Below are 56,480 nucleotides of genomic sequence, written 5' to 3'. Positions count from 1 at the left end.
CCAGCGCGATCCAGCACGCAGGCGCGCCGCTATCGACCATGATCATTGGTACTTTGCCGGTGGTAATCGCGATTGCCGCCAACTTGCGTAACGCCCGTCGCGACGGCCGTCTGCCTTGGGCACGACTCGCACCGGCGCTGTTGCTGATCGCCGCTGGCATTACTTGTGTGAATCAGTCCGAGCTGGCCGCATTGCGCGCCCAGACGCACGCGGATTTATCACGATACGGCATGGGCGCTTTGCTCGCCCTCGGTTCGGTGGTGTGTTGGACTTGGTATCCGCTGCGCAATGCCGACTGGCTGCGCCACCATCTCGGCCGCAGCCCGCGTACATGGGCAACCGCGCAGGGAGTCGCCACTCTGCCGCTGGCGCTGATTGGTTACGTACTGGTGTGGTTGTACTTGCACGCTACCGGTAACGAGTTCCCCATGCCGTTTGGCCCACGCCCCATGGTCTTTATTGCATTGATGGCAGCGATCGGCTTGTTCGCTTCCTGGCTGGGCACCACATGCTGGAACGAAGCCAGCCAGCGCCTGCCGACAGCTATCGCGGGCCAGCTAATCGTGTTCGAAACATTGGCAGCGTTGAGCTATGCCTTTGCGCTGCGCGGCAAGTTTCCGAACACGCAAACCATGCTCGGGGTGGCGCTGCTGGTAGCAGGTGTGATCTGGGCTGCGCGGGTGAAGCCCGTGTCGCTGGAGTGTGTGGAAGCGGAGCGGTTGTGATTCGAACGGTTCTAGCTCAAGCATTCCGTTGCTTCCAGATGAACCTTCGCTAGATGGCAAACTCTAGGCATTGCTTTTTGTCCGGATGATGGCTTGGCGGTGCATGAACTGCTTGGCATGCAAATAGTGCCCTATACACGGTAAACGCGCTGGCAAGAACCAGTTTGCATTTTCCACATGCGAAGCGAGTGATTCCGGGAGCTCTTAGTCGCCTGCCAGCCACGCGGCCCATACCGCTGTCCAGACCACTCCAGCAAAAGGCTACGCGTCGCTCAACCCGACGTCGATCGACCGTTTCTGGCCGATATCAGACATGTCCTAATTTCGAATAGCCGTCCAATACTGTCCACCTTTTGCTCTCGCAACCGCGCAGCGGTTGCGCACTGTGTGCGGGCCAGGATGGCCCACTGCTCTACCCGGGGCCCCTGTACGGCGGTGAGCCGGGGTCGACAGGCCGCGCAGCGGGCATCGGCAGGGACGCCGATGCCTTTTCGCCAGGGCAGGATGCCCTGTCGAAAAGCCCGGCCCCGGCTCACGGACTTGCCGCCCATGGAGGGGCGGCAAGCGCCAAGCGGGTGGCCTTTCTCTTTGGTTATCTTTCTCTTTGGCCACGCCAAGAGAAAGTAACTCGGCTGCCGCAGGCAGACGAAAGCTCTTCGCCTTGAAGGCTTGGCGCGGCGAGAACCAGCAAAAGCATCGCGACTGAAGTCGCTCCCACAAAGGCCGCCTCGCTTCCGGGGCAGTGCTCGCCGCGACGAGCACGATTCTCCAACGAGAACGAACCAGTTGCCCCTCGCGAACAACCGCTGGTCACAGTGAATCTCCGCTCATCACAAAGCAGCAGCGATGCGCCGATCCCGCTGTGCAGACTCGACGCACCGTCGCCCCGTCGAGCAACACGCATGGCCCAGCACCCGCTCACCCTGTTCGCCTGCAGCCTCCTCGCGCTGACCCTGTCCGGCACCACCGTCGTCCGTGCCGCCGACACCGCACCCACCACACCGGAAATCTTCGCCCCCGGCACGATCTCCGGTCCCGCGGGCGTGGACTGCCTGACCTTCGCGCCCGACGGCGCCACCGTCTACTTCGACCAGCAGGCCGGATGGAACGGCTTCATCATGGAATCGCACCGGGTCGGCAGCAGCTGGTCGACGCCGCGGATCGCGTCGTTCTCCGGGCAGTGGCAGGACCACGATCCGGCGATGGCACCGGACGGCTCGTTCCTGGTGTACACCTCCAATCGCGCCGACGTTGCCGGCGGCTCGGCACTGCGCGGCGGCCATCTGTGGCGCGTCGACCGACGTGGCAACGGCTGGAGCGAACCAGTACGGCTGCCCGACGCCGTGAACGACGCGCCGAGCATCTACGCGCCCAGCGTGGCGGCCAACGGCGACGTGTACTACCAGCGGCGCGACGAGCCCGAGCACGAGTTCCATCTGTATCGCACCGCCTGGCGCGACGGTCGCTACCAGAAGCCGCAGCGGCTCGCGCTGGGCGATCCGGCGGCGCACGAGCTGGATCCGGCGATCGCGCCCGATCAATCGTTCATGGTGTTCGACGCCAATTACGCCGGCAAGGACAAGCCTGATCGGCTGTACATCGTCTTCCGCGAAGGCGACGGCTGGAGCAAGCCGGTCGACCTCGGCGATGCGGTGAACCGCTACGAGCCGTGGGGTGCGCACCTGGGCCCGGATGCCCGCACCTTGTACTTCACCAGCAACTACACGGCCAAGTTGAGCTACCCGCGCTCGCCGACGCAGGCGAGTGCGGATCTGGCGCGCATGCGCGCGTGGGACAACGGCAGCAACCACATCTGGCGTGTGTCGCTGGCGCCGTGGCTGGATGCGCCGCGCTCGCGGTGACAGCCGAAGCAAGCCACCGGACCTCCATCAGGAAAGATCATGACGCCACGCCATCTCACCTACGTCCTCGCCACCTGCTTGCTTGCCACGCTCGCCACGCGCGCAGCAAGCGCGGGTGAACTGCTCGGCGCCGGTGTCATCTCCACCGGCCTGCAGGAGACTTCCGCCGCGCCGACGGCGGACGGCAAGACGCTGTATTTCATGCGCTCGGATTTTGCCGAAGCCGACGACGCCATCATGGTTTCGCAGCGCGTCGGCAAGCATTGGTCGACACCACAGGTGGCGTCGTTTTCCGGCCAGTGGCACGACTCCGAACCCACGCTGTCGCCCGATGGCAGCCGACTCTATTTCGTATCCAACCGGCCGGTCCGCGCGGGCGAGCCGCCGGTCATGGCCGAGATGAACGGCCACCGCTTTCCAGGCACCGGCCTCTGGTATGTCGAGCGGCGCGCGCGTGGCGGATGGAGCGCACCGACGCATGTCGACGGCGCACTCAACGACGGCGCGATGATCTACAACCCGTCGGTCACCGCCAGCGGCGACATCTATTTCTCCGCGCGTCGTGCCGATTCCGGCAAGGCCTACCAGATCTATGTGGCGCATCCGCAGGGTCGCGGCTACGCGGCGCCGGTGCGAGTGGAACTGGGCGACCTCGAGCACAGCCGGATGGATCCGGCGGTGGATCCGCAGGGACGCTTCCTGATCTACGCGGGCAACGAGGGCGATGCGCTGGGCAGCGCGGACATCTACATCGCGTTCCGCCAGGCCGACGGCCGCTGGGGCAAACCGCTGCACCTGGACGACGACGTCAACAGCCGCGCGCTGGAGAACGCGCCGTCGCTGGGGCCGTCGTTCGGCGAGCTGTACGTGTCCAGTGCGCGCCGGGACGAGGTGCATTTTCCGAAACCGCGCGACAACGCGGCCACGCTGCAGCAGCGCCTGCAATCGCCACTCAACGGTTCGCGCAACCTGTGGCGCTTCGATATTTCCGATGTGCTGCGCGCGCACGGCATCGCGCGCTGAATATCCAGCGCACCATCGAACACTTCATGGAGACCGTGATGAACCCCCGCTTCCGTGCCGTCGGCAAACTCGCCTTTTTCGCCTCGATTTTCTGCCTGAGCATTTCATCGGCTCATGCCTCATTGGTTCATGCCGAGCCCGCCGCGACCTTTCTGCACCCCGAGCTCAAGGTGGGCGAGCGCTTGTCCGACGTGTTCTCCAAGACCGTCTCGACCAGGGGCGAGGGGTTCATGGAAAAGGTCGATCGCATCAGCGGCACCGCCGACTACAAGGTGACCGGCGTCACGGCGAAGGCGATCGTCTTCGACGAAGACGATCGCTACGACGGCCGCCCGGCCCGCGGGCCGCTGCACGACGTCGAGATCCTTCGTGATGGCATCACCAACTGTTTTGCGGGCAAGTGCCGCATCAACGACCAGACCAGCGGGTTGGTCTTCAATCCCCTGCTGTGGGGCAACGCGCCTGAGCAACTCCGCGCTGGGATGAGCTGGGACGTCGCCATCTCCGCGCCCTGGGAAATCGGCCCGGCCGGCACCGAGCAGGTGCGCGTGCTGCGCGTCGATCCGCGCAACGGGGTTGTCACGCTTTCCCGTACCGGCAACGGCGCCGGCCTGTCGTCCGACGACCAGTCCCGCGAGAAAAGTGGCAAGCCGATGCAGATCACCACCACGGCCGGAAGGACGATCGAGGTATCGCTGATCCCGGGCAAGGCCAGCTGGATCGGCTACACGACGATCCGCAAGGGCGTCATCGTCAGCGACGTGATCATGGTGCTGCGGCACGTGACGCTGGTTTCACGGAGCGGGGACAGATTCGAAGGCGAGCAGCGCGCCTATACCTTGCTCAACCTGACGCAGGACGCGATCTGAGCGACACCGTGCCCGTCGCCCTCAGCGCTGCACGATCACCGCGAACCAGTTCCAGCTGCGCACGCGTTCGGCGATCAGTTTGGTGCAGGTGAGCATCGGCACCGCCAGCAGCGCGCCGGGAATGCCCCACAGCCAGCCCCAGACTAGCAGCCACAGCAGGATCGCGATCGGGCTCAGCCGCATGCTGGCGCCCTGGATCATCGGCGTGATCAGGTTGCCTTCCACCGCGGTGATGCCGGCAAAGGTGAGCGCGGGCAGGAACACGTCGAGGTTCACGTCGTTCGCGTAAAGCATGCATACCACCGCCAGCAGCGTGGTGGTGACGATCGCACCGACGTACGGGATGAAGTTGGCGAACATCGCCACCGCGCCCCACAGCAGCGGGTCGGGCACCTTGTACAGCCACAGCATGCCGGCGGTGAGCGCGCCCAGCCCGGCGTTGATCAGCAGCGCGGTGAGCAGGTAGCGCGACACCTCGGTCTGGATGCCGCGCACGATCGTCACCGCATGTCGCTTGTAGGCAAAGCTCGGCGTGATTTCCACCAGCCGGCGCAACATCGTGTCGCCGTAGATCAGGAAGAAGAACACCAGCAGCATCACGCTGAGTACCGCGGCCAGCACTTTCGGCGCGGTCGAGACCACGTCCCACGCGCTGATCGACATCGGCGCCGGCTGGGTCGTCGTCGACGCGCGAATGGTATTGCTGCCGTTGACCAGGGTCTGGGTCGCGCGATTGGCCGCCTCCAGCGGTTTGGTGAGGTTCCTCAGTTTCGGAACGAAGCTCTTGATCGCCGCCGGTGCGCCATGGAACCAGCCGATCGCCGGCTGCGCCAGCAGACCAACGCCACTACCGATGCCGACGATAAGACCGATCATCAACACACTCGCAGTCAGCCAGCGCGGCAGGTGGATGCGCGTGCCGGCAGCGACGATCGGGTTCAGCGCAAGCCCCAGGAACGCCGCCAATACCAGCGGAATCAGCAGCGCCTTGGTCAACGTGATGGTGTACATCAGCGCCAGAAACAGCATCACGTTCAACAGCACGCGCAGTGCCCGCATGTGCCTGCGCATGCCGCGCGCCGTGTGCAGCCCGCGCGCCAGCTGCCGCGGCGGATAACCCGGCGCGACTTCCTCGATCAGGATCAATGATTCGCCGCTGTCGTCGCCAACGGTGTCAGCGGGCGGCAGGACCGGTTCGGGTTCGCTCATGACGGTTCGCCATCTTCCACATCGGCTGCGTTGGCATCCCGTCCGGCACCGGCGAGACCCGCCGTGCCCAGCTCGGCAATCAAGCGCGTGCCGAACGCCACCGCATCGGCCAGACCGCCGCTGAGCAGCGGCCCCACGCCCGGCACGCGCAGCGGATGCACATTGAGGCTGCCCAGTACGAAACCAGCTCCGGCCGCTACACCCACCGTGGTCAACGGATGAGCATGCCCGCGAGCCAGCAGGGCCGCCGCGGGCGTGCTCAATTCATGCCGCGCCACGCTCATGCGCAGCTGCGCGGCCTGCACTTTTGCGAACTGATCGAAAACGCTCACGACCGATCTCCCTCCCGGTTGCCCTGCCTGTTCCCGGCCTCGGCCTCGATCTCGGTCTCGGCCTTGTGCAGGGTATCGCGCATCATCTCACTCCATTCGTTGCGCGTGACCGGCAGGCTCATCCAGTGCATGCAACGGCGGAACAGCAGGATCGAACCGACCAGGAACAGCATCTGCAGCAGCGCCAGCACCAGCAACGACCAGATCCACGAACCGAACCACGCCGCCAGCACCACGCCAAGCAGACCCAGCACGGTCAAGCCGAAACCGACACCGGCCACAGTCGCGGCCAGACCCGCCAGCAGCATCCACGACACCGCACTGCGTGCCAGGCCAAGCTCCGCCGCCAGCAGATGCATCTGCGCGCCGAAGAGATGCTTGACCGCGCGGCCGAGTTGACCGATTTCGGTCAGCAGCCCAGACGACGGCGGCGCCGGTTCCGGCGCCGCCGTTTCGCGGGGTGATTCACCTTCGTCGCGCATTCCCTGCCCCCGCTGCGTCGGGTCGCTCAACGCCGCAGGATGCGGCCGAGCAGCCAGCCGGCACCCAGCGCGATGGCGACGGACTGCACCGGTTTCTCACGCACATAGTCGCGCGCCTGCTCCAGCCAGGCATCGGCGCGATCCATGGTCTGGTCGTAGACCTCGCGACCGCGCTCGCCGATTTCAGCGGCCTTCTCGGTGGCCCGGTTGGCGGCGTCGGCGGCCTTGTCGGTGGCGTGATGCAGACCTTCCTCGACGTGATCGGCGGCGCGGTCCACGGTTTCCTTGGTGCTGGCCACGGCATTGGAGGTGGCCTGCTTGATCCGCTCGGCACGCTCGTCGATGCGGCTGCCGGCGATCGGCTCGGGGGTTTGTTCCTGCTTGTTCATTGCATGCTCCGGGAAAGACTCACTATGACGCAACTATGACGCAACTTGCGTTCGTTACCTGGCGCGACGGAAGAACGCGATGATCGCCAGGATCAGGAAGATGACAAACAGGATCTTCGCGATGCCGGCGGCCGCGCCGGCGATGCCGCCGAAACCCAGCACGGCGGCAATGATGGCGATGACCAGAAAAACCAGGGCGTAGTGAAGCATGGGGGCGTCCTCTTCGTAGTGGGTGGCGGTCGCGGTTGGAGGCTCCGCGTGCCGCCATTCACCCATAGCCCGTGCCATGCGAGCGTGAAGAGAGCCAGCCACGGCGTGCACGCCGCGGCGACGCTCGTTCAGCCGCCGACCTGCGGATTGAGGCTGTAGACGCCGACCAGTTCGGCCTCATCCAGTACGTGTCCGACCATCGCCGCGCGCAGCTCGGCCAGCGAGAAACCCCTGACCAGCGCCAGCGATGCGATGTCGAGCGCGTAGACCCGGAAGTGGTAGTGATGCAGCAGCGCATCGTTCCACGGCGGACACGGGCCGTCGTAGCCGAGGTATTCGCCGCCCATCCCGGCATCGCCGGCAAACCAGCCGGTGAAATCGTTCACGCCCTGCACGCTGCCCGGCGGTCCGAACGGCTCGCGCTTGCCGCGCGGGGTGACTTCGTCGCTGCAGGCAGCGGCAGCCAGCTCACCACACTCGACCGGGATGTTGGCCATCAGCCAGTGCACGAATTCCACCCGCGGCAGATCCGCCGGCACCGTGCGGCCTTCCTTGTTCACGTCGTCGCCGCGGCTCGGCACATCGGTGTCGATGCAGGTGATGACGAACGAGCGGGTGGCCGACGGCGCACCCTTCCACGCCAGATGGGGGCTGTGGTTGTCCGACAGCGCAAACGGCTGCGCCTGCTTGCCGAACGCGAACTCGGCGGGGATGCGCTGACCGTTCTCGAAATTGTCGCTGCGTAGCTGCATGAGTTTTCCTCAGATTCAAAAGCGCGTTTGCTCTTTTAGCTCGTCATTCCTGCGCAGGGCGGAATCGCACTTGGGAGCAGCACTGGAATCACACAACCCGACTCAGGGTTTGTACGTCACCCGATACACCGCCCCCGCCAGATCGTCGCTGACCAGCACACTGCCATCCGGCAGCGGCTGCACGTCGACCGGGCGGCCCCACGCGCTTTCGTCCTGCTCGAAGCCGGTGATCAACGGTTCGTACGAGACCACCTTGCTGCCATTCAGGCGCACCGTCATCACCCGATAACCGGACTTGCGCGTGCGATTCCACGAACCATGCTCGGCCACGATGATTGCGCCCTTGTAGCTGGCCGGAAACTGTTTGCCCGCGTAGAAGCGCATGCCGAGCGAGGCCACGTGCGCGCCCAGCTTCAGTACCGGCGGCACGTAATCCTTGCAGTTCTTGCCCTTGCCGAACTCGGGATCGAGCGTGTCGCCTTGATGGCAGTAGGGATAACCGAAGTGCTCGCCGGCTTTGGTGATCTCGTTCAATTCATCGCTGGGGATATCGTCGCCGAGCAGGTCGCGGCCGTTGTCGGTGAACCACAGGCGCTTCGTGCCCGGCTGCCAGTCGAAGCCGACCGCGTTGCGGATGCCGCGGGCCACGTCCTCCATGCCGGAGCCATCCGCATTCATGCGGGTCAGCTTGCCGTGATCGGGGGCCGGGTCGCAGATGTTGCACGGCGCGCCGATCGGCACGTACAGCTTGCCGTCCGGGCCGAACGCGAGGAACTTGCCGCCGTGATGGGTTTCGCGGGTCAGCTTGTCGGTGATCAGCTCGGGCTTCGGCGGTGTATCCAGGTGATGCTCGATGTCACGCAGCACCACGATCCGGCTGACCGCCGAGATGTACAGGTCGCCCTGGTGGAACGCCACGCCCATTGGCAACTGCAGGCCACTGGCGACCACCCGGACCTTGTCGGCCACACCGTCGCCATCGCTGTCAGTCAGCGCATAGACCTTGCCGGCGTCGGTCGAGCCGACGAACACGGTGCCATTCGTGCCCAACGCGATCTCCCGTGCATCCGGCACATGGTCGGTGTACAGCGCGATGTGGAAACCTTTCGGCAGGGTCAGCTTGTCCAGCTGCGGCGCTGCCAGCAAGGGCAGCGACGAAACCATCAGCAACAACGACAGCAGCAGGCGCATGGCAGTGCTCCTCTGGGGGGAATGCCCAGCGTATACCGGCGCGCGTGAAGCCAGAAGGGTCGGCGCTCTGTAAACTGGCGCACTTCACAGGGAGAACCATGAGCGAACTGGATGACCTCACCACACTGGTGCGTGCCGCTACGCCGCTGCTGGTGATCGAGACGGTGGACGAGCAGCGCGTGATCGAGTGCTTCCGCCACGTGATCGCGCAGGCGCTGCATCCGCTATGGCGCTGGACGCTGACCGACGGCCTCAGCCGGCTCGACTTCGCCCAGCTCGACGGCGAGGTCGCACCGGACGCCACTGCCACGCTGGACGCGATCCGCGTGCAGGGCCAGCGCGGCATCTACCTGATGTTCGATTTCCATGGCCTGCTGCGTTACGCGATGAGCCTGCGCCAGATGCGCGAGATCGTGCAGCGGCAGCGCTCGGCCGCGCACACCATCGTGCTGGTCGGCGCCAGGGTCGAGTTGCCGGAAGAACTCGAAGCGCTGGCCTTGCGCGTGCCGCTGTCGCTGCCCGACATCAGGGAGCTGGCCGGCATCCTGCGCGGCGAGGCGGTGGCCTGGCAGCGCGAACAGGGCCGCAAGATCGAAGTGGACAACGACGCCGCGCGCACCATCGTGCGCAACCTGCTCGGCCTGTCCGCGCCGGATGCGCGCCGCATCGTGCGCAAGCTGATCTACAACGACGGCGCGCTCGGCCCGCAGGATCTGCCCGAATTGATGCAGTCGAAGTTCGACCTGCTCAACCGTTCCGGCCTGCTGCACTACGAATACGCCACCGCCAGCTTCGCCGACATCGCCGGCGTCGGTCGCGTGCGCGAATGGGTGCAGCGCCGCCGTGCGGTATTCCTCGATCCGTCCGCCACGCCAACGCTCGATCCGCCGAAGGGCGTATTGCTGCTCGGCGTGCAGGGCTGCGGCAAGAGCCTCGCGGCGAAGGCGATCGCCGGCGGCTTCGGCGTGCCGCTGGTGCGGCTGGACTTCGGCACGCTGTACAACAAATACCAGGGCGAGACCGAGAAGAACCTGCGTGATGCGCTCGCCAGCACCGAGCTGCTGGCGCCGTGCGTGCTGTGGATCGACGAGATCGAGAAAGGCCTTGCCGGCGGCGGCGATGACGGCGGGGTGTCGCGCCGCGTGCTCGGTTACCTGCTGACCTGGATGGCTGAACGCAAGGCCAAGGTGTTCGTGGTCGCCACTGCGAACGCGGTCGACGAACTGCCCGCGGAGCTGCTGCGCAAGGGCCGCTTCGACGAAATCTTCTTCGTCGACCTGCCGCAGGCATCCGTGCGCAGCGAAATCTTCGCGCTGCACCTCGCCCGCCGCAAACTCGACCCCGCCAGCTTCGACCTGCCCGCGCTCGCCGCCGCCAGCGATGGTTTCTCCGGCGCCGAAATCGAACAGACCATCGTCAGCTCGCTGTACGACGCGGCCGGCAGCGGCACCCCGCCGGATCAGGCGATCTTGCTCAACGCGTTGAAACAGACACGGCCGTTGTCGGTACTGATGCGCGAGCAGGTCGAACAGCTCAGGACATGGGCCGCTGGTCGCTGCGTACCCGCCGATTGATCCGGAGCCAGGGTGGTGGTGGTCGAATCGATACGACAGAACGCCTTTTTCGCGCCGGAGCAAACATCATGGCCAGCACCTTCGAGCAGGGAGTGGCCATGCGCGGCCCATGACGTATACCACGGCCGTATGTAACCCGACGGCAACAATCCATCGGCGACATGGACACGCAACAGTAACGGTTCTGACTTGTGCTGGCTGAAGACTTGCCTGCTTGCACGGCATTTTTTCGCCACCTCCAAGGAACCTTCTATGAACCGTCCTCATGCAGCGCGACGCTCCATGCTCGCCACCGCCGTGGCAGCCGCCCTGGGCCTGATGACCGCCGGCCTGCTGCCGGCCGGCACGGCATCGGCCGCTGATACCGATGCCGCCGCCACGGTGCCGCCCACCACCACGACCGGCACCATGGGCAGCAACACGCGCATCATCCAGCTGAAAAAGGTGGAGGTGAAGGCCGGCACCGAGACGACCGGCGATCAGGCGCCGTCCCAGGCTTCGCTGGTGGCGACCGAGCCGCAGTCGATCATCGGCAGTCGCTACATCGAGAATGTGGCCGCCTCGACGGCCAACTACACCGACATCGTGAAGATCGCACCCAGCGTGTCCGACGTCGATCCGAACGGCCCGGGCCTGATGGAGTCGCAGGGGCTGTCGGTGCGCGGTTTCCAGAACGGCGAGTACAACGTCACTTTCGACGGCATCCCGTGGGGCGACTCGAACGACTTCACCCAGCATTCGACCTCGTACTTCATGCCGCAGGATATCGGCCAGGTCACCATCGACCGCGGCCCCGGCAGCGCGCGCACGCTGGGCAACGCCACCTTTGGCGGCACGCTGTCGGTAGACTCGAAAGATCCCGAGCCGGTGATGGGGATCAACCCGTTCTTCAGCGTGGGCAGCTTCAATACCCAGGTCGAAGGCGTGCGCTTCGATACCGGCACGATGAACCAGTACGGCGGCACCACCGCCTACTTCAGCGCCAAGAACCTGAGCTCGGATGGCTACCTGACCAACGCCGCGCTGGATCGCCAGAACTTCTTCACCAAGATCGTGCAGCCGCTGGGCGACAACACCACGCTGACCTTCGCCAGCAACCTCACCCGGCTGCACCAGAACGTGTCGCTGGGCGCCACGCGGGCGCAGATCGAGCAGTACGGCCCCAACTACGGCCTCAGCGCGGACCCCACCAGCCAGTCCTTCTACGGTTACAACTTCGACAAGATCACCACCGACTTCGAATACCTGGATCTGGAAACCCGGTGGGACGGCTGGAACATCGGCGACAAGCTGTACACCTACGGCTATCGCCACAAGGGTTACAACGGCTCCGACCCCAACGGCGAGCAGCCCAACGGCACCGTCTACGGGCCGAACGATGTGCCGGGCCAGCGCATGCGCATGGACTATCGCTCGGTCGGCGACATCCTGCGCCTGAGCCACGACCTTGGTCCGGGCGAGATCCACCTCGGCGGCTGGGCTGACCGCCAGACCAACAAGCGCCTGCAGTATGAAATCGACTGGAGCAACGGCGGTGCGCTCAACGCCGTGCCGACCAGCGCCGCGATCGACCGCTTGATGGACGACAGCCTCACCGACATGCAGACGTACGCCGAGTACGAGTGGCATACCACCGACAAACTCGACATCACCGGCGGCGCGAAGTACGTGAACTTCCGCCGCACCCTGGATGCGCAGGTGAACCAGAAGACCGGCCTGCCGATCCACTACGCACAGAGCTGGACCCGGGCCCTGCCGTCGGTGGACATGCACTATGCGCTGAGCGACCACTGGAGCGCCTACGCACAGTGGGCCAAGGGTTTCCTGGCACCCAACCTCAACACGTTCTACACGGTCGACCCCGCGGTCAACCAGGTCAAGCCGGAGGGCACCACCAACGAGCAGATCGGTACCGCATGGAACAGCGACGGCGTGACCTTCTCGTTCGATGCCTACCACATCGATTTCAACAACAAGATCGAGAGCCGCAAGATCGGCACCGTCACCCAGTACTACAACGCCGGCGGCGCGATCTACAAAGGCGTCGAAGGTGAGGCGACGGTGGCCCTCGCCGACGGCTTCAGCGTGTACGCCAACGCCTCGCTCAACAACGCCAAAGTGAAGGGCACGAACGAGTGGCTGCCGAACGCGCCCGACCGCACCGCCGCGCTCGGTCTGCTGTTCGACCGTGGCCCGTGGTCGCTGTCGCTGATCGACAAGTACGTGGGCGTGCGCTATGGCGACAGCGGCCAGACCCAGCGGTTGGGCGGCTATGCCAGCGCGGACTTTGCCGCCAGCTACGCGTTCATGCATCCACTGTCCGCAGTGAAAGATGTCGAGGTGACCTTCAAGGTCGCCAACCTGGGCGACAACAAGTCGATCTACGCGCTGGCCGGCTATACCGCCCAGGACAACAACCCGTTGTACTGGACGATCCCCGAGCGCAGCTTCGAGCTCGACGTATCGGCTCACCTCTGAGTGCACCCGCCGCGCGGCCTGCCCCCCACGGCGGATCGCGCGGCGACCCTGCGTCCGCACGTACCCGACGGATTTCCCCGATGAAAAACCTGCTTGCCGCGCTGGCTGCCGTCGGCGTGATCCTGTGGCTGGCTGCGCCGGCGCACGCCGCGGGCCGCGGACCCGCGATCCGCCACGTGCTGGTGATCAGCATCGACGGCCTGCACGCGACCGACCTGCAACATTATCTGGCGGCGCATCAGCACTCGACGCTGGCAACCCTGGCGGCCGACGGCGTGCAGTACACCGATGCGCATGCCGCCGTGCCGGCGGACTCCTTTCCCGGCCTGCTCGGCATGATGACCGGCGGCACGCCGGCGGTCACCGGCGTGTATTTCGACGTCAGCTATGACCGCGATCTGGCCAGCTCCGAGGCCGATTGCAAGCTTGGCCGGCAGGGTACCCGGGTGGCCTTCGACGAGGCCGCCGACGGCCGCGACCGGCGTACGCTCGACCCCGCGCGTCTGCCGCACCGGCCGGGATCATGCACGCCGGTGTACCCGCACGATTACCTGCGCACCAACACCGTGTTCAACGTCGTGCATGACGCCGGCGGACATACGGCATGGATCGACAAGCACCCCGTCTACGAAATCCTCGACGGCCCGGACGGCCACGGCATCGACGACTTGTACACGCCGGAGATCGGCGGCGACTACGAGGGCAGCACGGCAGCCCCGCACGATCACATCACCGGCTCGATCCAGCGTACCGAACGCTACGACAGCCTGAAGGCCGACGCACTGCTCAACCAGATCGATGGCTGGACCCACGATCATGCCGGGCGTGCGCCGGTACCGACCCTGTTCGGCATGAACATGCAGGCAGTCAACGTGGCCCAGAAGCTGGCCGGCTATGCCGACGCCCGCGGTGCGCCCACGCCCGGGCTGACGGATGCGCTGGCCCACTGCGACACTTTGCTCGGTCGCATGCGGCAGGCGCTGCAGCAGCACGGGCTGCTCGACTCGACCCTGTTCGTGGTGACCGCCAAGCACGGCAATGCACCGATCGACCAGCGCCTGTTGCGGCACATCGAGAAGAAGGCGCTGGCACAAACCGTCGCCGCCGCCGCGCCGCACGGGCTGGCGCAGCTCACCGCCGATCAGGGCGCGCTGGTGTGGCTGCACGATCGCGCCGAAGCCGCGCGCGTGGCCGCCGCACTGCGCGCCGCCCCCGCATCGCTGGGCATCCGCAAGGTCATCGCCGGTGCCGACGTGGCCCGCTATTTCGGCGCGGGCGGCAACGACCCACGCACCCCCGACCTGGTGGTGATGCCGCAGCCGGGAGTCATCTACGGCAAACCCGACGACCGCAAGCTGGCCGAACACGGCGGCTTCGATGATGACGATACACACGTGGCCCTGCTGCTCAGCAATCCGCAGCTGCCGCGGCGCGGCCAGAGTCTGACGATGCCGGTCAGCACCACCCAGCTGGCGCCGACCATGCTCGCTGCGCTGGGACTCTCAGCGCAGCGCTTGCAGGCCGTCCGGACGCTGCACACGCCGACGCTGCCGGAGCTGGTGTGGGACAGGCCGTGAGTTCGGCGACTTCGGTCTGAACAAGCTTCTGCTCGTCGCCGAGATGCCCGTTTACGTGTGGGAGCGACTTCAGTCGCGATGGCCGCAACAGCGGCCTGCAGCATCTCGGGGCTCCAGCTGCTTGATGCATGACCGGGCGGCGCAGCGCACTGCTACGCAGTCGCGACTGAAGTCGCTCCCACAAGTAAGCCACGGTCAGGGTGCGCCTTTCTTCGCACTGCAGTGGACTTCGCTCCTCCGGGATGAATAGGCGCCCTGTTTCGGCGTAGTCTTGAACGCCCATCGTCAGGAGGGTCGCACCATGTCTCCTCGCACCTGCAAGCTGCTCATCCCGCTGATCGTGACGTTGCTGCTCCCCGCCGTCGCCAGCGCCGCGCCTGCCACCGCACCCGACAGCACCACCGCGACGCTGCAGCAGGCGGTGAACGGCCACTGGCGCTCACCTGCCAACCAGGCACGCGATCAATATCGCCACCCGGTCGAGACCCTGCAATTCTTCGGCATCAAGCCGGACATGACGGTGATCGAGCTGTCGCCCGGCGGTGGCTGGTACACCGAAATCCTCGCGCCGTTCCTCTATGCGCACGGACACCTGATCGAGGCCGCGCCGGCGACGGCCGCAAAATTCAGCGCCAAGCTCAAGGCCGATCCGGCGGTGTACGGACACATCGCGAAAATCATCCCGTTCGCACCGCCGTTCCAGGTGAACCTCGGTGCCGACAACTCCGCCGACATGGTGCTCACCTTCCGCAACACGCATGACTGGCTCAACCACAGCCCGGCCACCCTCGACGCCGTATTCCAGGCCGCGTTCCACGTGCTCAAACCCGGCGGCGTGTTCGGCGTCACCGAACACCGTGCCAAACCGTTCGCCGATGCCGTGGACAGCGCCAAGGCGCTGCACCGCCTGCCCGAGGATTACCTGATCGCGCTCGCGCTCAAGACCGGCTTCCGCGTGGCCGGCGTGTCGCAGATCAACGCCAACCCCACCGATCCGGAAGACATCAATGTGCACCGCCTGCCGCCGGATCTGGCCGGGCCTGACAGCGAGCACGCGAAGATGAAGGCGATCGGCGAGTCGGATCGGATGACGTTGCGGTTTGTGAAGCCGTGAGTGCTTAATCAACGTGTCCGAAAAATGGAGCGGCCTCAGCTCGCGGCGTACCTGGATGGCAAGAGCGGAAGGGCCCGTTCGCGCCAGAACCCAGGCGAAACATGACCCCGTTGCATCGCGGGGTCGCTATCCGTCTTCAGAAAGCGGCTGTCACGGCCCATCCCTCGCGATCTGTACGGCAATCAGACTCACCATGCACTGTCCAAATTTTTGCGGACGGGATCGCGATTGATGGAAGCGGAAGACCTGCCGAAGCTGGTGAGCGTGCGCATGCCGTATGGCAAGTATCAGGGCCGGTTGATCGCCGACCTGCCCGGCGCGTATCTCGCATGGTTCGCGCGCAAGGGCTTTCCGAATGGCGAGCTGGGCCGGCTGCTGGCGCTGATGCTGGAGCTGGATCACAACGGGCTGTCATCGCTGCTGGATCCGTTGCGCAAGCGCTAGCGCGGCCATGCGTGGTTACACTGGCGCTCGATGAATACCGGCTCAAATGAATTCAGCAGCGTGACGAACGCGCTGGCCATCGACGGTTGGTGCGTGGTGCCGGATCTGCTGTCGTCCGCGCAGACGCAAGCACTGGCGGCCGAATGCCGCGCCATGCACGAGGCACAACAGCTGACGCCGGCGCGGGTGGGTGCCGCGCGTACCGCCACGCCATTGCGCGGCGACAGCACGCACTGGTTCCAGACCGGAACGAGGAGCGCACCCCAGCAGGTATTTACAGATCGCCTCGACGCGTTGCGGATTGCACTAAACCGCGAGCTGATGCTGGGCCTGGTCGAATGCGAATCGCACTATGCGGTGTATCCGCCGGGCGCCGGTTACACGCGTCATATCGACCGCCTGCGCGACAGCGATGCGCGGGTGGTGTCGGCGGTGTTCTACCTCAACGAAGGCTGGCAGGAAGCCGATGGCGGTGCACTGCGGCTGTATCTGGATGGTGGTTCGCACCGTGACATCTATCCGCACGCGGGCAACCTGCTGCTATTTCTCTCGGCGCAGTTCGAGCATGAAGTGCTGCCGGCCACGCGCGATCGCATGAGCATCGCCTGCTGGATGCGGCAGCGTATGTCTGGCCCGGTGTTCTGACCGCGCTCAGGTTGTCGGCACGACCTCGTCCACCAGCGCATTGAAGCGCGCCGCGATGTAGTCGTCGGTGAAGCTGGTCATGCCGTAGCCGCGGATGAAACCGCAGTGGCCGCCGAAGTCGGCGATGTCGAGCTCGACGTTCGGCGGCAGTTCGAGTTTCTCGAACGCGTCGACCGGAATCACCGGGTCGTCGCGCGCGGTGAGGATGGTGGCGGGAATCTGCATCGCCAGCAGCGCATCACCAGCCACCGAATAGCCGTCCAGATACTGCTGCAGCGACGGGAAGTCGGTGTGCCGCAGCACCATCGCCTCGGTCAGCCCGCGCAGATGCTGGTTCAGTTCGGACATCTCGAAATACTGGTGCTGCGGAAACGCCTTCTGCTTGGCCTGCAGCGAGTGCCGCCACTTGCGCATGAAATACGCCTGGTAGAACCATGGTGCGGTTTCCTCCAGCGAAAACAGGCCTTCGCCCGGATCGATGATCGGGCACACCGCCAGCACGTAGCTGAGCGGGATGCCCACGCGCGAGGTCTGCAGCGCGGCGCGCAGCGCGAAGTTGCCGCCCAGCGAAAACCCGGCCAGCGCGATCGGGCGGGCCGGCCAGCGTTGCGCGATATCACCCAGCGCATGTATCACCTCGTCGATGCGGCAGGAATGGAACAGCGCCTCGTTGAGGCCGTGACTGTCGCCGTGGTCGCGGAAGTTCAGCCGGAAGATGTCCCAGCCGTCGGCGAGCAGCCGGCTGCCGGTCTGCAGTACGTAGGTGGAATCGACGCTGCCTTCCCAGCCATGGAACAGTACGGCCAGGCCACGCGCCTGCGACCGGGTTTTCTGCGCGGTATAGGCGCCGGTGAGGCGCACGCCGCCACCGCCGTCGACCACCACCGGCTCGGCACCCTGCAGCACGGTTTTTGCCGCGCGCGGCAGCAGCACGCGGCGCACGCCACTGGAGGACAGCATGGTCTGGATGTGGCCATTGCGCAGCGGCCAGGGCGGACGGAAATCCTTTCCGTACGGCAGGCTCATGGCCGGCGCTGACCCTGTGAAGCGTTTTCCGGTGCAGTGTCTTCCAGCGCCGCGCCGATGCGCTCGCGCGACAGCTCGGCCATGCGCCGGCGCGCATCCGGACTGGCCGGCACCGGCGCGAGAAAATGCACTTCGGCATCCACCGGCGCCTCGCCGAGCAGGCGCACGATGTTGTGCACGAAGCTCTCGTCCTCGCGGAAGCCGGCATCGAGAACCCGGCGGCCATCACGGGCAAAGCGCAACGCCACCGGCTGCACCGCCACCTCGGCATCCAGCGCGGCCTGGAAGATGCGCGCGTGGAACACTTTCAGCACGCCGTGATAGCCGGTGCCTCCTTCGGGGAACACCGCCACCGAACGGCCGCCGCGCAGCCGCTCGACCATCACCTGCATCACCGTGGACAGCGAATGATTGCTGCCGCGGCGATGAAAGATGGTGCCGCCGGTCGCCGCCATCCAGCCGACCAGCGGCCACTGCGCGATCTCCGCCTTGGCCACGAAACAGGCGGCGCGCTGGCTGTGCAGCAGCTCGATGTCGATCCACGAGGTGTGATTGGCGACGAACAGCACCGGATCGGCCAGCGGCTCGCCGAAACGCACCGAGCGCATGCCGAACACGCGCAGCAGCTGGGTCGACCACCAGCGGATCATCCGGTGCGCGAAAGGCTCCTTGCCGTTCTGCATCACCACGTGCTGGTTCCAGCTCAGGATCAGCGAGCACAGCAGGATGCCCAGCAGGATGTGCAGCAGCAGCAGCGGCACGCGCCACAGGTAACGCAGCGGGCGCAACAGGTCACGCTCGGGAACAGTGGTGGTGTCGATACTCATCAGTCGGTTAGTTTAGCGTTAGTTGGTGCGAGCGCGCGGCTCAACGCTCAAGCTGGCTCAGCGGCAGCGACGGCGAGCGTTTCACCGTGCGCAACACGAAGCTGGAATTGACATCGGCGACCCCGGCCGCGTTCAACAGATGATCGAGCAGGAAGCGCGAAAAATCCTTGAGGTCGGCCACATAGACATGTAGCAGGTAATCCATGTCGCCGGTCAGCGCGTGACAGGCGACCACTTCGTCCCAGCCGTTGACGTGTTCGACGAAGCGCTCGATCGCTTCCGCTTCGTGTTTGCTCAACTGCACCCGCACGAACGCCTGCAGGCCCAGGCCGACCGCCAGCGGATCGATCTGCGCCGCGTAGCCGGTGATGATCTTGTCCGCTTCGAGCCGTTGCAGCCGGCGCAGGCATGCCGAAGGCGACAGGCTGACCCGCTCGGCCAGCTCGGCATTGGTGATGCGGCCCTCGCTCTGCAGTACGGCAAGCAGGCGCAGGTCGGTGCGGTCGAGCGTCGTCATGCGCAACAAACCTTCGATATTTTCATTACATACGCAATGATAGTGCATTCATGACGCAAACCTTGGCAATAAAACAAGCTTCGTGCAGGCAAACCGCCGTAAGCTTGCAGCCTGATCAGCCACGCCCGCTTCGGAGCTCGCCATGGATACGCCGCGCAAAGTCGAACACCAGCAGACCGATCGCGGTTACGTGCCGGTGTATGCCACCGGTGTGGTCGAGCAGCCGTGGGCCAGCTACAGCAAGACCGACCACGAAGTCTGGGACACCTTGTTCAAACGGCAGCGCGAAATGCTGCCCGGCCGCGCCTGCAAGGAGTTCATGGCCGGCGTGGAACGTTTTGGCCTGGGCGACGGCGGCATTCCGAAATTCGCCGAATTGAACAAGGTGCTCGGCGCCGCCACCGGCTGGGAAGTGGTCGCGGTGGAAGGCCTGTTGCCGGACGAGGTGTTCTTCGATCACCTGGCCAACCGCCGTTTCCCGGTCAGCTGGTGGATCCGCAAGCCCGACCAGCTCGACTACCTCAGCGAGCCGGACCTGTTCCATGACCTGTTCGGCCACGTGCCGCTGCTGCTCAACCCGGTATTCGCCGACTACATGCAGGCCTATGGCCGCGGCGGCATGAAGGCGTTCGCGATCGGCCCCGACGCGCTGATGAACCTCACGCGGCTGTACTGGTACACGGTGGAGTTCGGCCTGATCAACACCGGTGAAGGCATGCGCATCTACGGCGCCGGTATCGTCAGCTCCAAGGGCGAGTCGATCTACTCGCTGGATTCACCATCGCCGAACCGCATCGGCTTCGGTCTTGAGCGCGTGATGAGCACACGCTACCGCATCGACACCTACCAGCAGACCTACTTCGTGATCGACAGCTTCGAGCAATTGTTCGAGGCGACGCATCCGGACTTCACGCCGATCTACGCGAAACTGCACGAATTGCCCGCGCACGCCGCCGGTGATGTGCTGAATGACGATCGCGTATTCACCCGTGGCGATCGCGAAGGCTGGGCGACGGGCGCGGATACCTGAGCTTCCAGGCTGTCTCACGTCGATTCGCCGAGGCCGGTCAACATACCGGCCCTTTTCGTTTCACGCGCTGCTGCGACATTGGCGTCGATACCGAATGGCGAATGCTCGGGTGCCATCCGCTAGCCTGGAACGAGCGGGAGATCGGTCAAGGCATGGTAGACGGGCAGGCCCAGCTCTTTGGCCTGATGCACATCGTCGTCCGCACCCTTGGAAGCACCATCGATCCGCAATACCGCGTCGCAACAGCGTAGTAGTCGCCGCGCTACCGGGTAGAGGAATGACTCGCTGATGGCGTCACCCGGCCTCGACGAGTCAGCTTCGCGCGCCAACGGCAACGCCAGCCATTCACCGATTACCGGGACATGGCCGCGCTGATATACAGCGAGGGCCGCTTGCTCGAGGGTCCGCAGATTGCGTGCGATCTTTGCCTGATCGCCATCGGTACCGCTGCGATACGGGCCCGCGACAAGTATCAGCTGTGGCTTCACGCCCCACGCTCCGGCGTGTCGAACAAATGCATCGCTGCGTACTGGAGCAACATGATGGTCTTGCCGTCGACGATGTCGCCGCGTCGAATCATCGCCAACGCTTCTTCAAACGGCAGCTCGATCACTTCGATGTCCTCGCCTTCGGCCTCGATGCCTCCGCCTGCACTCACTTTCGATGCCGCATCGTATTCGGCGACGAAAAAGAAGAGCTTTTCAGTAACCGATCCCGGGCTCATGAATGCCTCGAAGACCTTGCGTACCTCGCCAACGCGATAGCCAGTCTCTTCCTCCACTTCGGCCCGAATTCGCTGCTCCGGGGTGGCCTGATCGAGCAAACCGGCGGGTGCCTCGACCAGCATGCCGTCATGCCCGTTGACGAAGGCCGGGAACCGGAACTGGCGGGTCAAGACCACGCGTCGCGAGGGCGGCTGGTAAAGCAACAGGGTCGCTCCGTTGCCACGGTCGTAGGTTTCTCGTTGCTGGCGTTGCCATGACCCGTCAGCACGGCGGAACTCGAACACCGTCTTCTTCAAGAGATACCAATCGTCAGACAGGACCCGGCTCTCGATCACCCTGACACGCTCGGCGGTTTCGCGCATGGCACCGGATCTCTTCTGGACAAGGAGTACCTAAAACCGTATCGTGCATTATCGTGCAATGTCAATTATTTTCGTGCAGAACACCATGCTGACCACCCATCGCAAACAAGCCATCCTGGCCACGCTCAAGCAAGACGGACAGGTCATCGCCAAAGCACTTAGCGAAACCTTCGGCGTGTCTGAAGACACTATTCGACGCGATCTGCGAGAGTTGGCAGCCGACGGGTTGCTGCAGCGGGTGCACGGGGGGGCTCTGCCCTCGTCGCCGGCTGTCGCCGACTTTTCGCAGCGGAAGCACATCAGCACAACGGCAAAATCAGCCATCGCCCGCAAAGCGGCCGAATTGATCCTGCCGGGACAGGTCGCGATTCTCGATGGCGGTACCACCTGCGTCGAGCTGGCGCGACACCTTCCCATGACGCTTCAGGCCACTGTCGTTACGCACAGTCCCAGCGTTGCGGTTGAACTGGTCGACCATCCCGGCATTGAAGTGGTGCTCATTGGCGGCCGCCTGTTCAAACACTCGATCGTGACCGTCGGGGCCGCCGCCATCGAAGCCATCGGGCATATTCGCGCGGATATCTACTTCATGGGAGTAACCGGCGTGCACCCCGTTGCAGGGCTGAGCACAGGTGATCTCGAAGAGGCGTATATCAAGCGCGCCTTGGCCGCTCGCGCTGCAGAGATCGTGGTGTTGGCCTCGTCGGAGAAGATCAACGCTGCCTCTGCTTATGTCATCGCAGAAGCCAAGGCGGCCAATACCATCGTGGTGGAACGGGAAACGCCGAAGGCCTTGACCAAGCCACTGGCAGCTCTTGGAATCCACATTCTTCGGGCATAGGTTGCTTGATCGCGCCGGCACGCGGAGAGCGACCGGTTCAGCGCGGCACCGCATCCACCCACGGCTTGATGATGTTGATCCACAACAAATAGCCCTTGCGGTTCATGTGCAGGCCGTCTTCCCCGAAAAGATCAGGCTGCGGCGCGCCGTCCTTGAGCATGGGCGTAAAGACATCCAGGTACGTCACGTCTTTTTGTGTTGCGGCATACGCGCGGACCAGCGCATTCGCCTGTCGGATCTGGGGTAGCAGCACGGCGCGCGCCACGCTGGGCTTGATCGCGACGAAGGCGATCGGCACGCCGGGATCGACCGTGCGCGCCTTGCGCACGAAGGCGGCGAAATCGTCGCGCACCTGTTCCGGACTGTTGCCTTCCTGCAGGTCGTTGTCGCCCGCGTACATGACGATGGCGCGCGCATGGTAGGGCGCCACGATGCGATCGGCGAAAAAGGTCGAGTCGCTGATCACCGAACCGCCGAAGCCGCGATTGATGGCCCTCACTTCCTGAAAATCCGCCGTCAGCGATTTCCAGTGCTCGATCGACGAGCTGCCGATGAACAGGATGGAACCTGGTGCCGGTGCATGTGTCCGGTCGGCAGCCTCGAACGCGGCGATGGCCGAATTCCATTGCGCATGATCGTTCTCGCGCGCCTGCGCCAGCAGCGGCAGCAACGCGAACAGCAGGACGATCAGTCGTTTCATGGTTCCGCCGTCGGCTCAGGGGCAAGCCCCGAGGTTAGCGCGGACGCGAAAGTGCCGACACCTTGAGCACCATCGCGATGTGTTGTCCGTTCCAGCGATAAATCATATGCTCGGACTGCATGCACGGCGCCACCAGATCTGGATAGAAAATGGCCACGCATTCCCCCGCATGGCGAGCGCTGTTGTAGACGATGCCGTTGGAGCCCGTCGTGCGCAGCTGTCGCGCCAGTGCCACGCTGGCTACGTAGCTGTCCGGATCCTGCGCTTCGAGCCAGCCACCACGCAGATCGTGCAGCTTGCCCACGATGCTGGTGCGGTAACAGCGCATCTCGATCTCACACGCCGGCTCGGCGGTAGCGGCAAGGAACTGCTCGCGGTGGTACACCGTTTCCTCCACCGCGGTGGCGACGCTGTGCGCGGCGTAGAACACGCCCCAGCTGCCGTCGGAAAAACGACTGCCGTCGGGATTGAGATGGGTGAACGCGGCCATCACCGGGGTGGAACCCGGCCCGCTGATGCGGCGCTCCCGCGGTACCAGTTCCAGCGCCCCCGCTTCCTCGCGCAGCCGCGGATTGGTCAGCGCCTCGATCGCGAACAGTGCGTCGAGATCCGCCGGATCGGCGATGCGGTCGTACACGCCGATCGGCGGGAAGCGGCTTGGCACGATGCGGTACGCGTGAGTCCAGCGAATGCGCTTGATCGGTGGCAACGTGGTCGGCATCGGAAGTCCGTGACAGGCGGAAGCGGCGCGCAGGGGCAGGAACCAAGCATGTCGCGCGACCGTCTCGCCGGTCGCGACCATGTCCACACTTCACTCAACCGCGCTGCGCATCCAGATACTGGCGCACCACATACAGGTCGGCGACGTTGCCCGACAGCATGCGTTCCAGCGCGGAGTGGCCGCCGAACAACGCCGCTGCATTCGGCTTGTGCAGCCACGCGTCGGCCTGCTCCGGATCGGGAAACAGGATCTGCAGCGATTTCCAGATGCCGAGCAGGTAGCTGATCCGCTCGATCGTGTCGCGGCCTGGCGCGCCATCCTGCTGGCGCTTCCACTTGTAGAACGTCGATTCCGGCGGGTCGCCGAGCAGCTTGCGCTGCTCCGCGATGCGCAGCTTCCACTGCTCGGCGAGGCGGAAGAAGACGCGCAGTGCCGGGCCACCGAGCTCGCCGGCGGGAGCGGTTTCGAGCAGCGGCTGGGCCAACATGCGAAACTCTCCTTGTGAAGTTGAACTTCAATCTACTCCACAAGAGAAGTATGGTCAATTATTGACCAAGCTGACTTCAAGGCGTCGACGATGCGGCTTTGCCGCCTTTCGCGCAATCGCAGCCGAAGTCGGGCTCCGGTCCGCCATCGGCGATGAAACGGTCGATGCGCTGCTCCAGCACCGGCAACGGCACCGAGCCGGTCGACAGCATGGTGTCGTGGAAGTGGCGGATGTCGAACTTCGCGCCCAGCGCCTTTTCCGCCCTGGCGCGCAGCTCCAGGATCTTCAGGTAGCCAAGTTCATACGACAGCGCCTGACCGGGCCAGCTGATGTAGCGGTCGACTTCGTTGGCGATTTCGCGCGCGGACAGCGCGGTGTTGACGGTGAGGTAGTCGATGCCTTGCTGGCGCGTCCAGCCCAGGTGATGGATGCCGGTATCGACCACCAGCCGGCAGGCGCGCCACATCTGGTAGGTGAGGTAGCCGAAGCGCTGATAAGGCGTCTTGTAGATGCCCATTTCGTTGCCGAGATATTCCGAGTACAGACCCCAGCCTTCGCCGTAGGCGGAGATGTAGCTGTTGCGGCGGAATGCCGGCTGGCCGTGCTGCTCGTCGGCCAGCTCCAGCTGCAGCGCGTGGCCCGGATAGGACTCGTGCAGGGTCAGCGCGGGCATGTTGTACAGCGGCCGCGACGGCAGGTCGTAGGTATTGACCAGATAGACGTCCGCGCCGCCGCGGCCGGAGGTGTAGTACGGCGCGATGTCGGCCGGCACCGGCTGGATGCTGAAGCGCTGGCGCGGCAGGTGGCCGAAGTATCTGGCCATCTGGCCGTCCACTTGCTTGGCCACCCACGCACTGCGCATCAGCAGCTCGTCGGGCGTCTTCGCGTAGAACTGGGGGTCGCTGCGCAGAAACTGCAGGAACTCGGGAAAGCTGCCCTTGAAGCCGGAGTCCGCCATCACGTCCAGCATCTGCGCGTGGATCTTCGCCACCTGGTCGAGGCCGATCTGGTGGATCGCGTCGGGCCCGAGGTCCAGCGTGGTGTATTCGCGGATCTGCTGGCGATAGAACGCCTTGCCATTGGGCAACGCTTCGGCCGCCAGCGTGGTGCGCGCCTGCGGCACATAGTCGTTGCGGAAGAATTCCAGCAGCTTCGCGTACGCGGGAATCACGCCGTCGCGGATGCGCGCCAGCGCCTGGCCCTGCAGCAGCTGCGCCTGATCGGCCGGGATCGACGCGGGCAGCTGCCTGAATGGTGCGTAGAAGCTGCTCTGGGTCGGATCCTTCAACTCGGCCACCGCGGCGATCGACGCATCGCGACCCTTGAGTACCTCGCGCGGCACACTGAAACCGCGCTGCAGGCCGAGCCGCATGTTGGCGATCTGCTGATCGAAATAGACCGGAATCTGGCCAAGCCGGTCGAGGTACCTGTGGTAGTCGTCGACCGTACGCAGTCGATCGCCGCCGAGTTCGTAGCCGATGTCCGACCAGAACGCCGAGTCGCTGTTGAACGGCATCTGCCAGTTCATGAATTTCTGGCCGGCGACGAAGTTGTCGATTTGCTCGCGGTAGATCGCGTAGTTGACCTGGTTGGCCGGCGACAGGTGCGCCACGTCGACGCCATCCAGTTGCCTGAGCACGTTCTGCCAGTAATCCAGCCGCTGCTGCTGGCGGGTTGCATCGACATTGTCGAGCCGGCCTTCGTTGGGCTGCGATTCGCCCGACGTGCTGATGCCGGCTTGGCCGGTACGCCATGCCCATTCGGTGGCGTAGATGGTCCTGAAATGCGCATCGGCGCTGGCGGCGGTCTGGCTGGCCGGCATGATCGCGGCCGCATGCAGCGGCCATGCGCCCGGGGCCAGCGCGAGCGCAGCCAGCAGGGTCATCATCAGGGTCTTCTTCACGCGGGTTCCTTCTTGCTTGACGACGTCATCATCCATCACGCGGGGTGATCTGGATGCATATCGTCGCCATCAAGCCGGCATATGGCAATGTGGCCGGCCGCGCCGCTCAGCCCAGATCGAGCTTGCCGACGCCGACCGCGCGCAGATAGGCGGCCAGGTCGCGCCCGTCGGTTTCCACAAAGCATTCGCCACTCGGCGCGCTGGCATCGATGCGGTCCGGGCGGAAATTGCGGAAATCGCGGCGCAGCCGGCACCACGCGCCCAGCGTCCACTTGCCGCCCCAGAACGAGAGGCACAGCGGCTCGACCTCGCGCGTGCTGGCGCGGCCGCTTTCATCGCGGTACTCCAGCTGCAACACCTGGTTGCCCACGATGGCCGCGTGCAAGCGGTCGATCAGGGCGGCGAAGTCGTCGCGGTGCTGGTCGCGCCACACCGGCGCGAAGATCCGCGTGCGCGCCGAGCGCTCGCGCAATTCGGGCGGCAATACCGCTTCGATCTTGAGCAAAGCAGACTGCGCGCTTTCGGCCAGTTGCGTGCCGGCGAACGCGCGCACGAAGCGCGAACCGACCACCAGTGCCTCCAGTTCGCTCGCGGTGAACATCAGCGGCGGGATGTCCGAACCCTTGCGCAGCACGTAACCGACACCGGCTTCGCCCTCGATCGGCACGCCGGACAGCTGCAGGTCGGCCACATCGCGATAGACCGTGCGCAGCGAGACGCCCAGCGTCTGCGCCAGCGAGCGCGCCTGCAGCGCGGTTCGCCGGCCGCGCAGGGCATGGATGATGAGGAACAGGCGATCGGCTCGACGCATCCGCACATCATCGCCGAGGTCGGCGATGACGAACAGCGCCGAACGTCACGCCGGTCATGCTTCATCGCATCACGCTGCCAGCGTGACAGCCAGCTCGGCATCCTTCGCCGCCGCACGCTGCATGGCCGGGCGCGAAACCACCCGGTCGATGTAAGCGCGGATCACCGGCAGCTCCGGCACCAGCTTGAACATGGTGGTCCAGTTCAGCGCCGTACCCCACAGCACGTCGGCCGCGCTGAACGTATCGCCGAGCAGGTACGGCCCATTTTCGAGCTGGTCGGTCAACGTCTTCAGCATGGTGTCGAAGTCGCCATACGGCGAGGTCGCCGGCGGCGCCGGCTCGCGTTGCATCGACTTGTCGACCAGCGCCGGCTCGAAGCACGAGCCGTAGAACACCATCCAGCGCAGGTACGGCCCGCGCAGCGGGTCACCAATCGGCGGCGCCAGCTTCGCCTCGGGATAGAGATCGGCCAGGTACATGAACACCGCCGGCTGTTCGGTGATCAACGCGTCGCCATGCAGGATGGCCGGCACCTTGCCCATCGGATTGATCGCCAGGTAGGCCGGCTGGCGCTGCTCGCCGGCCTTCAGGCTGAGCACATGCAGGTCATAGTCGGCACCAAGCTCTTCGAGCAGCGCGCGGGTGCCGGCGGAGCGGCTCTGTGGCGAATGGAAGAAGGTGACGCGTGGATGATTCATCGGTGTGGCCCGTGCAAGGTGAAGGGATCAGAGATGCCGCGTCTCGACCGGTGCCGACATCCAGTTGTTGTTGCGCCCGTCGGAGAAATGCAGCGGGGCGTCGATCAGCTCCTGCGCTTCGGCATCGTCGAGGCAGGCGAGGTTGATCGACACGTAGTCGCCACCGATCTCCTCGACATGACCGCGACCGAACGGGCGCACGCCGCAGTACTGGCAGAACAGATGATGGGCGCTGCGGGTGTTGAACTGGTAATCCGACAGCGCCGCCTCGCCCGCCAGCAGGCGGAACGCGGCGGGCTTCACGACCACACCCCAGTGGCGCGTCTTGGTGCAGATCGAGCAATTGCAGCGGCCGGTGCCGGCGGCGAGGTCGATGTCCGCTTCAAGACGCACCGCGCCGCAATGGCAACTGCCGCGATAGGTCTTCAGCACGACTTGCTCCGATGGGAGAAAAGGTGACGGCCAAGGCCGGTCAGGGCGACCAGCAGCACGCGCCGGCCGGAGCGCGCCTCGCGATCCGGCGGCGCCGGATCGTGCTGTGCAAGGGACGCCGGCAACCCGTGCCGCCCGTCCAGCAGCAGGCCATTCAAATACAGCGGGCGATACGCCATCAGCGTACGTTGCAGGATCTTGTTCATTGTCATTATCTCCTCACGCCGCCATGGCTTCGCCGATACACCACGGCGGCAGTTGGGCGTGCTTGAACAGGCGGAACCAGTGCTCACGGTCACTGGCGCTATAGAGATCCAGCGTGCGGATCACCTCGCGAGCAAATTCCACGCTGCCCAGGTGACTGGCCGTGATCACGCCGCCATCGCTGACCGCCAGCACGTCGTTGTCGTACTGCTCGGCGCCGCCGTAGGCGGGTACCTGACTCACGATCTGGCCGGACCAGTTGCCGGTATGCCGGCAGTGGTCGAGCAGGCCAGCGCGGGCCAGCGCGAGTACGCCGCTGTCGATGCCGGCCACCGGCGCGCCGCCCGCGTGCAACTGACGGATGGTGGTCACTGCGGGTTCGCCTTCGCCCCGTTGCCACAGATGACCGCCCGGCACGATCAGCAGCGCCGCGCGCTGCGGGTCGAGTTGGGCCAGTGACACATCCGGCCGCACGCCGAGGCCACCCATCGACATCACCGGAGCCCTGGTGAAGCCCACCGTCTGCACCAGCCAGTCGCCGGGGCGACGGATCTCGCACAGCGCCAGCGCGGCCTGCCAGTCGGCGAAACCGTCAAAGATCAGGAAATAAACCGTATCGCGCATGTTGTATCCCTCCGCTATGGAGGTACAGCTTGCCCACCCCCTGCTGCCAACGTGCTGTCAGTAGACGGGCGGCGCCGTGGCCGGCGCGGCCATGCTGGCGCTGTTCAGCCGCAGCCGGGACAATGCCCCATTCTTCTGCCACGGACCCGACATGAAGCCCATCTCGCTGATCCAGTTCCTGATCGAGGAACGCCGCGCCGGCCACATCAACGCCGAACTTTCCCTGCTGATCGAGGTGGTCGCGCGCGCGTGCAAGCGCATCGCGGTGGCCACCAACAAGGGCGCGCTGGGCGGCGTGCTGGGCATGGCCGGCAGCGGCGGTGCGTTGAGCATGAACATCCAGGGCGAGGCGCAGAAGAAGCTGGACGTGATCTCCAACGAGATCCTGCTGGAGGCAAATGCCTGGGGCGGCCACCTCGCCGCCTGCGCGTCGGAGGAGATGGAAGACCCGCAGCAGATTCCGGACGGCTATCCGAAGGGCAACCACCTGCTGCTGTTCGATCCGCTGGACGGTTCGTCGAACATCGACGTCAACATCTCGGTCGGCACGATCTTCTCGGTGCTGCGCTGCCCCGATGACGTGACCGAGCCAAAGGTCGAGCATTTCATGCAGCCGGGTACCGAACAGCTCGCCGCCGGCTACGTGGTGTACGGCCCGGCCACCGTGCTGGTGCTGACCTTCGGCCACGGCACCCACGAGTTCACGCTGGAGCGCGAGGTCGGCAGTTTCATGCTGAGCCGACGCGACATCCGGATCCCCGAAACCGCCACCGAGTTCGCCATCAACATGTCGAACCAGCGTCACTGGCAGGCGCCGATGCAGCGCTACATCGGCGAGCTGCTGGCCGGCAAGGACGGTCCGCGCGGCAAGGACTTCAACATGCGCTGGGTCGCCTCGATGGTCGCCGACGTGCATCGCATCGTGACCCGTGGCGGCGTGTTCTATTACCCGCTTGACGCGAAGATCCTGCAGCAGGGCGGCAAGCTGCGATTGATGTATGAGGCCAATCCGATGGCCTTCATCGTCGAGCAGGCCGGCGGCGCGGCGACCACCGGCCGCGAGCGGATCATGGACGTCCAGCCGTCCGGACTGCATCAGCGCGTACCGGTCTTCCTCGGCTCGAAGCAAGAGATCGAGATGGCCACGCATTACCACCTGGAAGCGGACGGCGCGCAGGGCTGAGATCGTTGCTGCTTCACCCGCTGACCGGATGCAGCGCAAGAACGCTGCCCGTCCCGTGCCCGGGCGGTGCCATGAACCGGCCATAGACTCCCATCACGTCATCCTCTTTCAGCGCGATATACCCATGCCTTTCCGCCGACGCCTCCTGCTGCCGCTGCTTGCTGCGCTCACCCTGAGCGCGTGTTTTGGCGGCAGCAAGCCCACCGTCCCGCAGCCGGTCATCGCGCCTCCGCTGGCACCGGTGCCGCTGAAGATCGGCCTCGCGCTCGGTGGCGGCGCGGCGAAAGGTTTCGCGCATATCGGCGTGATCAAGATGCTGGAGGCCAGCGGCATTCACCCTGACGTGGTCGCCGGCACCAGTGCCGGCAGCGTGGTCGGTGCGCTGTACGCCAGCGGCATGGACGCGTTCGCATTGCAGGAAACCGCGTTCGGTCTGGACGAAGCGAAGATCCGCGACGTGCGGCTGTTCTCCGGCGGACTGGTACAGGGTCAGGCGCTGCAGGATTACGTCAACCAGCTGGTGCACCAGCAGCCGATCGAGAAGTTGAAGATCCCGTTTGCGGCGGTATCGACCGAACTGGAAACCGGCGCGCGCGTGGTTTTCGTGCACGGCAATACCGGCCAGGCGGTGCGTGCATCCTCCAGCATTCCCGGCGTATTCGAACCTGCCGAAATCCGCGGCCGGCATTATGTCGACGGCGGCGTGGTCAGCCCGATACCGGTCGACGCCGCGCGCCAGCTCGGCGCCGATTTCGTGATCGCGGTGGACATCTCGACCAAGCCCAGCGGCAGCAACCCGCAAGGCATGATGAACATCGTCGGCCAGTCCATCAGCATCATGGGCCAGCAGCTGGCGACGCAGGAAACCGCGCGCGCCGACGTGGTGATCCGGCCCCGTCTGGCCGGTATCGGCCCGACCGATTTCGAGCAGAAGAACCAGGCCATCCTGGAAGGCGAGAAGGCGGCACTGGCGGCGATCCCTGGCATCCGCGCCAGGCTCGTCGCGATGGCCGCGGTACGTGCGGCCGCGGCAGCCACGCCCACGCACTGAACCGCACGGCGCGGACTTGCCATGCCGTCCTACACTTGGCGCTTGTAAACCTCTGGTAGTAGCGTGCGGATTCCCTTGCGCCGGAGTCCCTCATGTTGAAACGCCCGCACCTGCCTGCCCCCTTTCTTCTGCTGGCCATCGTGCTGGCATCCAGCGCATTCGCCGCCTCGCCCGCCGTCGATCCACGCATCGAACACTTGTTGACCGAGCTGGGCAAGGCGCAGTCGATCGAGGCGGTGGCGATCTCGCCGGACGGCAAGCAGCTGGCCTGGGTGATCAAGCGCCAGGGCAGGCCATCGATCGAGGTGGCCGCGGCTGACGGCAGCCATGCGCATCGTTTGAGCGCGGCCGCCAAGCCCGGCACCTGCGCCGAATCCGGAGTTGCCTGGGCGCCCGATTCGCGCCACCTCGCGTTCGTGTCCAACTGCAGCGTCGACCTGACCAGCACCAAGGTGATGCAGAACACCATCTACCTGGCCGACGCCACCGGCAGCAGCGCACCCGCGCAACTGGCCCAGCTGCAGGGTTACGTGCGCGCGCTGCAATGGACCGGCGACGGCAAATCGATCGGCTTCCTGTACGTGCCCGGCGCTACCCGCCATGCCAGCGCGGTGGCAGCAGCAAAACCGGCAGCCGGCGAAGTCGGCGTCGCCGGCGTGGAAATACAGCACGTGGCCAGTGTCGACATCGCCAGCGGCACGCTGCGCGAGCTGACGCCCGCCGACATGTATGCCTACGAATTCGACTGGTCGCCCGACGGCACGCGGATCGCCTACACCGCGGCGCAACCACCGGGCGACAACAACTGGTGGATCGCCAAGCTCTACGCGCAACCGGCACAACCCGATGCAACCACCACGCTGCTGGTCGATCCGACCAACCACAACAGCGGTTCGCTGTACGGCCTGCAGATCGCGCTGCCGCGCTGGTCGCCAGATGGTTCGCGGATCGCCTTCATCGGCGGCCTGATGAGCGATCAGGGCGCCACCGGCGGTGATATCTACGCGGTGCCGGCCAGTGGCGGCACGCTGGCCAACCTCACGCCGGACATCCACGTCACGCCGTCGTGGCTGAACTGGACCGGGCCGCAGTCGATGCTGGTCAGCCAGGTCAGCAACGGCCAGAGCCAGCTGGCGGATTACGCGGTCTCGGCCACGCAGGCACAACAGCAGACCGCGCACTTCACCGTGCCGGCCAGCTTCAGCGACGGCAGCGCGTCGATGGCGGTGTCACTGTCCAGCGACCATCAGCAGGTCGCGTTCGTGCAGAGCTCGTATGCCACCGCGTCCGAGGTGCATGCCGGCGCGCTTGGCAACGCCGCGCCAGCCGCCGTGACCTCGTTCAATGCCGCGCTCAAGCCGGCCTGGGGCAAGGCCGAATCGGTGGAATGGAACAACGAAGGCTTCCACGTGCAGGGCTGGCTGCTGTACCCGGCCCACTACGACGCGAAGAAAACCTACCCGATGGTCGTGGTGGTGCATGGCGGTCCGTCGAGTGCGGTGATTCCGCGCTGGCCGGGCGTGGGTTACGGCGCCGCGCCGCTGTCCGCGCTGGGTTACTTCGTGTTCCAGCCGAACCCGCGCGGCAGCTTCGGCCAGGGTGAGAAATACGTGCAGGCCAACCGCAAGGACTTTGGCTACGGCGACCTGCGCGACATCCTCGCCGGCGTCGACGCGGTGGAGAAGAAAGTACCGGTGGACGACAAGCGGCTCGGCCTCACCGGCTGGAGCTACGGCGGCTTCATGAGCATGTTCGCGCCGACCCAGACCCAGCGCTTCCGCGCCGTGGTGGCCGGTGCCGGCATCTCGAACTGGCAGAGCTACTACGGCCAGAACCTGATCGACCAGTGGATGCCGCCGTTCTTCGGCGCCAGCGTGTACGACGACCCGGCGGTGTACGCGAAGAGCTCGGCGATCAACTTCATCAAGCAGGTGAAGACACCGATGCTGATCGTGGTCGGTGATCGCGACGCCGAATGTCCGGCGCCGCAATCGTTCGAGATGTGGCACGCGCTGCGCGCGCAGAACGTGCCGACCTCGCTGGTGGTGTACCCGAACGAAGGCCACCACTTCGTCGACCCCGCGCACCAGCGCGACGTGCTGCAGCGGGCGCTGGGCTGGTTCGCGAAGTATCTGCCGGCCGGCGGCTGACCGCGCGCGACGTGGTTCCTTCCGGTGCATGCCGGAAGGAATCGTCGCTCATGATTCGGGTGGATCGCGCCGGCGTGTATGCGTGACTGCGCCGACGATGCCGATGCCCAGCAGCACCACCACTCCGACCATGATCCATTGCGTGGGTGCGTGCAGCAGAAAGGCGGCATAGGCAAGGCCACCGATCACGACGATCATGCCGATCAGGTAAAGCGCAAATGAGGACATCGGTGCCTCCGTATTTTCCGGTCCATGTCACCGCGAAGCGGGGCAGATACCGGAATGTCGATTCGTGGCGATCGATTTGACCCGTGTGACCATCAGCAGCGCGTGAAGCCCCGCGCGGCGGGATCAGGTCAGAACAACTCGCCCTGCGGCGACGGCTTGCGCGGCGGCACGAAGCGTGAGGTATCGAGCGTGAGTTCGCGCGCGCGGCCGAAGCCGTGCTTGCGGCAAGCGACCTCGAAGCGGCGGCGCAGCAGGTCGGCGAACACGCCTTGCCCACGCATGCGGGTGGCGAAGTTGCTGTCGTAGTCACGGCCGCCGTTCATCTGCTGCACCAGGCTCATCACGTGTTCGGCGCGCTGTGGTGCATGCAGGGCGAGCCATTCGCGGAACAGCTGCTTCAGTTCATACGGCAGGCGCAGCGTGGTGTAGCCGGCGCAGCGTGCACCGGCCTCGGCGGCCTGCGCCATCACCGCCTCCATGTCGCGATCGTTCAAGGCCGGAATGATCGGCGCCACCAGCACGCCGACCGGCACGCCGGCCCCGGCCAGCGTGCGGATCGCCTTGATCCGCCGGTGCGGCGCGCTGGCGCGCGGTTCGAGTTTCGCGGCCAGATGGTTGTCCAGCGAATTGACCGAGACGAACACCTGCACCAGTTGTTCGCGCGCCATCGGCACCAGGATGTCGAGGTCGCGTTCGACCAGTGCGTTCTTGGTGACGATGGTGCACGGATGATGGCATTCGGCCAGCAGTTCCAGCGCGGCGCGGGTCAGTCGCCACTGCTTCTCGATCGGCTGGTAGGGGTCGGTGTTGCTGCCGATGTTGATCGGGCTGATCACGTAACCAGGCTTGGCCAGCTCGGCGCGCAGCACCTCGGCGAAATTGCCCTTGGCGCGCAGTTTCGTCTCGAAGTCGAGGCCGGGCGACAGGTTGAGATAGCTGTGCGACGGCCGCGCGAAACAATAGATGCAGCCGTGCTCGCAGCCACGATACGGATTGATCGCCTGGCTGAACGCGATGTCCGGCGAGTCGTTGCGGCTGATCACGCTGCGCGCGCGTTCCTCGGTGACCTCGGTGCGCGGACGCGGCGTTTCTTCGTCCAGCAATGCACTTTGCCAGCCATCGTCTTCGGCCTGATGGCGGATGTTTTCGAAGCGGCCCTCGGGATTGGAAGCGGCACCGCGGCCTTTGATCATCCGGCCCGGCGGGAGCAGATCATTCGAAGGTGACGGTGGCAACGAATCGTCCATCGGTCCAGTTTGCCGCGGCGATGTCTCAGCCATCGCGACATCCATGCACAGACGTGATCCTGCGCGTGTCTGGTGGATTCCGGCGGCGTTATGATGCGCGCATCGGCCGCCGCAAGCGGCGCGTTTCCATGCATTCGAGGCCCTCCATGCGCTGGTTGCTGCTCGTTCTCACCGTGTTCGCGTTCGTGCTGTGCTTCACCCGCCACAGTGGCGGCGCCTGGGGGTTCTGGATGCTGGTCGGACTGATCGGCACCTTCGCCACCACGCTGGCCTTCGTGCAGGTGCGCATCGCCGGCAACGCGCGCGCGGACAGCCTGTCCGAGTACGACCTGAAGCGACTGCGCGAAGGCAAGGATCCGCTGAATCAGGACCGCACCGCGCGGTAAGACCGCTGCGCTACAACCCCAGCTCCGCAACCATCGCCTCGCGCATCAGGTACTTCTGCACCTTGCCGGTCACCGTCATCGGGAACGCGTCGACGAAGCGCACGTAGTGCGGCACCTTGTAGTAGGCGAGGTGATGGCGGCAGTAGTCCTGGATCTCCGCCTCGCTGGACGTGCAACCCCCTCGCAGGCGGATCCACGCGCACGACTGCTCGCCGAACTTCGGATCGGGCACGCCGAACACCTGCACGTCCTGCACCTTCGGATGCGTGTAGAGGAACTCCTCGATCTCGCGCGGGTACACGTTCTCGCCGCCGCGGATGATCATGTCCTTGAGCCGGCCGACGATGCTGCAATAGCCATCCGCGTCGATCACCGCCAGGTCGCCGGTATGCATCCAGCGCGCGCTGTCGATCACCTCGCCGGTGCGCGCCGGGTCGTCCCAGTAACCGAGCATCACCGAATAGCCGCGCGTGCACAGTTCGCCCGGCATGCCACGCGGCACCACGCGGCCGTGCTCGTCGACCAGCTTCACCTCGAGATGCGGGTGGATCCGCCCGACGCTGTCGACCCGGCGCTCCAGCGGATCGTCCGGCACGGTCTGGAAGCTCACCGGGCTGGTCTCGGTCATGCCGTAGGCGATGGTGACCTCGGCCATGTGCATCTCCTCGACCACCCGGCGCATCACCTCGATCGGACATGGTGAGCCGGCCATGATGCCGGTGCGCAGGCTGCCGAGGTCGAATTCGGCGAAGCGCGGATGCTCGAGTTCGGCGATGAACATGGTGGGCACGCCGTGCAGGCCGGTGCACTTTTCCGCCGCCACGGTTTCCAGCGTGGTCAGCGCGTCGAAACCCTCGCCCGGGATCACCATGCAGGCGCCATGGGTGACGCAGGCGAGGTTACCGAGCACCATGCCGAAGCAGTGGTAGAACGGCACCGGGATGCACAGCCGGTCGTGCTCGGTGAGGCGCATCGCCTCGCCGATGAACCAGCCGTTGTTGACGATGTTGTGGTGGGTCAGCGTGGCACCCTTGGGCGCGCCGGTGGTGCCGGAGGTGAACTGGATGTTGACCGGGTCGTCGAAGCCCAGCGCCCGTTCCGCTTCGTGCAAGTGGCCGAGCGCGGACGCATCGCCCAGCGCCGCCAGCTGTTGCCAGCTACGCGTGCCAGGGGCAGGCATGTCGTCGAGCAGGATCACCTCGCGCAGCTCCGGCAAGCGCGCGGCATGCAGCTGGCCGGGCCCGCTGGCGGCCAGCTCCGGTGCCAGCTCGGCCAGGATGTCCAGATAGTGCGAGGTCTTGAAGCGACGCGGCAACACCACCGCACGGCACGCCACCCGGTTGAGCGCGTATTCCAGCTCGTGCGCGCGATAGGCCGGATTGATGTTGACCAGGATCAGCCCGGCTTTCGGCGCGGCGAACTGCAACACCACCCACTCGGCCCGGTTCGGCGCCCAGATGCCAACGCGGTCATTTCGCGTGAGGCCCAACGCCAGCAGGCCGGCGGCGACGCGCTCCACCTCGACATGAAACTCGCGGTAGTTCATGCGCACGTGGTGCGCGCGCACCACCAGCGCCGGACGCTCGGGATGCGTGGCGGCGATGCGGTCGATCAGCGCGCCGACGGTGTCGCCCAGCAAGGGCTTCGGGCTGGCGCCATGCACATAGCTTGGTGCTGCACTCACTCGCGCTCTCCCGTACACATCGATGGAACCGTGACGGCCAGCATAGCGCCGCCTCCAGCCGTCACGATCGCTGCACACCGGAACACGGACGCTTGCCATGGCGCACTTCGGATACTGCGCCGCCCAAGACCTATTGCTCAACCCAGGAGTTCATGATGACTGCTACCGGCCTGCTCATTTTTCTGCTCATCGGCGCGATCGCCGGCTGGCTTGCCGGCCTGATCGTGCGCGGTTTCGGCTTCGGCCTGCTCGGCAATATCGTGGTCGGCATCATCGGCGCGTTTCTCGCCGGCTGGTTGCTGCCGGCGCTCGGTGTCGGGTTCAGTCTCGGCAGCCCGATCATGACCAGTATCGTGTACGCGATGATCGGCGCGATTGTGTTGCTGGTGATCATCGGCCTGATCAAGCGCGCCTGATCCATCACGCCTGATCACACCGGCAGACAGAAAAAACGCAGCGGTGCGAGCCGCTGCGTTTTTTTGTGCGCATCGAAAAGCGGTCAAGCGGTGATGTCGACGTCCTTGGTCTCGCGCACGAAGAACAGGCCGATCACGAACGTCATCATCGCGATCACCACCGGATACCACAGGCCGGAATAGATGTTGCCGGTGAGCGCCACGATGCCGAACGACACCGACGGCAGGAAGCCGCCGAACCAGCCGTTGCCGATGTGGTACGGCAGGCTCATCGAGGTGTAGCGGATCTTGGTCGGGAACATCTCCACCAGCCACGCGGCGATCGGGCCGTAGACCATGGTGACGTACAGCACCAGCAGGAACAGCAGGAAGATCAGCATCGGGTAGTTGCTGCGCGCCGGGTCGGCCTTGGCCGGGTAGCCGGCCTGATCCAGTGCGCTGTTCAGGCTCGCGCCGAAAGCCTTGCTCTGCGCGGCGAAATCCGCCTTGGCCAGTGCCGCGCCCTCGAACGCGTCGACACTCGCGTTGCCCACCATCACCCTGGCTACCGAGCCGGCCGCTACCGCCTGGTTGTCATACGGCACGCCACGCTTGGCCAGCGTGCTCTTGGCGATGTCGCACGAACTGGTGAAGGTCGCCGTACCGGTGAGGTTGATCTGCAGATGGCAGTTGGCCGGATCGGCCAGCACGGTGACCGGCGCGGTAGTACGTGCGGCTTCGATGCCGGGATTGCCGTAGTGGGTGATGCCCTTGAAGATCGGGAAGTAGGTCAGCGCCGCCAGCAGGCAACCGGCCAGCACGACCGGCTTGCGGCCGATCTTGTCGGACAACCAGCCAAACACCACGAAGAACGGCGTGCCGATCAGCAGCGCCGCCGCAATCAGCAGTTGCGTGGTGGTGGCGTCGATCTTCAGCGTACTGCCGAGGAAGTACATCGCATAGAACTGGCCGCAGTACCACACCACGGCCTGGCCGGCGGTGGCGCCGAACAACGCCAGCAGCACCAGCTTGAGGTTGCCCCAGCGCGCGAACGACTCGGTCAACGGCGCCTTGGAGTGCTTGCCTTCCTCCTTCATCTGCTTGAACACCGGCGACTCGGCCAGCTGCAGGCGGATGTATACCGATACCGCCAGCAGCAGTGACGACAGCAGGAACGGGATGCGCCAGCCCCAGTCGTCGAACTTGTCGCCGAGCAGCCATTTGCAGCCAAGGATCACCAGCAGCGACAAGAACAGGCCGAAGGTGGCGGTGATCTGGATGAAGCTGGTGTACAGGCCGCGCTTGCCCTTCGGTGCATGCTCGGCCACATAGGTGGCCGCGCCGCCGTATTCGCCACCGAGCGCCAGACCCTGCAGCATGCGCAGCGCGATCAGGATCACCGGCGCGGCCACGCCGATCGATCCGTAGCTGGGCAGCACGCCGACCAGGAAGGTCGACAGGCCCATGATCACGATGGTGATCAGGAACGTGTACTTGCGCCCGACCATGTCGCCGACCCGCCCGAATACCAGCGCGCCGAACGGACGCACCGCGAAACCAGCGGCAAACGCCAGCAGCGCGAACACCAGCTGGCTCGCTTCGTTCAAGCCGGAGAAAAACTGCTTGCCGATGATCACCGCAAGCGAGCCGTACAGGTAGAAGTCGTACCACTCGAACACGGTGCCCAGGCTGGATGCCAGGATGATACGTTTGTGACTGACGTCGAGCGCGGCACTTCCGTCGATCGCGGTGGTGGCCATGGTGTCCCCTCCCAAGATTGGTGATTGCTTCACCGCGCCAGCGCGGTGAAGTCGGGAGCTGCGGGTCGCCCTCGGGTCGGGCCGCAGCTCATCCCGCCGCTACCGCGGCAGGTCGTTCGGTGCCGCCGCGCAGATCACTTCAGAAGTGATACAGCGCGTTGAGGCTGACCTGGTTGCCGCTGGTGGTCTTGCGATTCACGCCGTTGCTGGTGGAGTCGAGCTTGTCGTGCATCCATTCGGCACTGAGGTCGTAGGAACCGGCGGTGTACTGCAGGCTCAGCGCGGTCTGACGATTGCGCAGCAGGCCGGTCGAGCCGTTGCCCATCCAGGTAATGACGTCATCGGCATTCGGCTTGCTGTACGCGTAGAACGCGTAGAGGCTCCAGTTCGACGTGAAGCTGTAGCCCGCCTGCACCAAGCCGCCGGTTTCCTTGATGTCGCCGAACTGGGACATCGCGCCGAAGATTTCGCCGAGACCGTTGCCGGTGTAGGCCAGTCCCTTGAACGTCCACGGACCGGGCTTCCACTGGCCGCCGATTTCGTAGCCGGTGCTCTTCACGCTGGACTGAATCGGCGTCGGTGCGGTACCGCCCACGCCGCTCAGGTCGACGCGGCTGTAATGCGCGGCGAAATAGGCCAGCCAGTTCTTGTCCTGCACGTGCAGTCGCGCTTCGATCTGCGGGCGGAAACCGGCGCTGCCGGCAGTCAGGTAATTGACGTTGTTGCCCGGCCCGCTCCAGTTACCTTCGAACACGCCCACGTCCAGCCGCCATTGCGCACCGGTGCTGCCGTGATTGAGATCCTGCATCACCACCACGCCGGGGAAACGCCAGCCGATCAGACCGGTGCCGTAGCCCAGCGGAAACGCGATATGCGCCAGCGAAGTGGGTGAGTTGTCGATCGGGAACATGAGGTCCCACTGCTGCCCGATGCGCACGGTGGTGCCGGACTCGGGATTGGTCAGGTCCATGTAGGCCTGGCGCAGCCGCGGTGTCGGTTGCTGCTGGCTGTACGCACCGACGCCGTTGAAGCCGCCGAAGAAGTCCATCTCGATACGGCCACCACCGATCCAGTCACCGGCGAACTTCGCCCCTTTGAAATCGAGCCAGAAGCGCGTGTTGCGCACATCGACGCCGCTGAGCGAACCGGTCGAGCCGGGCACCGGGAACAGCGCGTTCTGACCGTTGCCGTAGGTGAAGCTCTTGTTCTGGCTGAAGGCGCTGGCGCTGACGAAGCCATGCAAGGCCACCGACACACCCGGCGCGCTGCTGAACACCGGTGTCGCCGCCGGTGCCGCCGCCACATTCTGTGCGGCGGCGGGCGCCGGTGCGGGCGCCGTCTTCTGCGCCTGGATCATCGCCTTCAGTTCATTCAACTGCTGTTCCAGCTGCGCCACGCGTTGCTCCAGCTGCTGCTCGCGTGCGTCGCTCTGTGCGTGTGCCGCCAGCGGCAACGCCAATGCGCAGGCCATGCTCAGGGCGAGCACCTTGTAACGGTTTGAATATCGCGTTGTCATGCGTGCGTCTCCCCAAAGTCGATGACGGGCCGAGCATGGCCATGCTGCAGCGCGCGCGACTATTCGCCTTTGGTCGAAGTTCGACCAAAGTCGATGCCGGCCAGCGCCGCAACCGTCGTGGCGATCGGGCTACACTCGAAATTCGCGCACCGCCGGGCGCTGCTGCCTGCCGCGGTTACCCTGTCGCCATCTTCGACGCCGAGCCAGCAGGAGCCCAGCCATGTCCAAGCTTTACCCGGTCAACCCTACCTTTGCCGCTGCGGCACGCCTGCGCCACGACGACTACACGCGCCTGTACGCCGAGTCGGTCAGCGATCCGGAAGGTTTCTGGGGTCGCGTCGCGCAGCGGCTGGACTGGATCAAGCCACCGACAAAGATCAAGGATGTTTCATTCGATCCGACGGATCTGCACATCCGCTGGTACGCGGATGGCGAGCTCAATGTCAGCGCGAACTGCCTCGATCGTCAGCTGGCCACGCGTGGCGACAAGGTGGCGATCATCTTCGAGGGCGACGATCCGAACGACTCGCGCAGGATCACCTATCGCGAGCTGCACACCGAAGTGTGCAAGTTCGCCAACACGCTGAAGAACCTCGGCGTGGTCAAGGGCGACCGCATCGCGATCTACCTGCCGATGATTCCCGAGGCCGCGGTGGCGATGCTGGCCTGTGCCCGCCTCGGCGCGATCCACTCGGTGGTGTTCGGCGGCTTCTCGCCCGACTCGCTGGCCGGGCGCATCGCGGACTCGACCGCGAAGGTGGTGATCACCGCCGACGAGGGCCTGCGTGCCGGCAAGCGCATTCCGCTCAAGGTGAACGTGGACGCCGCGCTGGAACGGCCCGGTACCAACAGCGTGGAAACCGTGATCGTGGTGCGCCGCACCGGCAGCGCGGTGGCGATGCAGTCGCCGCGCGATCGTTATTACCACACGCTGATGGAAGGCCAGTCGGCCGACTGCGCGCCGACGCCGGTCGAAGCCGAGCATCCGCTGTTCATCCTGTATACCTCCGGCTCCACCGGCAAGCCGAAGGGCGTGCAGCACAGCACCGGCGGCTATCTGGTGTTCACCAGCTACACGCATGAGCTGGTGTTCGACCTGCGCGAGGACGACATCTACTGGTGCACCGCCGACGTCGGCTGGGTCACCGGCCACAGCTACGTGGTGTACGGCCCGCTGGCGAACGGCGCGACCACGGTGATGTTCGAGGGCGTGCCGAATTATCCGGACGTGAGCCGCTTCTGGCAGGTGATCGACAAGCACCAGGTGACGTTGTTCTACACCGCACCGACCGCGATCCGCGCGCTGATGCGCGACGGCGAGGCACCGGTGAAGGCATGCTCGCGCGCCAGCCTGCGCCTGCTCGGCTCGGTCGGCGAACCGATCAATCCGGAAGCATGGGAGTGGTATCACCGTGTGGTCGGCGACGAACGCTGCCCGATCGTCGACACCTGGTGGCAGACCGAAACCGGCGGCATCATGATCTCGCCGCTGCCCGGTGCGATCGCCACCAAACCCGGCTCCGCCACCTTGCCGTTCTTCGGTATCAAGCCGGCCATCGTCGATGCGAATGCCGAGGTGCAGGAGGGCGTGGCCGAGGGCAACCTGCTGATCACCGATTCCTGGCCGGGCCAGGTGCGCACCATCTATGGCGATCACCAGCGCTTCATCGACACCTATTTCAGCGCCTACCCCGGCAACTACTTCACCGGCGACGGTGCGCGCCGTGATGAGGATGGCTACTACTGGATCACCGGCCGCGTCGACGACGTGATCAACGTCAGCGGTCATCGCCTGGGCACTGCCGAGGTGGAGAGCGCGCTGGTGGCGCACCCGAAAGTGGCCGAGGCCGCCGTGGTCGGCTGCCCGCACGAGATCAAGGGCCAGGGCATCTATGCATACGTCACGCTGATTGCCGGTGAGACCGGCACCGATGAATTGCGCAAGGAACTGATCGCCTGGGTGCGCAAGGAGATCGGCCCGATCGCCACGCCGGATTACCTGCAGTGGGCACCCGGCCTGCCGAAGACGCGCTCGGGCAAGATCATGCGGCGCATCCTGCGCAAGATTGGCGAGAACCTGCCCGACCAGCTCGGCGACATCACCACGCTGGCCGATCCCGGCGTGGTGAAGAATCTGGTCGACGAGCGATTGATCAAGTGACCTTGTGGGTATCGCCTCTGGTTGAATGGACACCATGCCCGACATCCTGATCGCCGATGATCACCCGCTGTTCCGCGATGCCTTGCAACGCGCGGTGCTGGCGGCGATGCCACAGGCGCGGGTGCACAGCGCCGACGGCGTGCAGGCATTACTCGACCTGATCGAACAGTTTCCCGAAGCCGAGCTGCTGCTGCTCGACCTGCACATGCCGGGCGCGCGCGGCTATTCCGCGCTGGCGCATATCCGCGGCCAGTATCCGGGGCTGCCGACCATCGTGGTATCCGGGCATGAAGAAGCGCAGGTGGCACGCCGCGCACTGGCACACGGCGCCTCGGCCTATATCCCCAAATCCACGGCGAGCGAGGACATCGTGGCGGCGATCCGCGCCGTGCTCGACGGCGACGTGTGGCTGCCGCATCTTCTGCTCGGCGGCTCCGGCGAGCTCAGGCCCGATGAGGCCGCTGCTGCCGCACAGATCGCCACACTCACGCCACAGCAGTTCCGCGTCATGACGATGATCGCCGAAGGGCTGCTCAACAAGCAGATCGCGTGGGAGCTCGGTGTCTCCGAAGCCACCGTCAAGGCGCACATGACCGCGATCATGCGCAAGCTCGGCGTCAACAACCGCACCCAGGTGGCGCTGATCGCCAACCACCTGGCGGTAGAACAGGAAAGCATGCCGGCGTTGCCGGACGACGAGGGTTGATGCGGCAGCTGCCGCGCGACGCTATCGGCGCAGCAGGGCCGTGAGCAGGGCGCGCAACGCAGCCGGGCGCACCGGCTTGTGCAGTACCGGGTAACCGAGCGCACGTGCCTGCTGTTTCAGCTCGCTGCTGCCGTCCGCGGTGATCATCGCCACCGGCGGAAGGTCGCCGAGTGCGTCGCGCAGTTGCCGCAAAGCCTGCAGGCCGTCGACACCATCGGCCAGATGGTAGTCGGCCAGGATCAGGTCGATCGGGCCGCGCGCCAGTTCGACCCTGGCCTGCCCCACGTCCAGTGCGACACGGCAATCGACACCCCAGCGGCTGAGCAGCGCGCGCATGCCGTCGAGGATCGTCGCATCGTTGTCCAGGCACAGCACGGTCAACGGCAGCTGCTTGTCCGGCCCGCTGCGCTGCACGCGCTGGCGGCGTACCGGCACCGCCTCGTTGCGCGGCACGCTCACCGCGAAGCAGCTGCCGTGATTGACCTGCGAATGCAGGTCGAGCCGATGACCGAGGATGCCGGCCAGGCGATCGCAGATCGACAGGCCGAGTCCCAATCCCTTCTCACCCCATGGTGATGGCTGATCGAGCCGCTGGAACTCGTCGAAGATGCGCGCGCGCTGTTCGGCGGCGATGCCCGGGCCGGAATCCCATACTTCGATGCGCACCTGATCGCCCATTCGCCGCGCGCCCAGCAATACGCTGCCCTTGCTGGTGTAGCGCAACGCGTTGGAGAGAAAGTTCTGCAGGATCCGGCGCAGCAACTGCGGATCGCTGCGCACCGCAAGCGTGGTCGACACCACGCGCAGACGTAGCCCGCGCTGTTCGGCGACCACTGCAAACTGTGCCTTCAGCGAATCGAACAGCTCGCCCAGCGCGAAACCGCCCACCTCGGGCCGGTAGCTGCCGGCATCCAGGCGCGAGGTATCCAGCAGTGCATCCAGCAGATCCTCCGCGGCGCGGAACGAGGCATCGATACGCTCGGCCAGCCCGCTGGCTTCGATGTCCAGACCGGGATGCGCGCGCAGCGCCGAGGTGAACAGTCGCGCCGCATTCAGTGGCTGCAGCAGGTCGTGGCTGGCGGCGGCAAGGAAACGGGTCTTGGAGATATTCGCCGTTTCGGCGGCACGTCGCGCGTGCGCGGTAGCGACCAGCGCCTCGGACAGTTCGGCGGTGCGCTGCTCGACCCGCTGCTCCAGCGTCTCGTTCACCTCGATCAACGCCTGCTCGGCATGTTTGTAGGCAGTGACATCGCTGTAGGTGGTGACGTAGCCGCCCCCCGGCAGCGGCCGACCGCGCAGCTCGATCACGGTGCCGTCGGGGCGGATGCGCTGGAACAGATGCGGCGAGCCGGCCTGCATGTAGTCAATGCGTTTGGCCACATGGCCGTCCACTTCGCCGGGCCCGCATTCGCCCAGCTCGGCATTCCAGCGAATCAGGTCAGCCACCGGCACGCCGACATGCACCATGCCGTCGGGGTAGTCGAACAGCTCCAGGTAGCGCCGGTTCCATGCCACCAGTCGCATATGGGCGTCGACCACGCTGATGCCTTGCGACACGTTCTCCAGGGTGGTGGACAGCAGTTCGCGGTTGAAGCGCAGCTCCTGCGAGGCCTCGTCCATCAGCGCCATGGATTCGGCGATGTCCAGCCCACTGCCGGACAGCGCGCCGATCAGGATGCGCCGCGCGTTGGCGGCACCCACTGCCGATGCGAGCAGGCGTTCGGTGTACTGGATCAAGGCGCGGTCGGCCGCTTCGCTGGCCAGCAATGGCCGACCGCGACGCTGGGCGTAGTCGTCGAAGGCGCGCGTACTGCCGCGCTCGCCGACAATGCGTTCGGCGATGGTGCGCAGATCGGCCACCGCCACACGGCCGCGCCAGTCCCCAGCGCCGCTGCGGCTGGCTGGGTCGGCGTCGATGAACATGGCCGCATGCAGGCGCTCTTCGAGGCTCGGCCGGAAGCGCAGCGAGAAGAACACCAGGCAGCCCACGTTGACCAGCAGCGACCAGAACGTGCCGTGCATCACCGGGTCCCAGCCGCTGAGATGGAACAACGCCTGCGGGCGCAGCCAGTCCCAGCCGAACGGGCCTTCCTGCAACCAGTGATCGGAACGGATCACCGCCGGCAGCAGCAAGGTGTACAGCCACATCGCAAAGCCGCCCGCCAGTCCGATCGCCACGCCGCGCCTGCTGGCGCCACGCCAGTACAACGCAACGATCAGCGCGGGTGCAAATTGCGCCACCGCAGCAAATGCCAGCAAGCCGGTGGCTGCCAGATTTTCCGCGTTGGCGGCCACCCGATAATAGGCATAGGCCATCAGCGCCAGCGCCATGATCGCCACCCGGCGCACGCCGAGCACCCATTGCGACAGATCGCTGCGCTGCTCCAGGCGCAGCCAGTGGATGCGCAACAGCGCCGGCATCACCAGGTCGTTGCTGATCATGATCGACAGCGCCACCGACGCCACGATCACCATGCCGGTCGCCGCCGAGAAGCCGCCGATGAAGGCCAGCAGCGCCACGCCGCGATCACCATGCGCCATCGGCAGGGTCAGCACCCACGCGTCGGCAGCGCCATCGCGCACCTGCGGCATGTCTATACCGGCCGCCACGATCGGCAGCACCGCCACGCTGATGATGGCCAGGTACAGCGGCACCATCCAGCGCGCACGCTTGAGATCGCTGGCGTCCTCGCATTCGACCATGCCGATCTGGAACTGTCGCGGCAGGCAGAACATCGCGCAGAACGCCAGCATGGTCTGCGCCAGAAACCCCGGCGACAGACCATGGCTGAGCTGCATCAGCGGGCGTTGCACCGTGCTGACCAGGCCCGGCCCCTGCCACAACGCGTACCCCGCCAGTGCGACGAAGGCCAGCAGCTTGATCAGCGATTCCAGCGCGATGGCCAGCATCATGCCGTGGTGGTGCTCGGTGGCATCGATGCTGCGCGTGCCGAACAGGATCGCGAACACAGCCAGCATTACCGCGCACCATAACGCACTGTCGATGCCACCAGCCGTCACGGCGCCGTGGCCGGCGCCGCCGAGCACACCGAACGACATCGCCACGGCCTTGAACTGCAGCGCGATGTACGGCACCACCGCGATCACCGCGATCACCGCCACCAGCGCCGCCAGCCCATGCGACTTGCCGAAGCGCGCACCGATGAAATCGGCGATCGAGGTGATATTGCGTTGCCTCACCACCTGCAGCAGCCGGCGCAACAGGCCAAAGCCGAACACGTACAGCAGAATCGGACCGAGATAGATCGGCAGATAGGCCAGGCCATCGCGCGCCGCGGTGCCGACCGCGCCATAGAACGTCCACGACGAGCAGTACACCGCCAGCGCCAGGCTGTAGACGATCGGTCGCAAACGCGGCTGTCGTGGATACAGCGGCCGCCGATCGCCCGCATAGGCCACCACGAACAGCAGCCCGACGTAGAGCAGCGACACCAGCAACAGCAACCAACCCTGGATCAAGCAGTCTCTCCCCGAGCGAACGGCGATGAAATCTGCACCGCGCGCGGCAAGTCGCGTCGATACATGAAGTGTGTGCTTGTGCGCCGGCACCTCCGGCGCCACCATGCGCGGATGATTGCAACGCACGCACTGACGCTTGCCAAGCTAGCAGAGCATCTGCTCGATGACGAGATTCATGTGTGGCGCCTGGACTACCAGCCTCAGCAGCGACGCGAACCGCTGCGCGCGGTACTCGGTGCCTATCTCGGCATCGACGGCGATCGGGTCGTTTTGACGGACGGCGAGCACGGTCGACCGGCGCTCGCGAACGCGCACGATCAGTCGCTCGGTTTCAACTGGTCGCACAGCGGTGGCCACGCCCTGATCGCGATCGGCCGTCGGATCGCACCGGGGATCGATCTCGAACGTCTGCGTGTGCGGCCGCGCGCGCTGGAAATCGCCAAACGCTATTTCACCGACGACGAGACCTCGGCGCTGGCGGTGCTGCCGATGAGCGCTCGCCACGCGGCCTTTCTTGAATTGTGGACGGCCAAGGAAGCCGTACTCAAGGCGCTCGGGCGCGGTCTTGCGTTCGGACTCGACCGCCTCAGCGTCACCAGCACCATCGACCGGTTGAGTCTGCAGCGGCTTGAGGGCGACGACATTCAAGCCTGGCAATTGCAGCGCCTGCCCGTCGACGCCACGCTGGTGGCGGCACTGGCGTGGCGTGGCGAGGCGCGTCGGATCCAACTGGGCACGCTTGCCAGCGGCGGCTGATCGGCGCACTGTTTCCGCCCCGACAGGTCAGCGCGCGCTGACCGATGCCTGTGTGCCAAGGGCCCCATCCGCCGAGATCAGCTGAACCACCATGACCCTGCTCAGCGTCAACCTTAACAAGATTGCCGTGCTGCGCAATTCGCGCGGTGGCAGTGAGCCGGACATCTGTCGTGCCGCACAGACCTGCATCGAATCAGGTTGCGGCGGCATCACCGTGCATCCGCGGCCGGACCTGCGCCACGTGCGGCCGGACGACGTGCGCGCACTGGCCGCCATGCTGCGTGGTCGCGTGGAATACAACATCGAAGGCAATCCATTTGCCGATGCCAGAGGGGAATACCCAGGCTTGCTCGCGCTGGCGCGCGAGGTACGGCCGACCCAGGTCACCCTGGTGCCGGATGGCGACGGCCAGATCACGTCGGACCACGGCTTCGACCTGCGACGCGACATCGCACGACTGCGGCCGCTGGTCGGCGAGTTGTGCGACCTCGGCTGCAGGGTCAGCCTGTTCGTCGATCCCGGCAGCCAGGATTTCGACCTGGCCGCGGTGATCGGCGTGCAGCGGATCGAGATCTATACCGGACCCTATGCGCAAGCATTTGCCGATGGTCAGCCGACCGCTGCACTGGCGACCTGTGCCGACACCGCGAGGCGCGCACAGCAAGCCGGCCTGGCGGTAAATGCGGGGCACGATCTGAGCCAGGCCAACCTCGGCACGTTCAAGGCGGCGATCCCGGGCCTGGCCGAGGTATCGATCGGCCACGCGCTGATCGGTGAGGCGCTCTATGAGGGGCTGGCCACAACTGTGCGCAAGTATCTGCAGATCCTGCGCTGAATGGCATCCGGCACAGGCCGAACATGTACCCGCCTGCGCAAAAACAAAAACCCCCGCTCATGGCGGGGGCTTTTTTTTGCGACTGTCGAACTGGATCAGTTGCCTTCGGTGAAGCCGATCTTGGTGAGGTTGTAGCTTTTTGCATCGGCCAGCACGCGTGCCACGTACTGATAGGCCGCAGCGTCATCGGCCGCGATCTGGATTTCCGGCTGATTGGTCTGCTGTGCAATCACGGCAAGCTGCGCCTTGAGGCCCAGTTCGTCGACCGGCGTGTCGTTCCAGTAAAACGCACCACTCGGGTCGATCTTGAGGTGAATCGGATCCAGCGGCGTCGGTGGATTGACGACGTTCGGATTCGGCTGCGGCAGGTCAACCTGGATCTTGTGCGCTAGTACCGGTGCCGTGATCATGAAGATGATCAGCAGCACCAGCATCACGTCGACCAACGGCGTGACGTTGATCTCCGACATCGGCCCACTGGTTTTGGTGGAGAAAGCCATCTCAAATCACCCCTTCGGCGCGTCAGTGGTCATGAAGCCGACATGCACCATGCCCGAGTCCTTGGCGTTGCCGATGACCTTCTTCACGATCTTGAACTCGGTCGCCTTGTCCGCGCGGATCTGCAGTTCGGGCTGTGGCGTCTTCTGCGCATTGACCGCCAACTGCGCCCGCAACTCGGCCTCGGTGACCGGCTGATCATTGAGGTACATGCTGCCATCCTGCTTGATCGCGAGATCCAGTGGCGGCACCAACACCTCCGAATCCTTGGTCTTGGGATTGGCGGTGGGCAACTCGATCGTGATGGAATGCGACATCAGCGGCGCCGTGATCATGAAGATGATCAGCAGTACCAACATCACGTCGACCAGCGGCGTGACATTGATCTCCGACATCGGACCGCCGGAATTGCCACCTGTACTCATCGCCATGGGTCAATCCCTCACTTCTGGCTTTCGACGCGCGAGCCGGTGGCGAAGAAGTCGTGCAGGTCATGCGCGAATTCGTCGAACCGGGCGTAGGTCAGACGATTCGAACGGCTGAAGAAGTTGTACGCAAATAGCGCCGGGATCGCGGCAAACAGACCGAACGCGGTCATGATCAGAGCTTCGCCCACGGGGCCCGCCACCGCGTTCATCGAGGCGTTGCCGGTTGCGGCAATACCGATCAGCGCGTGGTAGATGCCCCACACGGTGCCGAGCAGGCCGACGAACGGCGCCGCGGAACCGACGGTGGCCAGCAGGGTCATGCCGCCTTCCAGACGCAGGCTCTCGCGAGCCACGGCCTGACGCAGGGCGCGGTCGATGAATTCCGAACGACCCAGCGACTCCGCCAGACGGCCGGTGGTGCCGGACGTGGTCTGCTGGTGATGGGCAACCGCCGAGGCGGCGTCGAGCGCGATCTTGGAGAACGGCTCGCTCTTGGGCTGGGCCTCCAGTTCGCGAATCGCGTCCTGGGTGGAGCCATTGCCCCAGAAGCCGTCGATGACCTTGTCGGCGCGCGCCTTGACCGTCGCATTGCGAATGCCGTTGGCGATGATGAAGTACCACGACAGGAACGACATCACGACGAGCGTCACGAAGACGACCCAGCCGAGCCAGTCGAAGTTCTGCATCAGGTTACCAAAACCCATCTGTTTCATGGCTTCGGCGTTGGTATTGCCACCCATGGCCTGTGCGGCATCGGTTGTTGCAGGAGTCTGTAGGAACATAACGCTACCCTAGGGAAGTCAAGCGTGAACTGTAAACCGTAATCGGATGAAGCTGATTACAGCTGATTGAGGTTGAAGTTGACCGGAACGCGTGCGTACCCCTCAACTTTTTGTCCATTTCGGATGGTCGGATTGAAGCGCCAGCTGCGTGCGGCATCCATGGCCGCACGATCGAGTTCATGGTAACCGCTGGACTTGTCGACCTTGATGTCCTTCGGCGAACCATCCACACCCACCAGGATCATCAACACCACCGTACCTTCGTGCCGTTGGCGAACAGCCTGCGGCGGGTACTTCGGCTGAAGACGACTGTTATAGCTGAGATCCGAACTGGCCGTGATATCCGCTGGCGGCGCCGGTGGTGCTGGCGGCGCCGGCGGCGGTGCCTGCACCGCGTTCTGCGAAACCTCTTCCACCGGTGGTGGCGGAGTCGGCGGCGGCGGAGTCGGCGGCGGCTTGATCTGCTGGATGATCTTCGGCGGCGGCTGCTTCGGCGGCTCCGGCGGCGGCGGCGGTGGTGGCGGCGGCGGCGGCGGCGGCTCGATGAAGTTCACCTGGACGATGCGTTCTTTTTCCTTGTGATTCTGATTCGGTGGCGCCATCGGCGCCACGATCAACAGAAACGCAAACGCATGCAGCCCAATGGCTACTGCAAGTGCCCAGGTACGCTTCCAGCTAAATGGTTCGCGCCCGTTTTCTTCGTTACTTGAGGCCATCTGTCACTTGTCTGAAGCTGATCAATCGGAGAGAACGTTGCCGCAGGGCGTAACACGAAACCGTCTGGATATCTGGACGGAACTCGCCGCTGGGGAGACGCAGGGAAAGGTTTTCAACGGTACAACAGCACATGACATTTGTATAGCTGTCTCGGGGCGAATGAATGGACGTCCATCCACCCCAAGAGCCGTCTTGCGCTCTGGATATTATCAGCCTGCGCCAGCCTTCTTGAGCCACGCCCTGGCCTTCTCGGCTGTTTCCGGCTGCTGTGCAGCCTGTTTCATCGCGGTGATCGCAGCAGGCTTGTTCTTCAAGCCACGCTCGGTTTCGGCCAGCAGCATGTAGGCAACACCCTTCTGCTTGACACCCTTGTCGATGCCCTGCTGGATCAGCCCCTTGGCCTGGCTGTACTTGTTCTCGCTAAGCAGCAGTCGACCGGCGCGCAGTGCAGCCTCGCCGTCCTTGGCCAGCGGCACGGCCTTGTTATACGCATCGACCGCTGCACCGGTGTTGTTGGATAGCTCAGCTGATTGGCCAATCAATACGTAGGTATCGGCGCTGGGTTTGACCACACCCTTGCTCATGCCGTCCTGGAGTACCTGACCGGCCTTGATCGCATTGGGCGCCGGATCGGAACTGTCCTGCCCGGTGATCAGATACAACTTGGCGAGGCTCACATAGTTTGCTTCACTCTTGAACGCGCCGCTGGCCCGCCCCTTCTCCAGCAGCTGAATCGCTTCCGGATACTTGTGTGCCTGCATCAGCACCGCCGCAGCGTTGTTGAGTGCATTGGGATCATCCGGGCTGGAGTTGAGTTGCTGCTGGGCCAGCGCAGCGGCCTTCTCGTCCTGGCCCGACTCGGAATAGCTGGCCATCAGGATCTGGTTCCAGCTCGCCTCCGGCTTGTCGGTGAGCGACTTGGCCTTGTTGATCGCGGCGATCGCCTCGGGATACTTGCCGAGCCTGTAGTCGGCATTGCCTTCGAGCGCGTAGGAGTTGGCGGTTTCCTTCTTGCCCTCCGCACGCCACTTGGTGACGGTATCCAGCGCTGCCTGATATTGCTCGTCGGCCATCTGGAACTGCGCCAGCATGTACTGCAGCTGGAAGTAGGTGTCGTTCGGCATCACCCCGAGCGCAAGTGAGCGTTGCAACAAGCCAATCGCACCCTTGGTGTCGCCAGCGTTGTATTTGATGCTGGCCAGACCCTGTAGCGCGAGTGCCTGTGCATACTTGCTCTTGCTGCCGCCATCGATGATCGGCTGCAGCAGTTGCTCGGCTTTCGCCTGATCGCCAGCAGAAACCGCATCCAGACCCTCGTTGAGGTCTTTCTGATCCTTTGCGCTGGTCAGATCGAGTTTCGGCGCGACTCGAGTCGCGTTCGGATACTGCACTTCCTGCTTGGGCTTGGTGTCGGCGCCGCGCGCCAGCGCCGGGCTGCTGGCCAGGCTGAGCAGCAAGGCTGCGCTCGCCAGCATGGTTAACCCTTGGGCATGCTTCATGGTGATCCTCGTAGCTGTCGACGCGTATTGAACGACGCGGGGGAATTGTGGAGCGTAACCTGAGCCGGCGAACGATAACAAGCTGCACCGCCGCATAAAAGGTTGTTAAAAATCAATTACTTGGCGATTTTATTCGCAAAGCGGCGCGATTATTGCCTTTCTTGCTGGCCGCTCAGGCGTGTTCGCCCAACGAGGCTATCGATTCATCGCATCGAATCGGCACAGGAGCGGGCAACCGACCGGACTGACTTGTTGGCCAGTCACCGGATCGCTTCAGATGTCCAGATTGGCGACCTTCAACGCATTCGCCTCAATGAACTCACGTCGTGGCTCGACCGCCTCGCCCATCAGCATGGAGAACATCTGGTCGGCGGCGATCGCATCCTCGATCCCCACTTGCAGCATGCGGCGGGTTTCCGGGTTCACCGTGGTATCCCACAGCTGCTCCGGGTTCATTTCGCCGAGGCCCTTGAAGCGCTGAATGCTGCGGCCCTTCTTGGCCTCCTCCAGCAACCAGTTGCGCGCTTCGACAAAACTCAGCACGCCGCGCGAGGCATTGCCCCGACGTGCCACCGCCTCGGGCTGGATCATGCCGGCGATCTGCTGGCTGATCGCTAGGATCGGGCGGAACTCATTGCTGCTGAAGAATGGCTGCGGCAGGAACCAGGTGTGGCTGAGCCCGTGCTGCTCCTTCACCACTTCGATCGCTGCCGGCTGTTCGCTGCTCGCCGGGCGCAGCAGCATTTTGTAGTGCGGCTTGCCCAAGCCGCTGGCGGCAAGCCGCTGGGTGGCTGCATCCAGCCACGCCTGCATGACCGCCGGGTCAGCCCATACCGCTGGCTCCAGCGGGGTATGTTCGAGCAACGAATTCAACACCACGGCATCGAAGCGATGCGACAGCTTGGCGATCTGATCCAGTGCGTGCTGGTAGCTGCGCAGCAGCTTTTCCAGCGCCTCGCCGGTGATCGGCGGAGCATCCGGGCTATAGGTCAGCGCCGCGTTGTCGACCGCGCTTGAAATCAGGTAGTCGTTCAGCGCGGTGTCGTCCTTGATGTACAGCTCCTGCTTGCCCTGCTTCACCTTGTAGAGCGGCGGCAGGCCGATGTAGATGTGGCCGCGTTCGATCAGCTCGGGCATCTGGCGGTAGAAGAACGTCAGCAGCAGGGTGCGGATGTGCGAGCCATCGACGTCTGCGTCGGTCATCAGGATGATGCGGTGGTAGCGCAGCTTGTCGGGGTTGTATTCGTCCTTGCCGATGCCGGTGCCGAGTGCGGTGATCAGCGTACCGACCTCAGCCGAAGCCAGCATGCGGTCGAAACGCGCCTTCTCGACGTTGAGGATCTTGCCCTTCAACGGCAGCACGGCCTGGGTCTTGCGGTTGCGGCCCTGCTTGGCCGAGCCACCGGCGGAATCACCCTCGACCAGGAACAGCTCGCACAGCGCCGGATCCTTTTCCTGGCAGTCGGCCAGCTTGCCGGGCAGGCCGGCAATATCCAGCGCACCCTTGCGGCGGGTCATCTCGCGCGCCTTGCGGGCGGCTTCGCGGGCTCGTGCTGCATCGACCACCTTGGAGGCGATCGCCTTGGCTTCATTCGGGTGCTCCAGCAAGAACTCGCCGAGCTTCTCGTTGACGACCTGCTCGACCACCGTCTTGACCTCGGACGAGACCAGCTTGTCCTTGGTCTGCGAGGAGAATTTCGGGTCGGGTACCTTGACCGACAACACCGCGATCATGCCTTCGCGCATGTCGTCGCCCGAGAGCGTTCCCACTTTGGCGGTCTTGGCCAGACCGGACTTTTCGATGTAGCTCTGCAGCGAACGGGTCAGCGCGGCCCGGAAGCCGGTCAGATGCGTGCCGCCGTCGCGTTGCGGGATGTTGTTGGTGAAGCAGTACATCGACTCCTGGTAGGAATCGGTCCACTGCATCGCCACTTCCACCACCACGCCGTCCTGCTCGGCGGTGAGGCTGATCACGTTCGGATGCAGTGCGGTCTTGAGCTGCGCCAGATGCTGCACGAACGAGCGGATGCCGCCTTCGTAGGCAAATGTGTCATGCCGTCCCTCACCACGTTCGTCATACAGATCGATGGTGACACCCGAATTGAGGAAGGCCAGCTCGCGCAAGCGCTTGGCCAGGATGTCGTAATGGAACTCGATATTGCTGGTGAAGGTGGCTGGGCTCGGCAGGAACCGCACCAAGGTGCCACGCTTGTCCGACGGACCAACCACCTTGAGCGGATACAGCGGCTCACCAAGCGAGTATTCCTGCAAATGCTCGAAACCGTCGCGGTAGATTGTCAACCACAAGTGATCGCTCAACGCGTTCACCACCGACACGCCCACACCATGCAGGCCACCGGAGACCTTGTAGGAATTTGCATCGAACTTGCCGCCAGCGTGCAGCACCGTCATCACCACTTCGGCAGTGGAGCGACCCTCTTCCGGATGCATATCGACCGGAATGCCGCGGCCGTTGTCACTGACACTGACCGAGCCGTCCTCGAAGATGGTGACCACCACTTTGTCGCAATAGCCGGCCAGCGCCTCATCGATCGCGTTGTCGACGACTTCAAACACCATGTGATGCAGGCCGGTGCCGTCATCGGTATCACCGATGTACATGCCGGGGCGCTTGCGCACCGCTTCCAGGCCCTTCAATACCTTGATGTTGCTTGAATCGTAGTGGGATTCGTTGAGGGGTTCGTTCATGCGTTGACCGTTTCCTGGCGCCGCGACCCGTCCGACACGGCGCCATGAAAAGCCGGACAAGGGTTATGCAATCTTTGGGGATGCAACCTTCCGATTATAGCAGGCGTGTCAGTTGACCTTGTTCCACGTGGAACACGCGCGTTGGCACCGTCGCCAAGGCCTGAGGCACCTCGGTCCCCGTGAGCAACACCTGGGCATTCGCTGCACTCAGTTGGGCGACTACGGCAGCCTGATGAGACTGATCCAGCTCGGAGGCGAGATCGTCCAGACAGACAATCGGCCACTCACCAGAGTGCTCGGCATACAGCTCCGCCTGCGCCAGCATGCACGCTAGCGCAGTCAGCTTTTCCTGGCCTCGCGACAGGTGCTCGCGAAGCGGCGCCTGTTCGAACACGATCGACCAGTCGGCCCGATGAACGCCGAAGGTAGTGTGGCCGCGCGCCAGATCCCTGCCCCGTTGCGCCCGCAGCTGCTGGGCCAAGTCCTGATCTTCTGGCCAGCCGCGGCGATAACGGAGATCCACCGCTCCCAGTTCTGGCAGCAAACCAGCGATGCTCGCCTGCAGCTTCGGTTGCAGAAGATCCAGATAAGCTCGCCGCTGGCTGTCGATGTGTTGACCGGACTGGACCAGCTCAACCTCCCATGGTGCAAACAACTCTTCCGTGGGTGCCAATGCCGAGCGCAACAAACTGTTGCGCTGTTTCAGGGCGCGTTGATAACGGCGCCAGCTGGACAGGAAGTCGCGTTCCACGTGGAACACACCCCAATCAAGAAAGCGGCGGCGTTCCTCCGCGGCACCGGCGATCAACGCGTGCGAGCCTGGTTCAAAGCAAACGACGGCGCACTCGCGTACCAGTTGACCGATGGCGACACTGGTGCCATCCACTTTTGCCTCCCAGCGGGCACCGCCCCGGCCGAGGCCCACCCGGCAAACACGATCATCCGCGTGCCGGATCTCGGCGAATACCGACAACTGGGTGGTCCCCCGCTGCAACAACGCCTCTTTGGCACCGCTTCGGAACGAGCGAGCATGCGACAGCAGGAAAGCCGCTTCCAGCACGCTGGTCTTGCCCGCCCCGTTGGCACCCACGAAAAGGTTGATGCCGGGATCCAGCATAACGCCAACGTCCGTGATGCAACGTAGACCCTGCATGCGCAGTTGTTCCAGCCTCATGTCATGCGCGCCCACAAGCAAGAACGCCGGAGTCCCTGTTGGAAACCCCGGCGTAGCCTGTATTTACAGCACATGGTGCGAACCATGCGAAGAGGGTCAGAGTCGCAACGGCATGATCACGTGACGAGCGTGCTCGTTGTCGTGCTCCTGCACCAAGCAGCTGGATTGAGCGTCACGCAGGCTGAGCCTGGCTTTGTCGCCGCGCAAGGCAGCCAGGGCATCAAGCAGGTAGCCCACGTTGAAACCCACCGCCAGATCCGACACGTGGGTTTCGGCCTCGACTTCCTCGACGGCTTCTTCCTGCTCCGGGTTGTGCGCCACGATGCGCAGTTTGCCCGGTGACAATTCCA

At 64.8% G+C, this 56,480-nt stretch carries 56 protein-coding genes (2 of these 56 only partly in view); 21 read left to right on the top strand and 35 right to left on the bottom strand.

Features of this window, described 5'->3' with window-relative positions; genetic code table 11:
• From EAH75_RS14760 to EAH75_RS14745, 4 genes are all read left to right on the top strand, one after another.
• On the top strand, positions 1-725 hold the 3' portion of the coding sequence (locus tag EAH75_RS14760) for a DMT family transporter (protein WP_140651680.1). 247 nt of this gene lie to the left of the window's left edge; only the last 725 of its 972 coding nucleotides appear in the window; the start codon falls outside the window, past its left edge; it ends in the stop codon at positions 723-725.
• Between the two features lie 902 nt (positions 726-1,627).
• Complete coding sequence (locus EAH75_RS14755; protein WP_140651678.1) at positions 1,628-2,587, top strand: TolB family protein; 960 nt, start codon at positions 1,628-1,630, stop codon at positions 2,585-2,587.
• A 39-nt stretch (positions 2,588-2,626) separates the two neighbouring features.
• The gene (locus EAH75_RS14750) at positions 2,627-3,610 is read left to right on the top strand and encodes a TolB family protein (RefSeq protein ID WP_140651676.1); all 984 of its coding nucleotides are present in this window, start codon (positions 2,627-2,629) and stop codon (positions 3,608-3,610) included.
• Positions 3,611-3,648: 38 nt separating this feature from the next.
• Positions 3,649-4,479 (top strand): hypothetical protein, encoded by an 831-nt coding sequence (locus EAH75_RS14745; protein WP_140805974.1) that lies wholly within the window; start codon positions 3,649-3,651, stop codon positions 4,477-4,479.
• Between the two features lie 21 nt (positions 4,480-4,500).
• On the opposite strand, the gene EAH75_RS14740 is transcribed toward EAH75_RS14745, so the two are convergent.
• From EAH75_RS14740 to EAH75_RS14710, 7 genes are all read right to left on the bottom strand, one after another.
• Positions 4,501-5,688, bottom strand: coding sequence for an AI-2E family transporter (locus tag EAH75_RS14740; protein ID WP_140651671.1), 1,188 nt, complete (start codon positions 5,686-5,688; stop codon positions 4,501-4,503).
• Positions 5,685-6,020, bottom strand: coding sequence for a glycine zipper domain-containing protein (locus EAH75_RS14735; protein WP_140651668.1), 336 nt, complete (start codon positions 6,018-6,020; stop codon positions 5,685-5,687). Before EAH75_RS14735 ends, EAH75_RS14740 begins: the two co-directional genes overlap by 4 nt.
• Positions 6,017-6,502: an ABC transporter ATP-binding protein gene (locus EAH75_RS14730; RefSeq protein ID WP_140651666.1), complete on the bottom strand. Its 486-nt coding sequence runs from the start codon at positions 6,500-6,502 to the stop codon at positions 6,017-6,019. The genes EAH75_RS14735 and EAH75_RS14730 overlap by 4 nt, the downstream gene beginning before the upstream one ends.
• A 26-nt stretch (positions 6,503-6,528) precedes the next feature.
• Entirely contained in the window at positions 6,529-6,891 is a 363-nt protein-coding gene (locus EAH75_RS14725; RefSeq protein ID WP_140651664.1) for a DUF883 family protein, read from the bottom strand.
• Positions 6,892-6,945: 54 nt separating this feature from the next.
• On the bottom strand, positions 6,946-7,101 hold the full coding sequence (locus tag EAH75_RS14720; RefSeq protein WP_113728675.1) for a DUF1328 domain-containing protein: 156 nt from the start codon (positions 7,099-7,101) through the stop codon (positions 6,946-6,948).
• 128 nt (positions 7,102-7,229) lie between these two features.
• Entirely contained in the window at positions 7,230-7,853 is a 624-nt protein-coding gene (locus EAH75_RS14715; RefSeq protein WP_140651662.1) for a YbhB/YbcL family Raf kinase inhibitor-like protein, read from the bottom strand.
• A 102-nt stretch (positions 7,854-7,955) separates the two neighbouring features.
• The gene (locus EAH75_RS14710) at positions 7,956-9,044 is read right to left on the bottom strand and encodes a PQQ-dependent sugar dehydrogenase (protein WP_140805973.1); all 1,089 of its coding nucleotides are present in this window, start codon (positions 9,042-9,044) and stop codon (positions 7,956-7,958) included.
• A gap of 98 nt (positions 9,045-9,142) precedes the next feature.
• Here EAH75_RS14710 and EAH75_RS14705 point away from each other — a divergent pair, with 98 nt between their 5' ends.
• From EAH75_RS14705 to EAH75_RS14680, 6 genes are all read left to right on the top strand, one after another.
• A complete protein-coding gene (locus tag EAH75_RS14705; RefSeq protein WP_140651658.1) occupies positions 9,143-10,618 on the top strand; it encodes an AAA family ATPase in 1,476 nt (491 codons plus the stop codon).
• 252 nt (positions 10,619-10,870) lie between these two features.
• Complete coding sequence (locus EAH75_RS14700; protein WP_140651656.1) at positions 10,871-13,096, top strand: TonB-dependent receptor; 2,226 nt, start codon at positions 10,871-10,873, stop codon at positions 13,094-13,096.
• Between the two features lie 80 nt (positions 13,097-13,176).
• Positions 13,177-14,673 carry an alkaline phosphatase family protein gene (locus tag EAH75_RS14695; protein ID WP_140805972.1) on the top strand — a complete coding sequence of 499 codons (1,497 nt, stop codon included), beginning with the start codon at positions 13,177-13,179 and terminating at the stop codon, positions 14,671-14,673.
• Between the two features lie 301 nt (positions 14,674-14,974).
• Positions 14,975-15,787 (top strand): class I SAM-dependent methyltransferase, encoded by an 813-nt coding sequence (locus tag EAH75_RS14690; protein WP_140651638.1) that lies wholly within the window; start codon positions 14,975-14,977, stop codon positions 15,785-15,787.
• A 231-nt stretch (positions 15,788-16,018) separates the two neighbouring features.
• Positions 16,019-16,231 (top strand): DUF3820 family protein, encoded by a 213-nt coding sequence (locus tag EAH75_RS14685; RefSeq protein ID WP_140805971.1) that lies wholly within the window; start codon positions 16,019-16,021, stop codon positions 16,229-16,231.
• Between the two features lie 30 nt (positions 16,232-16,261).
• A complete protein-coding gene (locus EAH75_RS14680) occupies positions 16,262-16,876 on the top strand; it encodes a 2OG-Fe(II) oxygenase (protein WP_140651634.1) in 615 nt (204 codons plus the stop codon).
• A 6-nt stretch (positions 16,877-16,882) separates the two neighbouring features.
• Here the strand turns inward: EAH75_RS14680 and EAH75_RS14675 are convergent, their stop codons facing one another.
• The 3 genes from EAH75_RS14675 to EAH75_RS14665 are packed head-to-tail and all read right to left on the bottom strand — an operon-like array spanning position 16,883 to position 19,246.
• Positions 16,883-17,902: a YheT family hydrolase gene (locus EAH75_RS14675; RefSeq protein WP_140651632.1), complete on the bottom strand. Its 1,020-nt coding sequence runs from the start codon at positions 17,900-17,902 to the stop codon at positions 16,883-16,885.
• Complete coding sequence (locus EAH75_RS14670) at positions 17,899-18,729, bottom strand: lysophospholipid acyltransferase family protein (protein ID WP_140651630.1); 831 nt, start codon at positions 18,727-18,729, stop codon at positions 17,899-17,901. The genes EAH75_RS14675 and EAH75_RS14670 overlap by 4 nt, the downstream gene beginning before the upstream one ends.
• Before the next feature lie 40 nt (positions 18,730-18,769).
• Entirely contained in the window at positions 18,770-19,246 is a 477-nt protein-coding gene (locus EAH75_RS14665) for an Lrp/AsnC family transcriptional regulator (protein WP_140651628.1), read from the bottom strand.
• A 142-nt stretch (positions 19,247-19,388) separates the two neighbouring features.
• On the opposite strand from EAH75_RS14665, the gene phhA reads away from it, so the two are divergent.
• Positions 19,389-20,276, top strand: coding sequence for a phenylalanine 4-monooxygenase (gene phhA / locus EAH75_RS14660; RefSeq protein ID WP_140651626.1), 888 nt, complete (start codon positions 19,389-19,391; stop codon positions 20,274-20,276).
• Between the two features lie 119 nt (positions 20,277-20,395).
• On the opposite strand, the gene EAH75_RS14655 is transcribed toward phhA, so the two are convergent.
• Together EAH75_RS14655 and EAH75_RS14650 are read right to left on the bottom strand one after the other, a co-directional pair.
• Positions 20,396-20,764 (bottom strand): DUF4406 domain-containing protein, encoded by a 369-nt coding sequence (locus EAH75_RS14655; protein WP_140651623.1) that lies wholly within the window; start codon positions 20,762-20,764, stop codon positions 20,396-20,398.
• Entirely contained in the window at positions 20,761-21,363 is a 603-nt protein-coding gene (locus EAH75_RS14650; RefSeq protein ID WP_140651621.1) for an NUDIX domain-containing protein, read from the bottom strand. Before EAH75_RS14650 ends, EAH75_RS14655 begins: the two co-directional genes overlap by 4 nt.
• A gap of 58 nt (positions 21,364-21,421) precedes the next feature.
• Here EAH75_RS14650 and EAH75_RS14645 point away from each other — a divergent pair, with 58 nt between their 5' ends.
• Positions 21,422-22,204 (top strand): DeoR/GlpR family DNA-binding transcription regulator, encoded by a 783-nt coding sequence (locus tag EAH75_RS14645; protein WP_205043198.1) that lies wholly within the window; start codon positions 21,422-21,424, stop codon positions 22,202-22,204.
• 37 nt (positions 22,205-22,241) lie between these two features.
• On the opposite strand, the gene EAH75_RS14640 is transcribed toward EAH75_RS14645, so the two are convergent.
• The 9 genes from EAH75_RS14640 to EAH75_RS14600 form a co-directional block, all read right to left on the bottom strand.
• Complete coding sequence (locus EAH75_RS14640; protein WP_140651618.1) at positions 22,242-22,904, bottom strand: GDSL-type esterase/lipase family protein; 663 nt, start codon at positions 22,902-22,904, stop codon at positions 22,242-22,244.
• Positions 22,905-22,938: 34 nt separating this feature from the next.
• Positions 22,939-23,625, bottom strand: a complete 687-nt coding sequence (locus tag EAH75_RS14635) for an RES family NAD+ phosphorylase (protein WP_140651616.1) — start codon at positions 23,623-23,625, stop codon at positions 22,939-22,941.
• 94 nt (positions 23,626-23,719) lie between these two features.
• Complete coding sequence (locus EAH75_RS14630) at positions 23,720-24,112, bottom strand: MbcA/ParS/Xre antitoxin family protein (protein ID WP_140651614.1); 393 nt, start codon at positions 24,110-24,112, stop codon at positions 23,720-23,722.
• A gap of 76 nt (positions 24,113-24,188) precedes the next feature.
• Entirely contained in the window at positions 24,189-26,051 is a 1,863-nt protein-coding gene (locus tag EAH75_RS14625) for a DUF885 domain-containing protein (protein WP_140651612.1), read from the bottom strand.
• Positions 26,052-26,121: 70 nt separating this feature from the next.
• Positions 26,122-26,826, bottom strand: a complete 705-nt coding sequence (locus tag EAH75_RS14620) for a helix-turn-helix transcriptional regulator (protein ID WP_140651610.1) — start codon at positions 26,824-26,826, stop codon at positions 26,122-26,124.
• 69 nt (positions 26,827-26,895) lie between these two features.
• Positions 26,896-27,525, bottom strand: a complete 630-nt coding sequence (locus tag EAH75_RS14615) for a glutathione S-transferase family protein (protein WP_140651608.1) — start codon at positions 27,523-27,525, stop codon at positions 26,896-26,898.
• Positions 27,526-27,552: 27 nt separating this feature from the next.
• The gene (locus EAH75_RS14610; RefSeq protein WP_140651606.1) at positions 27,553-27,957 is read right to left on the bottom strand and encodes a GFA family protein; all 405 of its coding nucleotides are present in this window, start codon (positions 27,955-27,957) and stop codon (positions 27,553-27,555) included.
• Entirely contained in the window at positions 27,951-28,163 is a 213-nt protein-coding gene (locus EAH75_RS14605) for a hypothetical protein (RefSeq protein WP_140651604.1), read from the bottom strand. The genes EAH75_RS14610 and EAH75_RS14605 overlap by 7 nt, the downstream gene beginning before the upstream one ends.
• Positions 28,164-28,176: 13 nt before the next feature.
• Positions 28,177-28,785: a DJ-1/PfpI family protein gene (locus tag EAH75_RS14600; protein WP_140651602.1), complete on the bottom strand. Its 609-nt coding sequence runs from the start codon at positions 28,783-28,785 to the stop codon at positions 28,177-28,179.
• Between the two features lie 151 nt (positions 28,786-28,936).
• On the opposite strand from EAH75_RS14600, the gene EAH75_RS14595 reads away from it, so the two are divergent.
• The 3 genes from EAH75_RS14595 (at position 28,937) to EAH75_RS14585 (ending at position 33,169) form a co-directional block, all read left to right on the top strand.
• Positions 28,937-29,968, top strand: a complete 1,032-nt coding sequence (locus tag EAH75_RS14595; protein ID WP_140651600.1) for a class 1 fructose-bisphosphatase — start codon at positions 28,937-28,939, stop codon at positions 29,966-29,968.
• 124 nt (positions 29,969-30,092) lie between these two features.
• Positions 30,093-31,019 (top strand): patatin-like phospholipase family protein, encoded by a 927-nt coding sequence (locus EAH75_RS14590; protein WP_140805970.1) that lies wholly within the window; start codon positions 30,093-30,095, stop codon positions 31,017-31,019.
• Positions 31,020-31,111: 92 nt separating this feature from the next.
• A complete protein-coding gene (locus EAH75_RS14585; RefSeq protein ID WP_140805969.1) occupies positions 31,112-33,169 on the top strand; it encodes an alpha/beta hydrolase family protein in 2,058 nt (685 codons plus the stop codon).
• Positions 33,170-33,217: 48 nt separating this feature from the next.
• Here the strand turns inward: EAH75_RS14585 and EAH75_RS14580 are convergent, their stop codons facing one another.
• Together EAH75_RS14580 and EAH75_RS14575 are read right to left on the bottom strand one after the other, a co-directional pair.
• Positions 33,218-33,397: a hypothetical protein gene (locus EAH75_RS14580; RefSeq protein ID WP_140805968.1), complete on the bottom strand. Its 180-nt coding sequence runs from the start codon at positions 33,395-33,397 to the stop codon at positions 33,218-33,220.
• Positions 33,398-33,525: 128 nt separating this feature from the next.
• Positions 33,526-34,590 (bottom strand): PA0069 family radical SAM protein, encoded by a 1,065-nt coding sequence (locus EAH75_RS14575; RefSeq protein WP_140805966.1) that lies wholly within the window; start codon positions 34,588-34,590, stop codon positions 33,526-33,528.
• A gap of 200 nt (positions 34,591-34,790) precedes the next feature.
• Between EAH75_RS14575 and EAH75_RS14570 the strand changes: the two genes are divergently transcribed.
• Positions 34,791-35,030 carry a hypothetical protein gene (locus tag EAH75_RS14570; protein WP_140651960.1) on the top strand — a complete coding sequence of 80 codons (240 nt, stop codon included), beginning with the start codon at positions 34,791-34,793 and terminating at the stop codon, positions 35,028-35,030.
• A gap of 10 nt (positions 35,031-35,040) precedes the next feature.
• Here the strand turns inward: EAH75_RS14570 and EAH75_RS14565 are convergent, their stop codons facing one another.
• Positions 35,041-36,714 carry an AMP-binding protein gene (locus EAH75_RS14565; protein ID WP_140805964.1) on the bottom strand — a complete coding sequence of 558 codons (1,674 nt, stop codon included), beginning with the start codon at positions 36,712-36,714 and terminating at the stop codon, positions 35,041-35,043.
• Positions 36,715-36,869: 155 nt separating this feature from the next.
• Here EAH75_RS14565 and EAH75_RS14560 point away from each other — a divergent pair, with 155 nt between their 5' ends.
• Positions 36,870-37,130, top strand: coding sequence for a GlsB/YeaQ/YmgE family stress response membrane protein (locus EAH75_RS14560; RefSeq protein ID WP_140651589.1), 261 nt, complete (start codon positions 36,870-36,872; stop codon positions 37,128-37,130).
• An 83-nt stretch (positions 37,131-37,213) separates the two neighbouring features.
• Here the strand turns inward: EAH75_RS14560 and EAH75_RS14555 are convergent, their stop codons facing one another.
• Complete coding sequence (locus EAH75_RS14555; RefSeq protein WP_140651587.1) at positions 37,214-38,869, bottom strand: MFS transporter; 1,656 nt, start codon at positions 38,867-38,869, stop codon at positions 37,214-37,216.
• 139 nt (positions 38,870-39,008) lie between these two features.
• Positions 39,009-40,385, bottom strand: a complete 1,377-nt coding sequence (locus EAH75_RS14550; RefSeq protein ID WP_241668955.1) for a hypothetical protein — start codon at positions 40,383-40,385, stop codon at positions 39,009-39,011.
• A gap of 220 nt (positions 40,386-40,605) precedes the next feature.
• Here EAH75_RS14550 and acs point away from each other — a divergent pair, with 220 nt between their 5' ends.
• The gene (gene acs / locus EAH75_RS14545) at positions 40,606-42,546 is read left to right on the top strand and encodes an acetate--CoA ligase (protein WP_140805962.1); all 1,941 of its coding nucleotides are present in this window, start codon (positions 40,606-40,608) and stop codon (positions 42,544-42,546) included.
• Between the two features lie 34 nt (positions 42,547-42,580).
• On the top strand, positions 42,581-43,252 hold the full coding sequence (locus tag EAH75_RS14540; protein ID WP_140651582.1) for a response regulator transcription factor: 672 nt from the start codon (positions 42,581-42,583) through the stop codon (positions 43,250-43,252).
• 21 nt (positions 43,253-43,273) lie between these two features.
• On the opposite strand, the gene EAH75_RS14535 is transcribed toward EAH75_RS14540, so the two are convergent.
• On the bottom strand, positions 43,274-46,732 hold the full coding sequence (locus tag EAH75_RS14535) for a hybrid sensor histidine kinase/response regulator (protein WP_193557794.1): 3,459 nt from the start codon (positions 46,730-46,732) through the stop codon (positions 43,274-43,276).
• A gap of 111 nt (positions 46,733-46,843) precedes the next feature.
• Here EAH75_RS14535 and EAH75_RS14530 point away from each other — a divergent pair, with 111 nt between their 5' ends.
• Together EAH75_RS14530 and EAH75_RS14525 are read left to right on the top strand one after the other, a co-directional pair.
• Positions 46,844-47,488, top strand: a complete 645-nt coding sequence (locus EAH75_RS14530) for a 4'-phosphopantetheinyl transferase family protein (protein ID WP_140805960.1) — start codon at positions 46,844-46,846, stop codon at positions 47,486-47,488.
• 91 nt (positions 47,489-47,579) lie between these two features.
• Positions 47,580-48,323 (top strand): pyridoxine 5'-phosphate synthase, encoded by a 744-nt coding sequence (locus EAH75_RS14525; RefSeq protein ID WP_140651579.1) that lies wholly within the window; start codon positions 47,580-47,582, stop codon positions 48,321-48,323.
• Between the two features lie 95 nt (positions 48,324-48,418).
• On the opposite strand, the gene EAH75_RS14520 is transcribed toward EAH75_RS14525, so the two are convergent.
• The 8 genes from EAH75_RS14520 to dnaN all read right to left on the bottom strand — a co-directional run.
• Positions 48,419-48,823: an ExbD/TolR family protein gene (locus EAH75_RS14520; protein ID WP_140651577.1), complete on the bottom strand. Its 405-nt coding sequence runs from the start codon at positions 48,821-48,823 to the stop codon at positions 48,419-48,421.
• A gap of 6 nt (positions 48,824-48,829) precedes the next feature.
• Entirely contained in the window at positions 48,830-49,252 is a 423-nt protein-coding gene (locus EAH75_RS14515) for an ExbD/TolR family protein (RefSeq protein ID WP_140651574.1), read from the bottom strand.
• Between the two features lie 11 nt (positions 49,253-49,263).
• The gene (locus tag EAH75_RS14510) at positions 49,264-49,989 is read right to left on the bottom strand and encodes a MotA/TolQ/ExbB proton channel family protein (protein WP_140651953.1); all 726 of its coding nucleotides are present in this window, start codon (positions 49,987-49,989) and stop codon (positions 49,264-49,266) included.
• A 98-nt stretch (positions 49,990-50,087) separates the two neighbouring features.
• Positions 50,088-50,747 carry an energy transducer TonB gene (locus tag EAH75_RS14505; RefSeq protein WP_140651572.1) on the bottom strand — a complete coding sequence of 220 codons (660 nt, stop codon included), beginning with the start codon at positions 50,745-50,747 and terminating at the stop codon, positions 50,088-50,090.
• A gap of 210 nt (positions 50,748-50,957) precedes the next feature.
• Positions 50,958-52,247: a hypothetical protein gene (locus EAH75_RS14500; RefSeq protein ID WP_241668954.1), complete on the bottom strand. Its 1,290-nt coding sequence runs from the start codon at positions 52,245-52,247 to the stop codon at positions 50,958-50,960.
• A gap of 273 nt (positions 52,248-52,520) precedes the next feature.
• Positions 52,521-54,956 (bottom strand): DNA topoisomerase (ATP-hydrolyzing) subunit B, encoded by a 2,436-nt coding sequence (gene gyrB / locus EAH75_RS14495; protein ID WP_140805958.1) that lies wholly within the window; start codon positions 54,954-54,956, stop codon positions 52,521-52,523.
• A gap of 94 nt (positions 54,957-55,050) precedes the next feature.
• Positions 55,051-56,130 carry a DNA replication/repair protein RecF gene (gene recF / locus EAH75_RS14490; protein WP_140805956.1) on the bottom strand — a complete coding sequence of 360 codons (1,080 nt, stop codon included), beginning with the start codon at positions 56,128-56,130 and terminating at the stop codon, positions 55,051-55,053.
• Between the two features lie 96 nt (positions 56,131-56,226).
• A protein-coding gene (gene dnaN, locus EAH75_RS14485) for a DNA polymerase III subunit beta (protein ID WP_140651565.1) crosses the window boundary here: on the bottom strand, positions 56,227-56,480 show its 3' portion. Its footprint extends 847 nt past the window's final position; 254 of the gene's 1,101 nt are visible here — the last part of the coding sequence; its start codon lies beyond the right edge, outside the window; it ends in the stop codon at positions 56,227-56,229.

Origin of the sequence: Rhodanobacter glycinis (assembly GCF_006438785.1) — a bacterium.
GTDB lineage: Bacteria > Pseudomonadota > Gammaproteobacteria > Xanthomonadales > Rhodanobacteraceae > Rhodanobacter > Rhodanobacter glycinis_A.
This window is presented reverse-complemented; position numbering and strand designations above follow the sequence as displayed.

Bases quoted from the DNA above. Each gene is read 5' to 3' on its own strand.
- EAH75_RS14690 (WP_140651638.1), top strand. From the start codon at position 14,975: ATGTCTCCTCGCACCTGCAAGCTGCTCATCCCGCTGATCGTGACGTTG.
- EAH75_RS14665 (WP_140651628.1), bottom strand. From the start codon at position 19,246: ATGACGACGCTCGACCGCACCGACCTGCGCCTGCTTGCCGTACTGCAG.
- EAH75_RS14605 (WP_140651604.1), bottom strand. From the start codon at position 28,163: ATGAACAAGATCCTGCAACGTACGCTGATGGCGTATCGCCCGCTGTAT.
- EAH75_RS14585 (WP_140805969.1), top strand. From the start codon at position 31,112: ATGTTGAAACGCCCGCACCTGCCTGCCCCCTTTCTTCTGCTGGCCATC.
- EAH75_RS14575 (WP_140805966.1), bottom strand. From the start codon at position 34,590: ATGATCAAAGGCCGCGGTGCCGCTTCCAATCCCGAGGGCCGCTTCGAA.
- EAH75_RS14515 (WP_140651574.1), bottom strand. From the start codon at position 49,252: ATGGCGATGAGTACAGGTGGCAATTCCGGCGGTCCGATGTCGGAGATC.
- EAH75_RS14650 (WP_140651621.1), bottom strand. From the start codon at position 21,363: ATGCGCGAAACCGCCGAGCGTGTCAGGGTGATCGAGAGCCGGGTCCTG.
- EAH75_RS14520 (WP_140651577.1), bottom strand. From the start codon at position 48,823: ATGGCTTTCTCCACCAAAACCAGTGGGCCGATGTCGGAGATCAACGTC.
- EAH75_RS14630 (WP_140651614.1), bottom strand. From the start codon at position 24,112: ATGTTGGCCCAGCCGCTGCTCGAAACCGCTCCCGCCGGCGAGCTCGGT.
- EAH75_RS14530 (WP_140805960.1), top strand. From the start codon at position 46,844: ATGATTGCAACGCACGCACTGACGCTTGCCAAGCTAGCAGAGCATCTG.
- EAH75_RS14745 (WP_140805974.1), top strand. From the start codon at position 3,649: ATGAACCCCCGCTTCCGTGCCGTCGGCAAACTCGCCTTTTTCGCCTCG.
- EAH75_RS14675 (WP_140651632.1), bottom strand. From the start codon at position 17,902: ATGAGCCTGCCGTACGGAAAGGATTTCCGTCCGCCCTGGCCGCTGCGC.
- EAH75_RS14570 (WP_140651960.1), top strand. From the start codon at position 34,791: ATGCGCTGGTTGCTGCTCGTTCTCACCGTGTTCGCGTTCGTGCTGTGC.
- gyrB (WP_140805958.1), bottom strand. From the start codon at position 54,956: ATGAACGAACCCCTCAACGAATCCCACTACGATTCAAGCAACATCAAG.
- EAH75_RS14615 (WP_140651608.1), bottom strand. From the start codon at position 27,525: ATGAATCATCCACGCGTCACCTTCTTCCATTCGCCACAGAGCCGCTCC.
- EAH75_RS14635 (WP_140651616.1), bottom strand. From the start codon at position 23,625: ATGCCGACCACGTTGCCACCGATCAAGCGCATTCGCTGGACTCACGCG.
- EAH75_RS14540 (WP_140651582.1), top strand. From the start codon at position 42,581: ATGCCCGACATCCTGATCGCCGATGATCACCCGCTGTTCCGCGATGCC.
- EAH75_RS14580 (WP_140805968.1), bottom strand. From the start codon at position 33,397: ATGTCCTCATTTGCGCTTTACCTGATCGGCATGATCGTCGTGATCGGT.
- EAH75_RS14710 (WP_140805973.1), bottom strand. From the start codon at position 9,044: ATGCGCCTGCTGCTGTCGTTGTTGCTGATGGTTTCGTCGCTGCCCTTG.
- EAH75_RS14700 (WP_140651656.1), top strand. From the start codon at position 10,871: ATGAACCGTCCTCATGCAGCGCGACGCTCCATGCTCGCCACCGCCGTG.
- EAH75_RS14680 (WP_140651634.1), top strand. From the start codon at position 16,262: ATGAATACCGGCTCAAATGAATTCAGCAGCGTGACGAACGCGCTGGCC.
- EAH75_RS14560 (WP_140651589.1), top strand. From the start codon at position 36,870: ATGACTGCTACCGGCCTGCTCATTTTTCTGCTCATCGGCGCGATCGCC.
- EAH75_RS14670 (WP_140651630.1), bottom strand. From the start codon at position 18,729: ATGAGTATCGACACCACCACTGTTCCCGAGCGTGACCTGTTGCGCCCG.
- EAH75_RS14730 (WP_140651666.1), bottom strand. From the start codon at position 6,502: ATGCGCGACGAAGGTGAATCACCCCGCGAAACGGCGGCGCCGGAACCG.
- EAH75_RS14550 (WP_241668955.1), bottom strand. From the start codon at position 40,385: ATGACAACGCGATATTCAAACCGTTACAAGGTGCTCGCCCTGAGCATG.
- EAH75_RS14555 (WP_140651587.1), bottom strand. From the start codon at position 38,869: ATGGCCACCACCGCGATCGACGGAAGTGCCGCGCTCGACGTCAGTCAC.
- EAH75_RS14625 (WP_140651612.1), bottom strand. From the start codon at position 26,051: ATGGATGATGACGTCGTCAAGCAAGAAGGAACCCGCGTGAAGAAGACC.
- EAH75_RS14620 (WP_140651610.1), bottom strand. From the start codon at position 26,826: ATGCGTCGAGCCGATCGCCTGTTCCTCATCATCCATGCCCTGCGCGGC.
- EAH75_RS14725 (WP_140651664.1), bottom strand. From the start codon at position 6,891: ATGAACAAGCAGGAACAAACCCCCGAGCCGATCGCCGGCAGCCGCATC.
- EAH75_RS14525 (WP_140651579.1), top strand. From the start codon at position 47,580: ATGACCCTGCTCAGCGTCAACCTTAACAAGATTGCCGTGCTGCGCAAT.
- acs (WP_140805962.1), top strand. From the start codon at position 40,606: ATGTCCAAGCTTTACCCGGTCAACCCTACCTTTGCCGCTGCGGCACGC.
- EAH75_RS14705 (WP_140651658.1), top strand. From the start codon at position 9,143: ATGAGCGAACTGGATGACCTCACCACACTGGTGCGTGCCGCTACGCCG.
- EAH75_RS14695 (WP_140805972.1), top strand. From the start codon at position 13,177: ATGAAAAACCTGCTTGCCGCGCTGGCTGCCGTCGGCGTGATCCTGTGG.
- EAH75_RS14500 (WP_241668954.1), bottom strand. From the start codon at position 52,247: ATGAAGCATGCCCAAGGGTTAACCATGCTGGCGAGCGCAGCCTTGCTG.
- EAH75_RS14640 (WP_140651618.1), bottom strand. From the start codon at position 22,904: ATGAAACGACTGATCGTCCTGCTGTTCGCGTTGCTGCCGCTGCTGGCG.
- EAH75_RS14755 (WP_140651678.1), top strand. From the start codon at position 1,628: ATGGCCCAGCACCCGCTCACCCTGTTCGCCTGCAGCCTCCTCGCGCTG.
- EAH75_RS14600 (WP_140651602.1), bottom strand. From the start codon at position 28,785: ATGCGCGATACGGTTTATTTCCTGATCTTTGACGGTTTCGCCGACTGG.
- EAH75_RS14750 (WP_140651676.1), top strand. From the start codon at position 2,627: ATGACGCCACGCCATCTCACCTACGTCCTCGCCACCTGCTTGCTTGCC.
- EAH75_RS14510 (WP_140651953.1), bottom strand. From the start codon at position 49,989: ATGGGTGGCAATACCAACGCCGAAGCCATGAAACAGATGGGTTTTGGT.
- EAH75_RS14645 (WP_205043198.1), top strand. From the start codon at position 21,422: ATGTCAATTATTTTCGTGCAGAACACCATGCTGACCACCCATCGCAAA.
- EAH75_RS14505 (WP_140651572.1), bottom strand. From the start codon at position 50,747: ATGGCCTCAAGTAACGAAGAAAACGGGCGCGAACCATTTAGCTGGAAG.
- EAH75_RS14590 (WP_140805970.1), top strand. From the start codon at position 30,093: ATGCCTTTCCGCCGACGCCTCCTGCTGCCGCTGCTTGCTGCGCTCACC.
- EAH75_RS14685 (WP_140805971.1), top strand. From the start codon at position 16,019: ATGGAAGCGGAAGACCTGCCGAAGCTGGTGAGCGTGCGCATGCCGTAT.
- recF (WP_140805956.1), bottom strand. From the start codon at position 56,130: ATGAGGCTGGAACAACTGCGCATGCAGGGTCTACGTTGCATCACGGAC.
- EAH75_RS14740 (WP_140651671.1), bottom strand. From the start codon at position 5,688: ATGAGCGAACCCGAACCGGTCCTGCCGCCCGCTGACACCGTTGGCGAC.
- EAH75_RS14715 (WP_140651662.1), bottom strand. From the start codon at position 7,853: ATGCAGCTACGCAGCGACAATTTCGAGAACGGTCAGCGCATCCCCGCC.
- EAH75_RS14595 (WP_140651600.1), top strand. From the start codon at position 28,937: ATGAAGCCCATCTCGCTGATCCAGTTCCTGATCGAGGAACGCCGCGCC.
- phhA (WP_140651626.1), top strand. From the start codon at position 19,389: ATGGATACGCCGCGCAAAGTCGAACACCAGCAGACCGATCGCGGTTAC.
- EAH75_RS14720 (WP_113728675.1), bottom strand. From the start codon at position 7,101: ATGCTTCACTACGCCCTGGTTTTTCTGGTCATCGCCATCATTGCCGCC.